This window comes from Clostridium algidicarnis (genome assembly GCF_000703125.1).
In the GTDB taxonomy this organism is placed as follows: Bacteria; Bacillota; Clostridia; order Clostridiales; family Clostridiaceae; genus Clostridium_L; species Clostridium_L algidicarnis.
The window spans coordinates 173,015-230,685 of record NZ_JNLN01000001.1 but is presented as its reverse complement, the minus strand read 5'-3'; the positions used below and the strand labels follow the sequence as shown (position 1 = coordinate 230,685).

Genomic DNA, 57,671 nt, shown 5'->3' with positions numbered 1-57,671 from the left:
AAAAATAGAAGAGCTTCAAAGCATCAAAAATATAAAGCAACATCTAGACCTTATAGCTGGACTTCCAGGAGAAGATTATGAGTCCTTTAAAAGATCATTTAATGATGTGTATTCTATAAAGCCAGAAGAGGTTCAACTAGGCTTTTTAAAGCTATTAAAAGGAGCACCCATGACACAGGAGGCAGACAAATGGGGAATGGTTTACTCGCCCTACCCTCCTTATGAGATATTAAAAACTGATAAGATAAGTTATGAAAAGATGACAGAGCTAAAGTCTTTAGAAGCTATGGTAGATAAATACTATAACTCTCAAAAGTTTGTAAATATAATTAAGTATTTTGAAAAAAGATTTGAGAACTCTTTTGAGTTTTTTAACACATTAGCCATGTTTTATAAAGAAAAAGGATATTTTAAAAGAAATTTATCTAGTGTAGAATATTATAAGGTGTTTATAGAATTTAATGAAGAGGTTGTAAAATGCAATTATGAGGATGAGCTTTTATTAAAAGAAATAGTTAAATTTGATTATATGAGATTTAATAAAAAGAAATGGTTACCTATGTTTTTAAATAGAAATATATCAAAAAAGGATGATAAAAAGTTAAAGGAGTATATAAAAACAAATTATAGTAGGGATAAAAATTATCATGGAGAAGCTTATGAAATTGATATAATTAAATATATAAGCTGTGGAAAATTCGACAAAAATAAAAGTTATTTACTTTATGATGAAGAAGATTGGCAATATATTAAAGATATTACAGAAGAGCTCAAAAATTATTAATATTTATTTGATAATATATATTATATATATCAAATAAACAAAATAATTTAAAGTTTTACAAAAAAATATTGTTTATAAAGTTGAAATATGCACAAAAGGTAGTATAATATTAAGTATATTGTAATTAATACTATATAAAGTATTAACTAATATAAATATAATAACTAAATATTCAATAAAAGGTGGTGAGACTTTGGCATTAGATGTACTTAAAGATATAAAAGAAGCTGAAGAAAAGGCTGAAAGCGAAGTAAAGGCTGCACAACTTCAAAGTAAAGAGATATTAAAAGATGCACAATTACAGGCACAGAAAATGCATGATGATATAGTAAACAAAGCAAAAGAAGAAGCTGAAAGTATTATGAATCATGCTATAAAAGAAGGTGAAGATGAGTCAGTACCCATCTTTAAGGCTGGAAAAGAGCAAAAAGGTGAAATATTAGATTCATCAAAAGAGGTATTAGATCATGCTGTAAAAATAGTTATTGAGAGGATAGTGAGTGTAAGTGGCAATAGTTAAAATGAATAAATTTACTCTGCTAGCCTTTGAATCACAAAAACAACAGCTTTTAGAAGAATTACAACGCTTTGAAGGAGTACAATTTATTAACCTCCAAGATCAAGAAACAGTAGATAAATATGAAGAACTAAAAGGGCTTAAGAAAGATGAACTTGGTGGAGATTTTAGTGAATATGAAAGTGCTCTTTTAAAGATAAAATTTTCTTTAGATTTTTTAAAGCCATATATGGAAAAAGAGTCAACCTTAAAATCATTTTTAAATGGAAAGAAGGCTCTAAACTATAAAGACCTAGAAGAAAAGATAAAGACAAACAATTGGCAAGAGGTCTACAAAAATCTAAAAGAAAAAGAAAAAAAGCTAAATGCTTTAGGTAATGAAAGAACAAAATTGGAGACTGAAATTAGTACTTTATCATTATGGCAAGAATTTGATGCTCCTTTTTCAGATTTAAAAAACTTAAAGTATGTGTCCCCATTTATAGGAACCTTTGCGACTCAGTATGAGGCAGACCTTATTAAGGAATTTAATGAAGTTTTGAAAAATGGCTACATAGAGATTGTTAATAAGGATGTACAAGATACTTATATGTATGCATTAGTTCCTAAAGAGGATGAGGATAAGGCTCGTGACATATTAAAAGAATATGGTTTTAATTCTTTTGCTTTAGTACATGATAGAACGCCTAAAATTCTTATAGAGGATTATAGGAAGAAAGTTGTTGAATTAAATAAAGAAGAAGAAAATATAAAATCAGAACTTAAAAAGCTGAATTATGATTTTGAGAATTTAGAAGAGGCTTATGATTATTATAATAACATAGCTTTAAGACTTAAAACTTCAGAAAACTTCCTTAGAACAGAGAATATAGTAACTATTTACGGTTGGAATACTGTGGAAACTAATGAGATTTTAAAAGATAGTATTTCAAAATCAATCGGAGAAGACTATTATCTTAATTTTAGTGAAGTTTTAAAAGAAGATATTGAAGATGTACCTATAAAGCTTAAAAATAATAAGTTCAGTGAATCTTTTGAAAGTATAGTAGAGATGTATAGCCTACCTTTGTATAGTGAGATAGATCCTACACCAATACTTTCAGTATTTTACTTCATATTCTTTGGAATGATGCTTTCAGATGGAGGATATGGATTAGTAATGGTAATAGCTGCACTGCTTGGAATGAAATTTTCTAAAGATAAAAATAAGCAGAAGACATTTAAGTTTTTCCTTTTTGCAGGTATATCAACTATTATGTGGGGAGCCGTTTATGGAGGGTGGTTTGGTGATTTATTTCCAGAATACTTTGGAATAAAGATACCATTCTTATTAGATCCACCAAATAGCATAATAGAAATCTTTGCTTTATCATTAGGTTTTGGTATTATCCACATATTTGTTGGACTTGGTATAAAAGCTTATATGCTAATAAAGGAACACAAGATAAAAGATGCAATTTATGATGTTTTAAGTTGGTATGTAACAATAATAGGTTCTATAATGATGATAGCTGGAAAAGGTGGATCCATTGGTAAATGGATGCTAATAGGAGGCTTAATCACTTTGTTTTTAACTCAAGGACGATCTGCTCCAACTCTTGGAGGTAAAATTGGAGGAGGAGTATATGGGGTTTATGGTATAACAGGTTATCTTGGAGATATAGTTTCATATTCACGTCTTCTTGCGTTAGGCCTTGCTACTGGATTTATAGCTAATGCATTAAATCTTATAGTAAGCTTATTCCCGAAACCTATTATATATGTATTAGCTCCAATACTTTTTGTTGCACTGCATTTATTTAATTTACTTATAAATGCATTAGGATCATATGTTCATGCAGCTAGATTACAATACCTTGAATTCTTTAATAAGTTCTATGAGGGTGGGGGTAAAAAATTTACTCCATATAAACTTTCAGAAGAATATATAAAAATCACAAAATAGATAGGGGAGGATTTTAACATGACATTCGTACAATTTTTAGTTGATAACAACGGAGGGCTAATATTAGCATTACTAGGAGCTGCTCTTGCTACAGGACTTGCAGGAATAGGTTCTGCAAAGGGAATAGGTATAGTAGGTGAGGCTGCAGCAGGTCTTATGACCGAAGAGCCAGATAAATTTGGTAAGACATTTATACTTGTTGCATTACCAGGTACACAAGGATTATATGGTTTTGTTATAGCATTATTACTATTCACAAAGATAGGTATATTTGGAGGAGAATCTCCATCATTAGATCTTGGTTTTAAATATTTAATGGCATCTCTACCAGTTGCACTTGCAGGATGGAAATCAGCTATTGCTCAAGGTAAAGTTGCTGCATCAGGAGTTCAGATATTAGCTAAAAGACCTAATGACGTAATGAAGGGTGTTATCTATGCTGTTATGGTTGAAACTTATGCAGTACTAGGTTTCGTTGCATCATTATTCATGGTCTTATTTGTAAAATAGTTTGGAGTGATAAGGTATGTCTAATATTAACAATCTAGTAAACAAGATATTAGATGAGGCTAATACGAAAAAAGACGAAATCCTTAAATTAGCTCAGAAGGAAAAAGAAGATATAATAAATGCAAAAGTCCAAGAAGCTAAAGCCACTGAAAAATCCATAGTCGAAAAGGCAAGATTAGAAAGTATTACAAGAAAAAGTAGAATAATTTCTAATGCTGAACTTCAAGTTAGAAATGAAAAGCTAGAAGCAAAGCAAACTATGATTTCAAAGGTTTTAGATGAGGCTTTAAAGCAATTAGGAGATATGGATTCCACACAATATATAAATTATATTAAGAATAAAATTGCATCTTTAGATATAAATGGTGATGAAAATCTTATAATTAATTCTAAAGATAAAGATTTATTTTCAAATGAAGTTATAGAAGGAATCAATAAATCATTAATGGCTAAGGGCAAAAAAGGTAATATAAAGATAATTTCTGAGCAAAAAGATTTCGAAGGTGGCTTCATTTTAGAGAAAAATGGTATAGAAATCAACAATACTTTTGAAGCATTAATAAGTTCTATGAAAGATGAATTAGAACATGAAATAGCAAAAGTGTTGTTTAACTAAGGAGGGTAATAAATGGATTCAATGCTTTTTACCCAGGTAATACCCAGACTTAGGGTTCTAGAAACAAAACTTTTAGATAAATCAAAAATTGATAGAATGATAGACTCAACTTCTAAAGAGGAAGCTTTAAAGGTCCTTCAAGAATCAGAGTATTCTACCCTAATGTCTAATATAAAAAGAGCTGAGGATTATGAAATTATATTAAGTGCTGAACTTAAAAGAGTTTATAAAATGCTATATGAAATGACACCAGTAAATAGTATTGTGGACATAATGAGCATAAGATACGATTATCATAATATTAAAGTTTTAATTAAAGGTAAAATATTAGAAAAAGATTTTTCTAATATGATTATACCTATAGGTACCGTAGATATTAATAAGCTTATATATGCATTAGATAATGAATATTATAGAGATTTAAATCCTATAATGAGAAAAGCAATAGAAGAGGCGTTAGAAGATTTTAATACTTCAAAAGATCCACAAAAGATAGATATTATTTTAGATAAATATTTATTCATTCATCAGCTTTCTTTAAATGAGCAAATAGATGATAAATTTCTAGATAGGTATTTAAGATACCTTATTGACTTAACTAACATAAAAACTCTTTTAAGGGTTAAAAAACAAGATAATACTAGAGATTTCTTAAATAGCTTAATTATACAAGGTGGATATGTTGATAGGGATAAATTGAATTCTTTATATAATGATTCTGTAGAAAATATTCCAGGAAAACTTGCGTTTACTGATTACTCAGAAATTTTAAAGTTTGGAATTGAAGATTATGTTAAGACAGGATCTATAAACTTATTTGAAAAATTAAGTGAAGATTTTATAATGAATTATATGAAGAAGGCTAAATATATAACTTTTGGGCTAGAACCTCTTATTGCATATATATATGCAAAGGAAAATGAAATTAAGCTTATTAGAATTATAATGGTTGGTAAATTAAATAACATCCAAAGTGAAGTTATTAGAGAAAGGCTGCGTGAAAATTATGTATAAGATAGGTGTTGTAGGAGACAAAGACTCCGTTTTAGCATTCAAATCTTTAGGCATAGAAGTTTTTCCAGTAGTAGAACCAGATGAAGCTAGGAAAACTATAGATAGACTTGCTAGAGATAATTACGCGGTTATTTTTGTTACTGAAGCAGTAGCTAAAGATGTAACTGAAACTATTGAAAGATATAACAAAGAAACATTGCCAGCCGTAATATTAATCCCAAATAATCAGGGAACATTAAATATAGGACTAAGTAAGATAAACGAAAATGTGGAAAAAGCAGTTGGTGTTAATATTTTATAGGAAGGTAGGTTGGTAACTTGAAAACCGGTAAGATTGTTAAAGTTTCAGGTCCTTTAGTAGTTGCTGAAGGATTAGAAGAAGCTAATATATATGACGTATGTAAAGTTGGGAAAAACCGCCTTATCGGTGAAATCATCGAGATGAGAGGCGATATGGCATCTATACAGGTTTATGAAGAAACCTCAGGAATAGGACCAGGAGACCCAGTTGAAACAACTGGAGAACCCTTAAGTGTAGAACTTGGACCTGGTTTAATAGAGTCTATGTTTGATGGTATTCAAAGACCTTTGAATGCATATCTTTTAGCTGCAAAAAGCAATTATTTAAAAAGAGGAATAGAAGTGCCTTCTTTAAATAGAGAGAAAAAGTGGGACTTTAAGCCTACAATAAAGGTTGGAGATAAGGTTATATCAGGTTCTACACTAGGTGTAGTTCAAGAGACACCTGTTATTGAACATAAGATTATGGTTCCTTATGGAATAAAGGGAGTAGTTAAAGAAATTAAACAAGGAGAACATACTATAGTAGAAACTATATGTGTTTTAGATACAGATAAAGGTGAAGTAGCTTTAACTATGATGCAAAAATGGCCTGTTAGACGTGGGAGACCTTATGAAAGAAAATTAAATCCAGTAGAACCTATGATTACAGGACAAAGAGTTATAGATACATTTTTCCCAGTAGCTAAAGGAGGAACAGCAGCAGTACCAGGACCTTTTGGTGCAGGGAAAACAGTTGTTCAACATCAGATAGCTAAATGGGGAGATACTGAAGTTGTTGTATATGTTGGATGTGGAGAACGTGGAAATGAGATGACAGACGTTTTAAATGAGTTCCCAGAACTTAAAGACCCTAAAACAGGTCAGTCATTAATGAAAAGAACTGTTCTAATAGCAAATACATCTAATATGCCAGTTGCTGCTAGAGAAGCTTCAATATACACTGGAATTACTATCTCAGAGTACTTTAGAGATATGGGATATTCAGTTGCTATAATGGCTGACTCTACATCCCGTTGGGCAGAAGCTCTAAGAGAAATGTCAGGAAGACTTGAAGAAATGCCTGGTGACGAAGGTTACCCTGCTTACTTAGGTTCAAGACTTGCTGAATTCTATGAAAGAGCTGGTAAGGTAGTATGCCTTGGTGGTGAGGGAGTAGAAGGAGCTGTTACAGCTATAGGAGCTATATCACCTCCAGGAGGAGACTTATCTGAGCCAGTAACACAGTCAACGCTTAGAATAGTTAAAGCCTTTTGGGGACTAGATGCACAACTTGCTTATAGAAGACATTTCCCATCTATTAACTGGATGGATTCCTATTCACTATATGAAGATAAAGTAGGAGAATGGATGGATAAAGAAGTTGCTTCAGACTGGGTAACTATAAGAACAGAGGCTATGGCTCTTCTTCAAGAAGAAGCTACTCTAGAAGAGATAGTTAGATTAGTTGGTATAGATGCTTTATCTGAAAGAGATAGATTGAAACTTGAAGTTTCAAAGTCTTTAAGAGAAGATTATTTACAACAAAATGCATTTAATGAAGTAGATACTTATTCATCATTAGCAAAACAATATAAGATGTTAAAGCTTGTATTACAATTTTATCATGAGGGTGAAAAAGCATTAGAAGCAGGTATTTATTTAAAAGAAATTCTAGATATAGAAGTAAGAGATAGAATAGCTAGAAGTAAGTATATACCTGAAGAGGATATAAGTAAGATAGATCAAATATCAAAGGATCTTTCAAGTGCTATTGACAACTTGATAAGCAAGGGAGGTGTGGTTAATGCTTAAAGAATATAGAACAGTCACCGAGGTTGTTGGACCTCTTATGGTAGTTGAAGGTGTTGAAGGAGTAAAGTTTGACGAGTTAGTTGAAATTGAAATGCACACTGGTGAAATAAGAAGAGGTAAAGTACTTGAAATCAATGGTAGTAAGGCTATGGTTCAGATATTTGAAGGATCTTCAGGTATAAATCCTAAGGGGACTAAAGCTAAGTTTTTAGGTAAACCCCTTGACCTTGGAGTTTCAGAAGATATGCTTGGAAGAGTCTTTGATGGTATGGGTAGACCAAAGGACAATGGACCTAAAATAATACCAGAAAAAAGACTAGATATAAATGGAGAACCTATAAATCCAGTAGCCAGAGATTTTCCTTCTGAATTTATTCAAACAGGAATATCTGCTATAGATGGACTTAATACACTTGTTAGAGGACAAAAGTTGCCAGTTTTCTCAGGATCAGGACTTCCACACTCACAGCTTGCTGCACAAATAGCAAGACAGGCAAAGGTTTTAGGATCTGAGTCTAAGTTTGCGGTAGTTTTTGCTGCTATAGGAATAACATTTGAAGAGGCTGAATTCTTTGTAGAAGACTTTACTAAAACAGGATCTATTGATAGATCCGTATTATTTATGAATCTTGCAAATGACCCAGCAATAGAAAGAATTGCAACTCCAAGAATGGCTCTTACTTGTGCTGAGTATTTGGCCTATGAAAAAGGAATGCACGTTCTTGTAATAATGACAGATATGACTAACTATGCTGAAGCTTTACGTGAAGTATCAGCAGCGAGAAAAGAAGTTCCAGGTAGAAGGGGATATCCAGGGTACCTCTACACAGACCTTGCTAACCTTTATGAAAGAGCAGGTAGGGTAAGAGGTGCAGAAGGATCTATAACTCAAATACCAATACTTACAATGCCAGAAGATGATAAAACGCATCCAATACCTGACCTTACAGGATATATAACTGAAGGCCAAATAATTCTTTCAAGAGAATTATATAAAAAAGGCATAACACCACCTATAGACGTTTTGCCATCTTTATCAAGACTTAAAGATAAAGGTATAGGTAAGGGGAAAACAAGAGAAGATCATGCAGATACAATGAATCAATTATTCTCAGCTTATGCTCAAGGTAAACAATCTAAAGAGCTAGCTGCGATCCTAGGAGAGTCTGCACTTTCGGATACAGATAAAAAGTATGCAAAATTTGCGGAAGCTTTTGAAAAAGAATATGTAGATCAAGGATTTACAACAAATAGGACTATAGAAGAAACCTTAGACCTTGGTTGGAAATTACTTAAAATACTTCCAAGAACGGAGCTTAAGAGAATAAGAGATGAATATCTTGAAAAATATCTGCCTTTAAGAAAGGAAGATTAATATGACAAGATTGAATGTTAACCCTACAAGAATGGAGCTTAGTAAGCTTAAAAAGAGACTAGTAACTGCAACTAGAGGACATAAGCTATTAAAAGACAAACAAGATGAGCTTATGAGACAGTTTATAAATTTAATAAGATATAATAATGAACTTAGAAAGTCTGTAGAAATAGAGCTTGAAGAAGCTTTAAAGAGTTTTGTTATGGCTAGAGGAGTTATGAGTTCTGAATTTTTAGAAGAAGCAATAGCCTATCCTAAAGAAAGTATAAGTCTAGAGGTAGGTAGTAAAAATATAATGAGTGTTAATGTTCCAGTAATGAATTTTATAAGGCAATTAAATGATGATGCTGGTAGTATATATCCTTATGGATTTGCTAATACTTCAGCAGAATTAGATGGAGCTATTGAAAAATTATATAAAGTTCTTCCAAGACTTTTAGAACTAGCTGAAGTAGAAAAATCTACTCAACTTATGGCAGATGAAATTGAAAAGACAAGAAGAAGAGTTAATGCTCTTGAATACATGACTATACCTCAATTGCAAGAAACAATTAAATATATTAGGATGAAGCTAGATGAAAATGAAAGAGGTGCTCTAACAAGACTTATGAAAGTTAAGAGCATGATAGAACAAAGAGGATAATACTTTTAATTTCAAATTAGTATCTTAATTAATTTAAATAGCCTAAAGCTACAGATTTAAAACATAAAATTAAAATAAGAGGTTAAGAAGCTTTATAATAAAGCTCTTCTTAACCTCTTATTTTATTATGCCATAATAGATTTAATAAGGTTCTTAAAAATTAGGTTGGCACTTTATACATAATTTCTATATTTATAAAGTTATTCCTTTTACCCCAAAGGTAGAACCTAAGAATGGAAATTTAGACTTTTCATAGATGGAAAGATTCGCTTCGTCTATAATAAGAGATTTGTGTATATAAACCTTTATTTGTTTATACTCATAGATTTTGTAATCACTTTCATTATCTAAAGTTTTTAAAATCTCAATCCAGAGATTTTTTACAGAACCACTTCAACCAACATTTGATGTTACTGCCTTTATAACGAAGAAACCATTTTTCTTTGTAGCTGCATTTAAAGCTTTATCATCGATTATCATATTAACACCTCCACATACTTATACCTGGTATAGGTATATTATAGCTGCTTTTTTAAGTTAAGTCAATATTAGTTAAAAAGAGTAACTTATTCACATAAAATTATGTTTACAATGATGTGAAAACGATATATACTAGTGTATATACACTAGTAATATTTAAGGGGGAAATACTTATGGATAATAAATTAGAGAAAATGGTGCTTACTTCGATATTTATAGCCTTTTCAATAATAATACCTATACAATTTGGATTTTTAAGAATTAATATACCACCATTTTCTGCAACTTTAGCTTCTCATGTACCTATGTTCTTTTCTATGCTGATATCACCAGCAAGTGCTATTGTGGTTGGGGTTGGATCAGCTGTAGGGTTTTTGTTAGCGGGGACACCTCTTCCAGTAGTTGCAAGAGCTAGTATGCATATTATTGTAGGCTTTTTAGGAGCCACAGCTATAAAAAGAGGTATATCATTTAAGAAGGTTGTAATTATTACATCACCAATACATGGTATCTTAGAAGCATTAGCAGTTATACCTTTTGTTGGGTTTAATGCCTTTTATATTTTGGTAGTGGTTATGATTGGAACCATGTTACACCATATAGCAGATGGAGCTATATCTTATGTATTACTAAAGAGTTTGTCAAGAGCCATGAAAAGAGATATGACAATGAGCATTTTAAAGCAATAACCAATGAATTTAATATTAATGTATGTTTAAAAAGCTTTTTTATTTTAAAATAAAAAAGCTTTTTTGTTATTCATATATATTTATAATTTTTAGAACTTAACATCAAGTAATTGTAATTTAAATAGCATAAAGATACTTTACAATTCAAGTATAATATCATCTAACCTTCTTAAAGGTATAGAAAAGGTATCTTTTGCCTTGGTAGAGTTTATGGCTGAAAAGCTTGGTCTTTTGGCAGTATTTACTAATAATTTTTCAGGCAACTTAAGTATATTTTTATCAAACCTTTTATTTTTTAATAGATGGGTTACTATATCATACTTTGAAGAATAATCTTCACTAGAAAGATTATATATACCATAATTATCTGTTTTAATAATTGTATTAATAAAATAGGATAAGTCCTTGATTGATGTTACATTAGTTTTTTCAAGGGAACAAAGTATAATAGGTGATGGATTATCTAACATCTTTAGTATAGAGCATTTGTTAGCGTCGATAACCCAGGAAGTTCTAATAATAAAAAAGTTATTTAAAAGAGTTCTTATTAAATTTTCACCCTCAAGTTTAGTTTTACCATAGATATTTATTGGATCACAAATATCAGTTTCAATGTAGGGTGAAGACTTATAATCTCCATAAACATAACTAGTAGATATATAAACTATAGGAATATTAAATTTATAACACATAGAAGCTATATTTAAAGTGCCTAAGGTGTTGGTTAAGTATGCTAAGGACTCATTTGATTCACAATAATCCACATCTGTTATAGCAGCTGTGTGAAGTATTATGTCAGGATCTATTTTGCATATAGTATCATAAATTTTAACTTTATCAGTTACATCAAAATCAGCTTTAGAAAAAGAATATACCTTATGTTCATTACTTAATGAAGTAGTTAAATAGCTACCTATATTTCCATTACCACCGGATATTAAAATTTTCAAATTATCACCTCATATATTTAATTTGTCCATAAAAATATTTAGTTTGAGTATTTAAAAAGAGTTTAATATATTAGTATATTTTACATCTTAGACTGTTATTTTTTTTAGTATGCATTATAATAATAAAAGAAGATTTTTTATACTCTTATTATTTATCAAGTGATTCTTAGACTCAGGTGGAGTTTGCTTATAAGGAATACATCTCTCCATCTGAGTCTTAGAAGAACTTATCCAGGGGTTTAGCAGCCGTCATCCCCCACCTTGAAGAGGAGGGGGGTGTTACGGATGGTAGCCATCGGATAAAAGCCATATTAAAGTATATGATAAGTTTATTGAAATTATTGATATATGATTTTAGAAAGTGATAAAACTTAGAAAAGAGGTGCAACCTTGGAAAAACAAGCGGAATTACAATTAGAAAGAAAAAAGCTAGATGATACTAAATCTTGGATAGAATATAAGATTGATTCTATTGAAAATGATAAAGATGGATTACAAAAGAAAATATCTGAATTAAAAAAGGCTTCTCATGGAAGTTATAGTGAAGAATTAGAAACAAATTTAAAGTTATATGACATTGTTTATAAAAGTTTAAGTAACTATAAAGAAGCTTATCCAGAACCATACTTTTCTAGGATAGATTTTAGAGAATACAGAAAAGAAAAGGAAAGTTATTATATAGGCAAGTTTGGGCTTGGAGACATAGAAAGTGGAGAGGAAGTAGTTATAGATTGGAGGGCTCCTATAGCTGATCTTTATTATAGTGGATCAGAAGGAGATTCTTATTATACAGCTCCGATTGGAGTTATAAATGGAGATTTATCCTTAAAGAGAAGATTTTTATATAACGAGGCTTATATAAAAGATATTTTTGATGAGGGGATAAATAATATAATAATAAGAAACCTAGAAGATGCTTCTTCTGAAAATGCTTTAGTAGATGAATTTTTAAGAATAAACTTGGAAAAGAGTACCGGAAATAAATTAAAAGATGTAGTAGCAACTATTCAAAAGGAACAAAATGCTATTATAAGAGCAGAAAAGAACTTCCCGATTATAGTGCAAGGATCAGCAGGTTCAGGTAAAACTACTGTAGCACTTCATAGACTTGCTTATCTTTTATATAGACATAAAAATAAAATAAGTGGAGAAGATATATTAGTATTAGCACCTAATAATTTATTTTTGGATTATATATCAGAACTTTTGCCCAGCCTTGGTGTAGATAAAGTAAAACAAAGCACATTTGAGCAGATATCTTTAAATATATTAGGTATTAAAAAAAAGGTAGTAACTAAGGATAAAAAGCTATCTTTAGTATTAGAATCAGATGTTGAAGATGTTAAGTATATAACTAACTCTAGTAGAGTAAAGGGAAGCATTGTTTTTAAAACTATATTAAATAGGTATATTCAATTATTAGAAAGAAAAGATGGAAACATTAAAGACATAAAGGTAGAAGATTATGTGTTGTTTGAAAGTAAAGAAATAAAAAGATTGTTTTTAAGGGATATGTCAAACCTTCCTATAAATAAAAGGAAAGAAGAAATAAAAAGGTATTTCACTTTAAAATTTAAAGAAAAGATAAATGATATTATGGGGAGAATAGACTTTTTTTATGATTATACAATTGCTAGGACAAAAAAGACTATGGAGGATGGAATAGAAAGAAGGAAACGAATCATTGAAATATATGATGAAAGAGACGAGAAAAAGAAAAATATTAAAAGACAGGCAAAAAAGTCTTTTGAATCCTATTTTATAAATTGGGGTAACCTAGACTCTCAAGGCCTTTATTATAATATGTTCGAAAATGAAGATATATTTTATGAAGCAACTGCAGATAAAATTCCAAAAGCTTTAGGAGAATATATGAAAAATGAAATATTAAAAAATAAAGAAGAAAATATCATAGATAGTGATGATTTAGCAGCCATGCTTTATATAAAGTTTAAAATAGAGGGCGTACCTGAAAAGTATAAATTTCAACATGTGGTTATAGATGAAGCACAAGATTACAGCTATTTTCAATTAGAAGCTCTTAAAAATATAGCAAAAGGTGAGTCTTTTACAATTGTTGGAGACCTTGGTCAAGGCATATATTATTATAAAGGAATCGACAGTTGGACTAGTGTCATAAAGGATGTATTTAATGGAAATTGTAGTTATATGCCCTTAAAACAAAGTTATAGATCAACAGTTGAAATTATTGAATTTGCAAATAAAGTATTAAAAAAACAAAAAAACAATTTAGATCCAGCAATACCTGTGCTTAGAAGAGGTAAGGAACCTAAAGTAATTAAATTTCAAAATAATAAAGATTTCGCAAATAAAATAGATCAAATTGTTAAAGAAGTTAAGGAGCTAGGAAAGTCTAGTATAGCTATAGTAGGTAGAAACTATAAAGAATGTAAAAAGATAAGTGATTATATGAAAAAATATAGTGAAAATTCCTGGGACTTAGTAAAAGATGGGGATACAAGCTTGAAGATTGAAAGTATAATAATACCTTCTTATATGACAAAAGGGCTGGAGTTTGATTGTACTGTAGTTTATAATTGTAATGAAGATAATTATACTAATGAGGAAATAGATAAAAGGCTGCTTTATGTGGTCCTAACAAGGGCTCTGCATTTAGAGTATATATTTTATAATGGAAAGGTCTCACCTCTTTTGGAGGCGCATGTTTTAGAATAATTAATCAAGTTATGAATTGAATTTAAAGTTCACGTTTATTATGTCAAAGGATTAATATAAAAATGTGAAAAATTTATTAATATAGTCATTAGTTATAAAATTATTAAATTAATAATTTCATAACTTTGTTGAATATATAATTTGTAATATGTTAATATATATTCATTGATTAATAAACTTCTTTATTCTATATTTGTTATTAGGATGAAGAACTTTATAAAATATAAGAAGGCTAAATTAAAATATAAGTTTGGTCTAGTTTATAGTCTTTAAGTTAGATGAAAATGAGGTGAAGATTTGGAAGAAAAAGAAATAATGTCATTTAAAGATGAAGAGGGCAATAAAGTTGATTTTGAAGCTATAGCAAGAATTTATCTAGATGAGAAGGAAAGCGAATATCTTATTTTATCAGAAGTAAATGGTAATGAGGATGATGCTTTTATATTTAGAGTAGATAGGTTTGAAGATAAAGAAGAATTAAACTTAGTAGAAGATAAAGATGAGTTTGAAGCAGTAAAAAAAGAATATAAAAAGTTGTTATATTAAAAATAAAGATTAAGGAGCATTATAATGAAAAAAGATGAAATAATTGATTTTTTACTAGAAAGAGAAATAAGTGAGGTAGAAGAAATACCTTACAAGAATGATATATTAGTTTTAAGAGCTTATTATGATTTTGATGAAGAAGAAGTGAAAGCAGCCAAAGCTTATGCTAATGATGAATGTAAATCTGAAGAAGAGGATAATGAGTGGTATGATGATTTCTTACTTCCTTATCTTAGCGATGTAGCTATAGATAATGTTGGAGATCTTGTAGAAGAGCTTATGGAAGAGTTTGAAGTAGAAGGCCAATATGTATCTTATGATATACCTAAGGAAAACTGTAAGTATAATGAATTCATATTAGCTGTATGTGCTAAAAATAAAGAGTTAGATATAGAAGATATTTTAAACGAATTGAACTTATAATAGGGTTTTCTAAAATGTATACACTTATTGAATGGCCACATTTTGTAATTGAATTTATAGGTAGAATAATCATAGTGTAAATGAGAAACTTGTATAAAGATAAATATTATAAAATATATATAATGAAATATAGTATTTCATTTATGACCTTTATGTTTATAATATATTATATAATTTATACAAGTTTTTTATATTTTAGTTGGGCACTTTTAAAATTAAATATTTAAAGGTGCTGTGAGGATTCAATCTAAATATTTATAATATTTAACAATAAGCTTGTCCAATGTCTCACTGCATTCAACTACACAACTGTCAGTAGGTTTTTTTGTAGATAGTAACTTATATAAATCATTTTTCAAAGATTCTATCTCATCTTCTAATATATCTTTTTCCATCCGCACGCCTCCAAAACTAGTATGCTACTTAGACTATTTTATCAGAATTTGAAAAATATAAAAGCAAAAGTTTTAGTCAAATTACTACATAATACTACAAATTTATACAAGACTTTGTATAAACATACCGTAAAATACAAAATACATACATTTTAAATGTTAAATAAAATTATAAATTCATTGATAATGTTAGAGAATATGGATTTGTGTTTGTAATTTTAGTTTAAATAATGTTTAATATAATGTATAGAAGTTATAAAGATATGGGGTTGCTTTGAGCTTATCTTTCATGTAAAACATATAAGAAAGGATGATATTATGAAAATTGAAGATGTTATCAATAGAATAAATATTTTATATAAAAAAAGTCAAGAGGAAGGCTTAACGGAAGAAGAAACCCTTGAACAAAAAGAGTTAAGGCAAAGATATATAGATAACGTTAAATCTAATTTTAGAGCTCAGTTAGAGACTATAGAAAAAAAATAAGGTTAAAATATATCAGCTATTTTTATTAAATTAAAGCTTAGGGGTGAAAAGATGACAGTTACAGTAGAAAAACTAATAAAAGATTTCAATTTAGAAGTTTTATCTGAAGGTAAAAAAGGAATAATGATAACTACCAGCGACTTTAATAGACCAGGATTACAACTTGCAGGATTCTACAATTATTTTTCTAAAGATAGAATTCAGATAATGGGTATGGCAGAATGGAGTTTTATAGATGACATGCAAGTAGAGCTTAGAAAAAAAAGACTTAAAAAGTATTTCACGTTTGAAACTCCTTGTCTAATACTAACAAGAGACTTAGACCCTCATAGCGAATTACTTGAAAATGCTATTAAGTGCAATAAGTGGGTTTTAAAAACTAGTATGATATCTACAAAATTTATAAGTAAACTTACCACATATCTTGATGATAAGCTAGCACCAGAAACCAGAGTACACGGTGTATTATTAGATATTTATGGCATAGGTATATTAATAACAGGAGAAAGTGGCATAGGTAAGAGTGAAACAGCCTTAGAACTTATAAAAAGAGGACATAGGTTGGTTGCAGATGATGCAGTAGATATAAAAGAGATTGATGGTATACTAAAGGGGAGGTCTCCTTATATAACCTTTGGTATGTTAGAAGTAAGAGGCATGGGAATTATAGACGTTCCAGCTTTATATGGACTTAGTTCAGTGTTAAATAATAAAACAATAAAATTTGTTATAAGTTTAGAACATTGGAAAGATGAAGATGTCTATGATAGACTTGGTATAGATAAAGAATATGTAGATATACTAAATGTGCCTGTAAGAAAAATAACAGTACCTATAAGGCCTGGAAGAAATATAGCTGTTATAGTGGAAGCTGCAGCTGCAAATTATAGATACAGCCATATGTCAAATGTGACTCCAGCAGAAATAATAGATCAAAGAATGGAGATGAATATAGATGAAGATGAATAATGATAAAAAAGATTTAAGAATTATATCTAAAAATAAAAGAAAAGAATTATGTGCATTAGATAGAAAGTATTACGATAGTTTAATATTAGAAAATGTTTTAAATGATCAAAAGTTTAAAGACAGTAACACTATTTTTATATATGTAAGTTATAAAGATGAAGTGGATACACATGAAATAATTAAAAATGCTCTTTTATTAAATAAAAAAGTATGTGTGCCAGTGATTATATCGAAAGAAGCTGGTATGGAGGCAGTATATATAAATTCTTTAAAGGACCTTGAGGCTAATTATATGGGAATACTAGAACCTAAATATAATAAAGATAATGTAGCTAAAGCAGAAGATATCGATGTCGTATTTGTTCCTGGACTAGCATTTGATACAAAGGGTGGACGACTTGGCTATGGAGGAGGATTTTACGATAAATTTTTAAGAGATTTAAAAAAACAAGCTGTAAAAATCGCACTAGCTTATAAAAATCAGATAGTAGATTATGTTCCTATGGAGCCATTAGATGTAAAAATTGATTATATAATAAGCAATGAAAAATAAAAGTAAATTACAGGTTTGTATTTAACTTAGAATTCATGTAAAATGTAATTATTGCTAAAATTCTTGCTAAAATTTTATAAAATGAATGGGGGATAAACTTATGTCAACTAATAATGAACAAAAAAATGTATTGACTAAAACTTACGATTCTGCTTGGGATAAGTATTCAAAACAGGACCTAGAAAAGGTATTTGCTTTAAGTGATAGGTATAAAGAATTTATATCTAAATGTAAGACAGAACGTGAATGTGTTACAGAGTTTATAAAGCTTGCTGAGGCAAAGGGTTACATGGACATAGAAAAGGTTATTTCAGAAGGTAAAACATTAAAACCAGGAGATAAAGTATACGCAAACAATAAGGGTAAAAACTTAGCTATGTTCTTAATAGGTGAGGAAAAGATGGAAAAAGGTCTTAGTATATTAGGAGCACATATAGATTCTCCAAGACTTGATTTAAAGCAAAATCCATTATATGAAGATACAGACCTTGCTCTTATGGAAACTCACTATTATGGCGGAGTTAAGAAATATCAATGGGTTACTATTCCTTTAAGTGTACATGGAGTTATGGTTAAAAAAGATGGAACTACTGTTGAAATAGTAATAGGTGAAGATGATAACGATCCAGTTATAGGAATTTCAGATCTTTTAATTCATCTATCAGCAGATCAAATGGATAAAAAATTAGGGAAAGCTATCGAAGGTGAAGACCTTAATATATTAGTTGGAAGTATGCCACTAGAAGATAAAGATTCAAAAGAAAGAGTTAAGAATAATATATTAAAATTATTAAATGAGAAGTATGGCATCATAGAAGAAGACTTTGTGTCAGCAGAACTTGAAGTAGTTCCAGCTGGTAGAGCAAGAGATTATGGATTTGATAGAAGTATGGTTATGGGCTATGGTCATGATGATAGAGTATGCGCATACACTTCTTTCGAAGCAATGATAGGAATGGAAAAATCAAAGAAAACTTATGTAACTTTATTAGTAGATAAAGAAGAAGTAGGTAGCATAGGTGCTACAGGTATGCAATCAAGATTCTTTGAAAATGTAGTAGCAGAAATTATGGATAGAACTTCTGATTACAGTGAGTTAAAACTTAGAAGATGTCTTTCAAATTCAAAGATGTTATCTTCAGATGTTAGCGCTGCGTATGATCCTAACTATCCATCTGTTATGGAAAAGAGGAATTCAGCATACTTTGGAAAAGGATTAGTATTTAACAAATACACTGGATCTAGAGGAAAAGGCGGATGTAATGATGCTAATGCTGAATACATTGGAGAACTTAGAACAATAATGGATAAACATAATGTAACATGGCAAACAGCTGAGCTTGGAAAAGTAGACCAAGGAGGCGGAGGAACTATTGCATACATCCTTGCTGAGTATGGCATGGAAGTAATAGACTCCGGTGTAGCACTTCATAATATGCATGCTCCATGGGAAGTAGCTAGTAAGGCAGATATATATGAAGCAATGAGAGGGTACTGTGCATTTTTATTAGAAGCATAAGTCTTTAGAAAATAAAAAAGAGCAAGAATCTTAACTTAAGATTCTTGCTCTTTTAATGTTATACATTATATTAAAATATTTAACTTTATAATATATAGTAATAGAAAAGTAAGACTAAATGTTAAATTGTAGAATTACCTTAAATAAAAATATTTATAAAGTCTTCTAGTTCCTTTAATGTACTATCAATAGAGCCTATATATCCATGTTTAACATCACTTTCTATTCCATGAAAGTCTGATCCACAACTTATAAGCTTATTATTTTTTAGAGCTATATTTATATACTTTTCTTGTTCTTTCACAGAGTTTAGATAATATATAGCCTCTAGTCCATGAAAATTGAATTTTATTATATCCTCTACAGGGGTCTTTTTAATTAGTTTTGGATGGGCTAAGATTACTATTGCGTTTAAATCTCTTAGTATGGTTATACCTTCATTAAGAGAAATATTTTTATTTTGCACGTAAGCAACACTATTCTTACTTATAATATTCTCAAAGATGTATTGAAAGGTATATGGGTATCCCTTATCAATTATAGCCCTTGCTATATGGGGCCTTGCAACTACTCCTTTAGCACGTTTTCTCACATCTTCGTAATCCAATTTAATATTAAAAAACTCATCTAAATTAGAAATCATTTTTTTTGCCCTACGTATTCTATAATCTTGTATTTCCGATAAAAAGTTTTGAAAGTTTGGATTCTTATAGGAATCATCAGTAAAGTATCCAAGTATATGAATGCTTTCATCATTATGTATGGTAGAAAGCTCTATGCCAGGGATAACTTTAATACCCAATCTTTCACCTGTTAAAATGCCTTCACAAAGGGAAGACGTTGTATCATGATCTGTTATAGCCATCAAGCTTAAAGCTTGTGATTTTGCTAACTTAACTAATTCTTTAGGGCTAAGTCTTCCATCAGAAGCATTGGTGTGTAAATGAAAATCTGCATGTATATCCATAGTCTCACTCCTTCTTTTATTAAGTATATATAAAATACATAAACTACTCAAACATTAAAGTAAAAGTTTAATAGTTTATTTTAACCTTAAAAGAAAGAGTTATGATATAAGATATATTATATAATGTTGAAAATAAGTATATGTTTTATAAAGGCTTATCTATCTTATATTTGCAAAAGCTATATAAATTATAGGCTACAGGAATATTTTTCATGGATATGAAGTCCATTTGTTTATTGCCATCCCATGGATAAATGGAAATAAAATCAGCATCATAAATATTTATTACATATTTCATAGAATTAATGGTTATAAATATCTTATAACTAGGAGATTTATCAATACCATAAGGCTCATCTATGAAGTCATTGGTATTAAGTGAAGAAAAAAAGTTTGTTAATACCTCCATGTCCTCTTTATTAAGTGAAGATTCTTTATGAAGATTAGTTTCATATAAGGTAGACGAAAATTCTTTATATTCATTTAAGCTATTAAATAAATTTTCTGTATAAAAGTGGTTACTAGGTTTAGGACTAATGGGTAAATTAGTATCAGAGAAAGTGCAACTAACAAGAAGCACTGAACTTATTATTATCGATATTATTATATAGGGTAATTTCAAGGAAATTCACCTCACAATCATTTCAAAATAAAAATATGAATAAATATATATTAATATTACTTTTAAACAAAAAAAATAAAAATAAATTATAAGTATAAAGGTTTATATATGAAAGTGTTAATAAAAGTTAGAAATCCTTAACAGAATATTAATACTCTTTTACCATAAAATATGATATATTTATATTGTAGAAATATAATAATAAATCAATAACCTAACCCCTTATTTATATAACCCTTTTAATTTAAAGATATTGGTATCCCCCACCAATATCTTTTTTTGTCTTTTTATAAAAAGGATACTAAAAATAGTAATCATAAAAGATACTGATTCATATTATATAGTAATGGAGGTATTTAATATGATTAACTTTCAAGATATAGGACTAATGTCAGCTGTAGTTATGGGCTTATCCCAGGTAGCTAAAGAGCTTGGAGTAAAAGTTAAGTTAATACCATTACTGAATTTAATACTAGGAATTATGGCAGGGATTTTGTATGTATCACCAGGAAACTTTAAATTTGGCATACTTTCAGGTATTACCATTGGCCTTTCAGCTTCAGGATTCTACTCTGGGGTTAAAAATGTTAGGCAAGCGTTTCGGGGATAAAAACAAAGATAGTTATTATTTTAGCCTACTATGTTTTCAGGTTTTATCCATGAGTTAAATTTATTATAACTCATGGATTTTTTATTAAAATGATTTAGCAAAATAGAGGTAAAATCCTAGACTGTGAATATAATTATACTAACATTTAGTATTTTAGTTCTTTAATATAGTTCATTATTTTAGGCGTCCAATCATCAAAAAGAGTAGGATCCTCTTTCTTTAGAACTTCTAAAAATGAATCTAGTATTTTAAGTTTATACATACCTTTTGATAGATGTCTTGGAAAATTTCTATCCTTAGTATAAAACTTTTTAGGATCAATAACTTTTAAATCTCCGTTTGGTTGAACAAAGATATCTTTACATCTTAAATCTATTTTTGTAAATTTTAATATTTTAAATTCCTTTAATAATTCAATAATCTTTTTACCTAGCTCATCATTGAAACCATGTTTTCTTATGTATTTTGGTAACACATCGCCTTCTACATATTCTCTTATCATGTAGTTTTCTCCTATCTCATATATCCTAGGGAAATATTTATTACCATTTACCCTTTGTAAGATAAGGTATTCTCCAATAAAACTTTTAATATTAAAACAAATTTTTATAACATTTCCATCTGGAAGTAGATATACTATGCCATTATGGCCTTTACCTAGAAATTTGCAATCTAAAAGATTAATATTAAAATCATAGTAAGGATTTACAATTGACTCTTTGTTTTTATGCATATGAAACCTTCTATATATTACTTATCCATTATATTTATGATGGTAGTTATAGGAATATAACATATTACTTTAATATTCAAAGCTGTATTTAATAAAATAAAGAATATTTTAAAATAAGAAATGAATAGAATATATATAGGATGAATATAAGGTAGGTACTTGATTTTTAAAATTAACTAGAAAGTATAAGGGTAAGTGATATAATAGTATATAAAGTATTTCAAAATAGGAGTATTTCTTATTTATTTACATTAATTGCATGGAAAAGGAGATAATAAAAAATGTACTATGGGGAAAAGGTTTGTTTAAGAGCATATAAAGAAGAAGATATTGAAAAAGTAACGTCATTTGTTAATGATAAGGAGCTTAAAAAGTTTTATGATACAGATGTCTCATTTCCAATTACCCTTTGGGAAGAGGAAAAGTGGGTAAAATCGCAAAAAGCAGATAAAAGTGGGGAGTATAACTTTGCAATAGAGGATATAAAAACAAAGATGTATATTGGTGGTTGCAATATACAAAATGTTAATTGGCTGACACGTGTAGCCTTAGTTGGAATTATGATTGGAGATAAAGATTACTTAGGAAAAGGCTATGGAACTGATGCTATGAAAGTTTTAATGAATTTTATCTTTAAGGATATGAATATCCATAAGATAAGACTTAGTACTTTTTCCTTTAATGTGAGAGCTCAAAAAAGTTATGAAAAATGTGGATTCAAAGTAGAAGGAATTCTAAAAGATGAGGTATTTAAAGATGGAAAGTACTATGATGAAATAGTAATGTCAGCTTTTAATCCTATGGAATAATAAAATATATTTATTGTGAGAATGGAGGATTTCCAATGAATAGTTATATTTGCCATCAATGTAAGGTTGTAAAGGTCTTTAATAACAATGTATTATTAGTAAATGAAAATGATATTGAAAAGATTCTATTTAGAAAAGGCATAGGTTTTGGAAAGAAGACTGGCGATATAATAAATTCAGGTGAAAAGGTAGAAAAGATTTTTACTATAGAAGATAAAACTAATTATGATAACTTTAAACAATTAATAAATTATGCAGATAAAGAAATAATTGCGTTAAGTGAAGAGGTAATAGTCATGATATCTAATGAACTTTCAGAAGAATTAGATGAAAAGATACACATATCACTAACGGATCACATATTATTCGCTCTTAAGAGGTTAGAAGGCAATGAAGAAATAGAAAACCCTTTTCTTTCAGAAACAGAAATACTTTATAAAACAGAATTTGATATTGCAAAAAAGGCAACTATTATTATTGAAAAAGCAACAAAAATAAAAATACCTGATGGAGAGGTAGGATTTATAGCATTACACATACATTCCGCAAGAAATAATGGCAAATTATCTAACACCATAAAATATAATTTTGTATGCAATAGTGTTGTAGAGTTTTTGGAAGAAGAAATGGACATAAAAATAGATAAAAGATCTTTAGATTATGCAAGATTTGTAACTCATATAAGGTTTGCAATAGAACGGTTTTTAAATAATAAGCCTATTAAAAACGAGCTTATTTCAGCTATTAAAAAACAATACAAATCTTCTTATAAAATCGCAAGAAAATCTGCTAAAATAATTGAAGAGCAACTTTATATAGATATAACAGAGGATGAGATAGCTTATCTAGCAATGCACATTGAAAGGTTAAAGCAGTCAAGTTGCAACGGTTGTAATTAGACTTATAGGATATATTAGAGGTAGAGTCATATATTGACAAAGCTATATTTATATTATATAATTATATTAATAATTAAATATACTTATGTGAAATCGTTTATTAGCGTGTAACCTATTAATAATAGGGCAAAAGCTGAAAAGGAATTAGAATTCTAATCCTTTTCGGCTTTTTTTATTTAATTTTAAGGTTAAATGTCACTACCATGTTAAAAAAAAGGAGGTGGAGAAAAGATACGTTAAATATCAAGAATATTTCGAATATCATTGCACATTTAAGTTAATGATTATGATTTTCACAAATGGTGTATTAATTTATAAAAATAAAATGGAGGGGTAAAGATGGAAAATAGTAAAAATAATTTGCAAGAGTTATTTACTAGTGTGATGAAAGTTTTAATTGCACCAATTATAGTATTACCAGTAGCTGCAATATTATTTAAGATTGGTGATGCAAGTGTATTAAATATTCCTTGGATTAAAGAGATAGGTGTCGCAATATTAAAAAACCTAGGAATTATATTTGCTGCAAGTATTGCTGTAGGTATTGCTGAAGGTAATAACGGGGTTGCAGCTATATCCGCTGTTGTTGGTTATTTTGTATTAACTAGTGTTGCTAAAACTATAAATATAGATATTAATGCATCTATGCAAGTATTTGCATGTATAGCATCAGGATTAGCAGCTGGTCTTTTATATAATAAATATAAAGATATTAAACTACCACAAATCTTGGGGTTCTTTGGAGGAAAGAGATTTGTGCCAATAGTTACATCTTTTGTAGGATTAGTTTTAGGACTTATAACAGGATTTATCTGGCCTTAATTTTTAAGAGGATTTATTAAGTCTATTTACAAATAAAATGGAGGGATAAAAGATGGCAAAAAGTAAAGATAAAGTTTTAGGCTTTTTACAAAAACTAGGTAAGTCATTAATGATACCAATAGCAGTATTACCAGCAGCAGCATTATTACTTAGATTTGGTGATGCTGACTTATTAAATATACCTTGGATTATGAAGGCTGGAGCAGCGGTATTTGATAATCTACCTATTATTTTCGCATTAGGAATAGCAACAGGGTTTGCCAAGGAGAATAATGGAATTGCTGCTATTTCAGCACTTATTGGATATTTTGTTATAAATGGAGTAGCTCTTAGTTTTAATAAAACTATTAACATGGGCGTTTTTGGAGGTATTATTGCAGGTATAACAGCAGGATTATGTTATAACAAGTTTAAGGATATAAAACTTTCTAATAAGTTAAAACTTATTAACGGAAATAGGCTCATACCACTTATTAGCTTGTTTGTATTTATAATTATTGGAATTGTACTAGGGTTTATATGGCCTCCTATTCAAAAAGGATTAGATAGCTTTGCTAACTTTATGGCTCAAACAGGGCCTGCTGGTGCATTCGGATTTGGATTCTTTAATAGGTTGTTAATTCCTTTTGGATTGCATCATATAGTAAATACTGTCTTTTGGCAGCAACTAGGATCCTTTACAACTGAAGCTGGTAAGGTAGTCATGGGAGATTATAATAGATTTTTAGCAGGAGATCCAACAGCTGGTGCATATTTAACAGGATTTTTCCCTATCATGATGTTTGGACTTCCAGCTGCTTGTTTAGCTATGATTACCACAGCTAAAAAGGAAAAGAAAAAGGTAGTTGCAGGTATGTTAATAAGTCTTGCAATAACATCTTTTTTAACTGGCATTACAGAACCAATAGAATTTGCATTTATGTTTTTATCACCAATGTTATATGGAGTACATGCACTATTAACAGGGGCTGCTTTAGCAATTACTAATGCTTTTGGAATGCGTAATGGATTCGCTTTTTCAGCAGGTGCTACTGACTTTTTCATAAACTGGGGTAAAGCAACAAAACCATTAAGCATTTTATTTGTAGGGCTTATATTTGCAGTTATATATTACTTCGTATTTGTATTCTTTATTAAGAAGTTTGACCTTAAAACTCCGGGTAGAGAAGATGATATAGAAGAAGATGCACCTTTAAATAATTTAAGCTTAGAGGAAAAGGCTTTAAATATATTGGCATCGATAGGAGGTAAGGAGAATATTGATTCTTTGGATGCTTGCATAACAAGGATAAGAGTAACTCTAAAAGATACTTCAAAATTAGATGAAATAAAATTAAAGAAGATGGGTATAAGCGGTATTATGAAAATAGGTACAAATAATGTACAAATAGTTGTTGGAACAATGGCAGATCCAATAGTAACTAGGATGAAAAAGTTATAGTATAAAAATAAATAAAACTGAACTTTTTTGGGTTGGGTTATGGTTGTGTTATAAAAGGGATAAAATAAAAACCCTTAACCTTGAAACCTAGTAGTTTCAACGGGTTAAGGGTTTTATTTGCTGATTTGGTGCCGGAGGCGGGAATCGAACCCGCATGGTATCACTACCGACGGATTTTGAGTCCGTTGCGTCTGCCAGTTTCACCACTTCGGCATATCTAACAGAGTTTATCATAGCATATTTTTTTTTAGAATGCAACTGTTTTTGCTTAAGTATTGTAATGAGAAAATATGAATAAGGATAATAAACAATTATAATAAAGTTATTAAGAAATAAAATTACATAGAAAATAAATTACTCTTAACATAAAAGTTTATAAAGTTTTGAATAAGAATACTAAATATCTATTGTAATAAACCTTAAAAGAATATATATTAAGATTGTATGTGAAATATTATTTTAAATATAGAGAGATCTGAAAAAATAGAGGCGAAATATATTAAAATATAAACTAAAGTTTTTGCAGATTATAAGGGGACAAGATATGCAAAATTTATTAAGGGGTATAATAGAAAGTAATAAGATTTATACAAAAGAAGGAACTGTTGCTTCGTACATACCAGAACTTGGTAAAGCTAATAAAGAAGATTTAGGTGTGTGCGTAGTTAGATTAGATGGTAAGGAGTTTATGGCAGGAGATGCTGAAAAGAATTTTACTATGCAAAGTATGTCTAAGGTAATAGCTCTAATTTTGGCTATATTAGATAATGGAAAAAAGTCAGTATTTTCTAAAGTTGGAATGGAACCTACAGGAGATAGTTTTAATTCTATAACAAGTCTTGAGGTTAAACACCCAGAAAGACCCTTCAATCCTATGATAAATGCTGGTGCTATTGCAACCACAGCCTTAATATCGGGTGATACAGATGAAGAAAAGATAGAAAACATATTATCATTCACAAGAAAAATCACAGGAAATAAATTTATTTCCATAAATGAAGAGGTTTACAGATCTGAAAAGGCTACAGGTAATAGAAATAGAGCTTTAGCTTATTTTATGAAAAGTAATGGATTATTAGATGGCGATGTAGAGTCTATTTTAGATGTTTACTTTAAACAATGTTCTATAGAATGCAATTGTAGGGATATTGCAAGAATAGGGTCAATGTTAGCAAATGATGGTGTCTTACCCTGGAGTGGAGAGAAGGTAATATCAAGAGAGGTAAGCCGTATAGTTAAAACTATAATGGTTACCTGTGGTATGTATGATGCTTCAGGTGAATTTGCAGTAGGTATAGGTATACCAGCAAAAAGTGGTGTTGGTGGAGGCATATTAGCATCAGTGCCAAGAAGAATGGGCATTGGAGTATATGGACCATCCTTAGATGAAAAAGGAAATAGCGTAGGAGGTATTAAAATATTAAAGGAGTTATCTGATGAATTAGATTTAAGTATATTTTAAAAGACATTAAAGAGTTTTAAACCAAGGGTTTAGAACTCTTTAATATTTGTTGAATAATTGGTTAATACTAGAGGAACTTGTTTATTAAATGTAAATTTAAGGCCAATTTTAATACAGTTTAAATTAAATATGATATAATTAAATCAGTTTATTCTTATAAGGTAGAGCGTAGAATAATAAAGATATTTTAAAATATATTAGATAGACTAAATGGGAGTGATTAATATGCCCCTTAGATTTTTGGATGGTGGGGAATCTCATGGAAAGGCATTGATTGCAGTTTTAGAAGGTATTCCATCTAATTATGAAGTAGATATAGATTATATAGACAATGAGTTAAAAAGAAGACAACAAGGGTACGGAAGAGGAAAGCGAATGAAGATAGAAAGAGATAAGGTTGATGTTTGGTCGGGACTTAGAGGAAATAAGACCACAGGTAACCCTATAACTTTTATAATTAAGAATAAAGACTATGAAAATTGGAGAGAATACTTTGAAAATGATGTAAAACCTGAAGAAAGAATAGGAGTTGCTAGACCGGGACATGGTGATTTAGTAGGATTTCATAAGTATAAAACCGGTGATATGAGAGATAGCATTGAGAGAACCTCTGCAAGAGAGACAGCTATAAGGTGCGCTGTAGGTGCTCTATGTAAACAAATGCTATTAGATATAGGTATCGATATTAGAAGTAAGGTTTATAGTCTAGGAGAATTTTATGACCAGAATATAGATCTTTTTAATGATGAAAATTATAGCATTATAGAGGAGAGCTCAATGCGATGCTATAATAAGCATATTGAGGATGGCATGAAGTCAACTATAGATATGTGCAAAGAAGAGGGAGATACTATTGGAGGCAGGGTTTATATAGGGATAAAGGGCGTTCCAATTGGGATTGGAAGCTATTCTAATTGGGATAGGAAATTAGATGGCATATTATCCATGGCAATTATGTCTGTTCAAGCAGTAAAAGCTGTGTCTTTTGGAAAAACTTTAGACCTACCTTTAATAGGAAGTATATATAATGATGAAGCATATTTTGAAGAGGGAACTTTAAAAAGAGCAAGCAACAATTGTGGAGGTATAGAAGCGGGAATTTCTAATGGAGAAAACATAGAAATGTATGCTGTAATAAAGCCTATACCATCTGTAAAAAAGGGACTGAATTCTGTAGATGTAATAAAGAAAGAAAATGTAACTAGTCGTTATGAAAGGTCGGATATATCCGCTGTAGTTCCAGCTTGCATAGTACTTGAAAATGTATGTGCATTTCATATATTAGATGAAATTTTAAAAAAGTTTCCTAGTGATGATTTTAATGAGCTAAAGGAAAACATTGAAAGATATAGAAGTGAACTACTTAAGTATTAAAACAAATTAATTATTATTTAATATTTATAAAGTACGCTTAATTTAAATGTTATCATGAAAAATTTTATTATGAAGATGGAGGATGAACATGGAAAAATTATTAATACTAGATTCGAATAGCCTTATGAATAGAGCCTTTTATGCATTACCTCCACTTACTAACAGTGAAGGAATTCATACTAATGCAGTATTTGGGTTTACTTCAATGCTATTTAAAATTCAAGAAGAAATAAAGGCAGATTACGTGGTAGCTACCTTTGATAGGAAGGCTCCTACATTTAGACATAAAGAATATAAAGAGTATAAGGCTGGAAGAAAAAGTATGCCACCAGAACTTTTTGAGCAGTTTCCTTTGATAAAAGAGTTACTTTCTCTTATGGCTATAGATATTATGGAAATAGATGGCTTTGAGGCAGATGATCTTATAGGAACTCTTGCTGTTTATGCTGAAAGTAAAGGCATTGAAGTTTACATAGTTACAGGAGATAGAGATGCTCTTCAACTAGCCACAGATAATGTAAAAGTTATAATAACTAAAAAAGGTATAACAGAGAAAGAAATATACGATAAAGATAGAATGATAGAAGATTTTGGGGTAACTCCTACAGAATTTATAGATGTAAAGGGACTTATGGGAGATAAATCTGACAATATACCAGGGGTTCCTGGCATAGGAGAAAAAACAGCCTACAAGCTTATACAAACTTATGGTAGTGTAGAATCAGTACTTCAAAATATAGAAGAAATAAAAGGTAAGAAAATCAAAGAAAACTTATATGAATACAGTGAGCAAGCATTATTTAGTAAAAAACTTGCTACAATAAAAACAGATGTACCAATAGAAATGGATCTAGATTCCATAAGGTCTAAAGAAGAATATGATATTTTAGGATTAAAGAAACTATTTTTTAAGCTTCAATTTAAAACATTAATAGATAGACTTCCTAAAAATGAAGAAGATAAAGATGAAACTCCTTTTGATGAATATGATGTAATTGAGGAGATAGAGGCTCTTAAAGCTTTAAAAAATAATATAAAAGGTTCAAAGGAAAATAAGGCTTTATATATGAGCTTTGATATAATAGGCCAAGAATTATATTCAAATATAGCTATAGAAAGTATATATATAGATTTTGAAGATAAAGATTTTGTTATAAAGCTTAGTAATCTTTTAGAAAAGGATAGAGAAAACACAATTTTAATTCTAAAAGAATTTATGGAAGATAATAATATAAAAAAGATTTGTTATGATGCTAAGAATGCATACACTTCCTTTAGAAAAATAGGTATAACACTCGAAGGTATAATCTTTGATGTTAAAATAGCAAATTATATTATAGATTCATCAAAAGGGCAACAAAGTCTACAAGAACTTATAAATGAATATCTAGGTAGAGAAGTAAAGGGTGAAGGCGAAGCGTTAAAGGCTCATGAAAATAGACTTATGGTAGAACTTTATGAGGTGCTTAAAGCAAAGATAGAAGAATTTAATATGGAAAGCCTTTTATATGAGATGGAACTTCCTTTAACTAAGGTTTTATCTCATATGGAAGAAGAAGGCTTTAGAATAAATAGAGATATGTTAGATAAGCTAGGTGAAAAATTCAAATTAGAATTAGATAAGGTTCAAAAGGAGATATATGAGTTTTCAGAGGAAGAGTTTAATATAAATTCACCAAAACAGCTAGGAAAGATACTTTTTGAGAAGTTAGATTTACCTGTTATAAAAAGGACAAAAACTGGGTATTCAACTAACGCTGAGGTCTTAGAAGCTTTATCAGAAAAACATCCTATTATTAATAAAATAACTTACCATAGGCAATTAGCAAAAATATATTCAACCTATGTAGAAGGATTAAAATCAGTAATTGACAGTGATGACAAAATACATTCAAGTTTCAATCAAACAGTTACTACAACAGGTAGACTATCTAGTACAGAACCTAATCTTCAAAATATACCTATAAAGTATGAGATGGGTAGAGAAATACGGAAGGTATTTGTATCCGAGAGTGAAGATTCTGTTATATTATCCGCAGACTATTCACAAATAGAACTTAGAGTGCTTGCCCATATTTCTGGAGATGAAAATTTAATTTCCGCTTTTAATGAGCATAGTGATATACATACAAAGACAGCATCAGAAGTATTTAATACTCCTATGGAAGAGGTAACACCACTTTTAAGAGGTAGAGCTAAAGCAGTAAACTTTGGTATAGTATATGGAATAAGTGACTTTAGCCTAGCAAAGGATTTAAAGATTTCAAGAAAAGAAGCAAAGCAGTATATGGATGCTTATTTTGAAAGATATCCTAAGGTTAAAAATTACATGGAAGATATAGTTGTTACGGCTAAAAAGCATGGATATGTAACGACTCTTTTAAATAGAAGAAGGTATATACCAGAGGCAAATGCATCTAACATGATAGTTAGAGCATCAGGAGAAAGACTTGCTATGAATGCACCTATACAGGGTACAGCTGCAGATATAATAAAACTTGCCATGGTAAATGTACAAAAAGAATTATATAAAAGAGATATGAAAAGCACACTAATACTTCAAGTTCATGATGAACTTATTTTAAATGTTTATAATGACGAATTAGAAGAGGTTAAAGATCTAGTTAAAAGAGAAATGGAAGAAGTATTAGACCTTTCCGTAAAATTAGAAGTAGATATAAATATAGGTGAAACATGGTATGAAGCAAAATAAATAATATATAATTTAAAAGTAACTGGTGATTTAGGTAATAAATAATATTAAAGGAGGCACCATCATGCTGAAGATTGGACTTACAGGAGGCATAGCAACGGGCAAAAGTACTGTATCATCTATGCTTAAAGAGGAAGGATTTGCTTTTATTGATGCAGATATTGTATCAATAGAAGTATTTACACTATATCCTTCACTTACGGATGAGTTAAAGCGAACCTTTAGTGAAACATTTTTTTATGAAGATGGTGCCTTAAAACGAAGAGAGTTTGGAAATTATATATTTAAATATAGTAAAGAAAGAGTAAAATACGAGAATATTATAATACCTTTAATAAAAGATAGAATTAAAGAACTTTTCGATGAATATGAAAAAAAAGGTGAAAAAGTAGTAATTTTAGATGCACCAACACTTATAGAAAATAATATGCAAGATTATGTGGATTATATAATCTTGGTGTGGACAAATAGCCAGGAACAAATAAAAAGATTAATAAATAGAAATAACTTTACAAGGGAAGAAGCTATGGATAGAATAAATTCTCAAATGAACTTAGAAAAGAAAAAGAAATATGTAGATTTTATTATTGATAATAGTGATAGCATAGAATCTACAAAAGAAGAGGTCCATGAATTAATAAGTTTAATTAAAATGCTAAATAATTAATATACCAGGGGGCGAGTATGAAAAATAAGGGTTTTAAAATTGCATACACTATAAGTATAATTTTTGTAGTTTTAGTTAGCTTTTTTTATACAATAAAAGGTTTTATTTACCCATATAAATATAGAAATTTTATAGAACATTATAGTGAGGAATATAGCTTAGATCCTCTTATGGTTGCTGCAATTATAAAGACAGAAAGTGGTTTTAGAAAAGAAGTAAGATCTAATAAAGATGCAGTAGGACTTATGCAGATAACGGAAGATACTTCAAAGTGGGCAGCTGAAAAGATGGATATAAAAGATTTTAATGTAGAAAGCTTAAAAGATCCTGAATTTAATATAAAAATGGGATGTTGGTATTTAGATAATTTAAAAGAAGAATTTAATGGAGATATAGATTTGGTTTTAGCTTCTTACAATGGTGGTAGAGGTCATGTGCAAAAGTGGCTCAAAGATGAAAGATACTCTAAAGATGGTGAAAATTTAAGTTATATACCATTTAAAGAGACCGATAAATATATAAAAAAGGTTAAAGTAAATTATAATATATATAAATTTATATATAAGTAATATACATAAAAGATATTAGGAGGAAACTCATGAGAGAATATAGTAGTCTTGATATAGCAAAGGCTTCAGTAAAAATGGCCATATCCTCAAGAAGTGAAGAGGAAGGTCTTATAAAAGACTTTAATAAAGAAGAAATATTAGCAGTAGCAGTAGATATTGGAGGTAATATAACCTCATCTATACCTAAAATAATTGAAAGAGCTTTAGTGGCATCTAAGAGAACAGGTATAATAAAGGATTGTCATGTACATGAGGGTGCAGTTGCAGGAGCTACAAGAGAGGCCATAATTCAAATATCATCAAAGGCAAATGGACTTAATGTAGGAGGTAAAATAGGTATCGCAAGATCTGGTGAACATTTAAGTGTATGCATATTTTTAAGTATAGGTTTGTTACATCTAAATGAAGTGGTTATAGGACTTGGTCATAGATCCATTCCTATTTTATAACATAAAGCTGTAAGTAAGATTTGACATAAAAAATAAATCTTTATATAATAAAGGTGATTAAGTAGTATAGTAGGAAACAACGAAGAAGAAGAAGAAATATTAAATTAAGTAGTATAGAAATAATTGGAAATAAATTAATATAGTGAAAATAAAAGCAATGTAGAATGGTAGAATAGTAGGAGAAAACTTTTATCTTAATAAAGTAAGGTATTTTTTGTGTTAAAATATTTTTGGTTTATTAAGCCTCTCCTTTTTGGAGAGGCTTTTTTTAATATAAGATAATATATAAAAAGGAGAATGGTAGTATGGTAGTAAAAAAGGTAAATGTATTTTTAATTTTAATTATTTCAATGTTATTAGTATTTATGTGGGGCTTAATAAAACCTGTAAAATCAGAGACTAGTACAATAAAATATAAGATAGGTATATCACAAATAGCAGAGCATCCTGCATTGGACCTTTCAAGGGAAGGTTTTATTGAAGGATTGAATTCTAAAGGTCTTGTGAGTGGAGAAAATGTAGATATAGAAATACAAAATTCACAAGGGGATATTGCTACATCACAAATGATAGCTCAAAGATTTGGAGCTTTAAAAAAAGATCTTATATTTGCAATAGGTACACCTTCGGCGCAAACAGCCTATAATAACACAAAAACTACACCTATTATAGTTACAGCCATAACCGATATAGTTTCTTCTGGGATAGTGAAATCAAAAGAAGATATGAATAATAATGTAGCAGGAACATCGGACATGGTTCCTATTTCAAAGCAACTTGAACTTTTGAAAACTTTAATTCCAAAGGCTAAAAAGGTGGGAGTTATATATAATACAAGTGAACTTAATTCAGAGGTTCAAATAAGTAATATGAAGGATATAGCACCAAAATATGATTTAGAAATAGTTCAAGTTGGAATAAATAATACAAATGAGTTATCACAGGCATTAGATTCTATAGTAAACACTGTAGATGCTTTGTATATACCAACAGACAACCTTGTAGCATCTTCTATGCCACTTATCTATTCAAAATTTTCTAGTAAGAATAAGCCTATATTTGGAGCAGAAGAAGCTCATGTTAAGTCTGGAGCTTTAGCTACGGATGGCATAAGCTACTATAATCTAGGATTCCAATCTGGAGTTATGGCAGCAGAGGTTTTAGAAGGAAAAGATATAAAGACTATGAAGGTAGAGGAACTTAAAGATACTCAAATAGTTATAAATGAACAAGTATGTAGGAAGCTTAATATAGATATACCAAAAGATATATTAGATAAAGCAGTTATAGTAGAGGAGGTACAATAATATGGAGTTTTTAATTAGTATTTTAGAACAAGGATTTATATTTGGTATTGCAGCATTAGGAGTTTATATAACTTATACTATATTAGACTTTCCAGATCTTTCGGTAGATGGTACCTTCACACTAGGAGCTTCAGTATCAACTATTATGATATTTAAAGGTATAAATCCGTTTATAACACTTCTAGCTTCAATAATAGCGGGAGCTTTAGCAGGACTTATTACAGGAGTACTTCATGAAAGACTAAAAATAACTAATCTTTTATCAGGAATACTTGTAATGATAGGATTATATTCAATAAATTTAAGAATAATGGGAAAGGCAAACGTAGCTATATTTAATAATAAAAATATATTTTTAGATAAAAGTCCTTTAATAATAATTACTATGTTTGTAGTTATTACAAAAGTTATGTTAGATTTATTTTTTAAAACTCATATAGGATATGCAATAAAAGGTGCTGGAGACAATGAAACTTTAATAACTTCCCTTGGAATAAACAGTTCTAAAGTAAGGATATTAGCTCTTATGATATCTAATGGCATAGTTGCTTTTTCAGGAGCTATAATGGCACAATATCAAAGATTTTCAGATATTTCTATGGGAAATGGAACTGTAGTTATGGCTTTAGCCTCTATAATAATGGGACAATCATTTATTAAAAAAGAAAGTAAGATAACAGCTACAACTAAGGTAATAGTTGGATCAATAATGTATAAATTAAGTATTGGATTAGTACTTAAAATGGGACTACCACCAACAGATTTAAAGCTTATAACAGCATTTATAGTAGTAATGGCAATAAGTTTAAATAATAAGAGCATCTTTAAAAATATTAAAGGACTTGTAATGGTAGGAGGAGAAAAAAATGCTTAGTTTAAAGTCTATAAGTAAAAGTTTTAATAAAGGAAGCATAAATGAAATCAGTATATTTGAAGATTTTAATCTGGATATAAAAAAGGGAGATTTTGTATCAGTAGTTGGAAGTAATGGGGCAGGTAAATCTACCTTATTGAATTTGATTTCAGGAAATATAATAGCAGATGAAGGTACAATAAAGTTAAATAAAGAAAATATAACTAATTATGAGGATTATAAAAGATCTAAATTTATAGGAAGAGTATACCAAAACCCAGCGAAGGGTACATCACCTTCTATGAGTATAATGGAGAATTTATCTATATGTAATAATAAAGGAAAGAGGTTTGGCCTTAAATTTTGCATAAAAAAAGATACAGAAAAATACTTTAAAGATGAACTTTCTATATTAAATATGGGCCTTGAAAACAAACTACATACAAAGGTTGGAAGCCTTTCAGGGGGGCAAAGGCAAGCCTTGTCACTACTAATGGCAACTATGGTGAGCCCTGATGTACTGTTATTAGATGAACATACAGCAGCGTTAGATCCTAATACTTCAGAAAATATAATAAATATTACTGAAAATATAGTTAAAGATAAAGGTATTACAACTATTATGGTAACCCATAATTTAAGTCATGCAATAACCTTTGGAAATAGACTAATATTAATGCATAAGGGAGCTATAGTAAAAGACTTAGAAGAAGATTTTAAATTAAAACTTCAGGTAAGTGATCTTATAGAAGAATTTAAAAATGTGGCCTCTAGTAATGATTTAAGTGATACCATGCTTTTATCTTAAAAGGTAGATAAGCTATATAGTGAATTTATAAATATACTTAATTATAATAGGGTAAAAGGTTTTTGGAATTAAAAGTAGACTAAAACTGAATTTAAATTTAATATAATCAATAATGTTTAAAAAACATTATTGATTATATTAATTAATGCTGATATAATATGATAAGTAAATGAATGCGCGAGAGTGGCGGAATGGCAGACGCGCACGCTTGAGGTGCGTGTGGGAAACTGTACGGGTTCAAGTCCCGTCTTTCGCACCAAAATAAACCGTAAGTATTATCAATATTTTGATAATACTTACGGTTTTAAATTTATTATAAATATCAATACGTTAACTTGGAATGATATCTAATTGATGTATTGAGATTTTTAAGTTCCAATAATACGATAATCAAGTTACATTATATAATTATATACTAATATAAAGTGACTAAAGCTTCCTAGTAAAACAAATATATGAAATAGTTCATGAAACCCGAACTTTTTAGATATATTAGGTGCTTTTAGGGCATAGATAATGCCGCCTATAGTATAAAACACTCCACCTACAAATAGCCATACAAACGCTGCTATAGGAAGTACCTTAGATAAAGGTCTAAGTGCTGCGACTAAGATCCAACCCATAAATATATAAAAGGCTGTAGAAAGCATTCTTGGGCTATTAAACCAAAATATTTTTAATAAAACTCCAAGTATAGCTAAAGACCAAATTGATATAAAAACTCCCCATCTCCAGTACCCTTGAAGAGCTATTAAACATATAGGTGTGTAAGTCCCAGCTATTAAAACAAATATCATAGAATGATCAAGTTTTCTCAAAACTTTTGTAACTCCATCTGAAGCTATTACGAGATGGTATACTGAGCTTGCAGTATATAGAAAAATAAGACTTAATCCAAATATTATAGAAGAAACTAGCACGAGGTTGCTTGAATATCCAACCCTTGCATACTTAATAATCATTGCAATTAATCCCACCAAAGAGACTATTGCTCCAAATAAGTGACTAAAACCACTTATTGGATCTCTAAATTTTTTATCCATTCACACCACTCCTTAGAATCAATACTAGTATACTTAGTTATGAAAACTATGTAATGCTATATGAGCATTATACAACTGATTATATACAAATGTAAAGTGAAATAATGTATTTAAAAATAAAAATATTAAAATTATATATGACTTGCATTTTATAGAAAATACTAATAACATATAAAATATAAAACATGAATATGAATTCAAATAGTTTTAATTTTTAAACTATGTAGTTTTCATAGATTGGAGTAGAATTGTGGATAAAGAGAGTTTAGATAAACTACTTAATAGTATGAACTTTGAAGAAGAGGTTAAATTTCAAGATATACCATCAATAGATCTTTATATGGATCAAGTTATTAGTATATTTGAAAACAGTCTCAAAGGATATAAAAGAAACGAAAAAGATAAGATTTTAACTAAAACCATGATAAATAATTACGTTAAAGATAAGCTTTTAATGGGGGTTAAGAACAAAAAATATAGTAGAGAACATATAATTTTACTAATATTAATATATAATTTAAAACAAAGTTTAGCAATAGGAGATATTAAAAAGACGCTGACTCCACTAATTGAAAAATTAGAAGACAAAAAAGAAAGTATACCTATTAAAGATTTTTATGATATATTTTTAAATATAAAAAAGGAAGAAACACTTTTAGTAAATGAAGATTTATATAAAAAGTTAGAAATAATAAGTTCTAACATAGTAAAAAGTAATTTTGAGGAAAAGGATAGAGATTATCTTACATCTTTATTCATGATAATTTCGCTAATAAACACCTCAAATATGTATAAAAAATTAGCGGAAAAGTTTATAGATGATAATATTAAGGGAATGGAAGAAAAATAAAGCAAAGGTAAATCTAAAAAAAGATATTGACTGAAATGTTCATAAGTGATATATTTAAACCAAGATCAATCTGAGGTATTTGTGAAGCTCTTATTTTGAACCTACATCATTAAAATGGGAGTTTAAAATATAATTGTGAATTTGACTTATAAGTCCTAATGTATGACATTCACCTAGGCAAGGTTTTTGAAACAATATTGAGGACACCCACCTATCGGATAGATAGGTGTCAAAATTAGGGCAACGGTATTTCGGATTATAAATACAAATGAAATTATAAGTAAAAAGAGGTTTTTAAACCTCTTTTTTTTTAATTTATATTCAACAAATCAGAATATTCAAAAATGGATATAAAAAAGGAGAATGATTTATGACAAATAAGTTTTTAAAAGATGATAAAGATAAAATATTAAAGGAATTATCCTCTACAGAATATAAAGTAACGCAAGAAAACGGAACAGAGCCAGCATTTAGGAATAAATTTTTTAATCATGAAGAGGAAGGCATATATGTGGATATAGTTTCTGGAGAGCCCATTTTTACTTCTTTTGATAAATTTAAGTCTAGTTGTGGTTGGCCTAGCTTTTCAAAACCATTAGAAGAAGGGTATGTGAAGGAAGAGAAAGATTTAAGCCACGGTATGAATAGAATTGAAGTAAGAAGTAAAGAGGCAGATTCGCATTTAGGTCACGTGTTTACAGATGGACCCATAGAAAAGGGTGGACTTAGATATTGTATAAACAGTGCAGCTTTAAGATTCATTCCTAAAGAGGATCTTGAAAGTGAAGGTTATGGGGAATATTTAAAATTATTTAAAGATTAATTAATAAAGCTAAATTTCAAAAAAACATATTTGAAATTTAGCTTTATATATTTTTAAGAAATTTTAATTAATTACATAAAAATGTGGACAAAAAAGATAAACAAATATTATAAATTTATAGTTTGAAGCTTGACAAAATAATGTGGATGGACTATTATAAATACATACCAAACAATAATAACTATTAGTTAGTAGTTATTACAACGATAAAAGTAAAGTGGTGTTGCGGATGAATAAAGAAGAAAAATATATAGACTTAGTAATAATAGGATCAGGACCAGCAGGACTTACAGCTGCAATATATGCGGCTAGAATGAAACTAAACTTTATAGTCCTTGAAGATGAACTTATAGGAGGCCAAATAAGATCTACATATTCTGTTGAGAACTATCCTGGCTTTAAAATTATAAGTGGTCAAGAACTTGTAGATAAGTTTTATGAACAGGCATTAAATGCAGGTGCTACTATAGATGAATTTGATAATATAGTAAAGGTGAGTCTTAAAGATAATGAAAAGATTATAGAAACTGACAGTTTTATTTATAAAGCTGAAACAGTAATAATTTCTACAGGATCTCAGTATAGACCACTACCTATACCAGAAGAAGCAACCTACCATGGAAATGGAATTCACCACTGTGAGCTATGTGATGGAGAAATGTATGAAGATAAGGATATCATTGTTGTGGGTGGAGGAAATTCAGCCATAGAAGGTGCACTATTTTTATCTAGATATGCTAAAACTATAACTATAGTTCATCAATTTGATAATCTTCAAGCAGAAAAAAACTTACAATACGAAGTATTAAACCATCCAAAGGTAACTATGGTTTGGGATTCTGAAATAAGACATGCATATGGTGAGGACAAACTAGAAGAGGTATTAGTAGAAAATTTAAAAACTAAAAAGACAAGTAAAATTAAAACTGATGGCATTTTTGTTTATATTGGAATGATACCAAAAACAAAGATGTTTGAAAACCAAGTTGATATAGACAAGTGGGGCTATATAAAAGCAGGAGAAACTACAGAAACAAATGTAGAAGGAGTTTTTGTTGCAGGAGATGTAAGAGAAAAGCTATTTAGGCAACTTACAACAGCTAATGCAGACGGTACAGTTGCAGCTCTTATGGCTGAAAGATATATAGTAAATAAAAGGAGGAAAAGTAATGGTTAAAATATACACTACTCCAAATTGTCCTTATTGTAAAAAGGCAAAAAGCTACTTTGATATGAAAAATATTGAGTATGAAGATATCAATGTAGGAGAAGATAAAGAAAAAAGACAAGAAATGATAGAAAAGTCAGGTCAACAATCGGTACCTGTACTTGATATAAATGGAGAAATAATACTAGGATTTAATAAATATGCAGTAGATGCTGCTTTAAATAATAATTAATAGACCTAAAATTTAATTGGAAACTTAAATATAATAAAAATATTAAAAACAAACAAAAATATTAAAATAAACATATTAGAGGAGGATTTTATAATGGAAAGATTAGTAGGTAAACCAGCACCTTGTTTTAAAATGAATGCAGTAAAGGGTGACGGAAGCGACTTTTTAGAAATCAAATCAGAGGATTACAAAGGTAAATGGTTAGTTATGTTCTTCTATCCACTAGATTTCACTTTTGTGTGTCCAACAGAAATAACTGCTTTTAGTGATAGGGCTGAAGATTTTAAGAAGCTTGGAGCAGAACTTTTAACTGTAAGTTGTGATAGTGAATATTCTCATCAAGCTTGGATAAAACAAGATAAAGCTAATGGAGGACTTGGACAAATTAACTTCCCAATGGCTTCTGATAAAAAATATGGAGTAGCTAAAGATTATGGAGTATTTGTAGAAGAAGAAGCTATTTCATTAAGAGGATTATTTATAATAGATCCAGATGGAGAAGTAAAATATCAAGTAGTTCATGACCTTAATGTAGGTAGAAACGTAGATGAGACAATTAGAGTATTAAAAGCACTTCAAACTGGTGGAATGTGTCCAGCTAACTGGGAAGAGGGAGAATCTTTACTTTAAGACTTCTAAAAAATTTAATGAATAAATATATTGAAAGCCTTCAAATTAACATATTTGAAGGCTTTTTAGGTAATAATATATTAATGATTATAATTACTATAAAAAAGTAGAAATGTGTAAAAGTAAGCATTTTTATATCTCTTTTTTATATATTATGGTTATGATATAATATGATAAAGTATTTTAATAAAAAGAGGGAGGCGCACTATGAAAAATTTAATGAAACTCGAGGACTTCTTAAACATAAAGGATGATAAAGAATTTGTGCTTTTAGATTGTAGATTTAATTTAAGTGATAAAGAATATGGTAAAAAGGCATTTAATGAAGGACACATAAAGGGAGCTATATATGTAGATTTAGAAACTGAATTAACAGGGGAAGTCAAAGAGCATGGAGGAAGACACCCTCTTCCAAATTTAAAAAACTTCACAGAAGATATGAATAAAAAGTTTGTAGATGATGATATAGATGTTATTATATATGATGATGGAGATTTAGCTGCAGCATCAAGACTTTGGTGGATATTTAAGTATATTGGGAAAGAAAATGTATATATATTAGAAGAAGGCATAAAGGCATGGAAAGATAGAAATCTTCCTTTAGAACAAAAACAAACTATTAATAGTGATAGAACTGTAGGAAATTTATCCTTAAATATAAAAGATGATATGTATTGTGATATGCAATATGTAAAAGATAATCTAGATACTGTTTTTATAATGGATGTTAGAGAAGAAAAAAGGTATTTAGGCGATGTTGAACCAGTGGATAAAAAAGCAGGGCATATCCCAGGGGCTAAAAACTATTTTTGGAAAGATAATTTTAATGATTTTAAGGTTAAGCCAAAAGAGGAATTAAAGGAATTATTAAAGGGCTTAAAGGAAAAGGAAACTATAATAGTACACTGTGGATCTGGGATTACAGGTTCTGTAAGTGTAATGATTTTAGATGAACTAGGTATTAAAGCTAAACTTTATGGAGGTAGTTGGAGTGATTGGATAAGCTACGATGAGAACCCTATTGTAGTAGGAGAAGAAAGATAATAAAAATTAATGGCGGTGGTAATCTATGAAAATAGGCATGAGAACTATAAAAACTGCCTTATCAGTTTCTATATGCATTCTTATTTCTAGAATATTCCCAATAAACAATGCACTTTATGCTTGTATTGCGGCTATTATAACTATGGGTAGCACTGTATCTAATTCATATAAATCAGGATTAAATAGAATAAAAGGAACTATTGTAGGAGCTTTGGTAGGGCTTGTAATGTCCCTCATAGCTCCAGGCAATATATTGCTTGTAGGTATTGGAATAGTTATAATAATAACTATATGTAACTATTTTAAATGGGACAAATCCATCGCAACATCTTGTACTGTATTTTGTGTTATATTTATAAGCCTAAATGGAAGAAGTCCTTTGGAATATAGTATATATAGAACCTTGGATACCATAATAGGTATAGTTGTATCTTTAGTAGTTAATTATACTATTGCACCTCCTAAGATACATGAAAATGTAGTTATATCTTATAAAAGTTTAAAAGATGAACTGTTTAATTTATGTAAAAGTGCAATATTAAATCCTATAGAGTTTAATTTAAATGAGTTTAAACATTATATAGATGCTTTAGAAAACAGCATAAAAATGCACGATGAAGAGGTTTCTTCTATAACTGAAGGATTAGAGCTAATAGATGATTATAAGGAATTTATGAAAGAAACTAAGAAATTATATATTTATTTTGAAATGATGAGTACTATGCAAGAAGATTTATTAATATTAAATAGCGATAATAGAAAAAGCTATGAAGAAATTTTTAATTCTACATATGAGATAGAATTAAAGGATATTAAGCTTTTAAAAAAGTCATTTATTATAGAAGAAGAAAATATAGTATACAATTATAATGTTAATAAAATATGCAATATATTAAGGAATATACAAAATAATCCTATAAGAGCGTAGAAGTATAATGGTAGATTCCATACATCGTTAAAGTAAATACTTTAAATATGATAATATAATATTAAAAAAATTGCTTAGTATTTAAAATGGACAAACATCTACTTAAATACTAAGTTTTAATTTGCAACAAATATATATTTATTTTTTTAATATATTTGTATTTTTTTTATGTTAATGTGATAAGATAATAAAGAAGTTTAAAAATGAAGAGGTAGAATTGATATGAATAAAAAAAATAGAGAACGGTTATTGATAGGATTGTTCATAGTAGCTTTTTTAATTTTTGTGTTTATTAATAGAAATAGACTAAGACAATTTATTTGCCTCGGAAACTTTATTAATTATGTTAGAGGTTATGGGAAATATGCATTTGTTTGTTTTATATTAATATTTGCTCTAAAGCCATTAGTTTTAGTATTACCGTCAGCCATGTTTTCTATCGCAGCTGGAATAGTATTTGGTCCAGTTAAAGGCTTTATGGTAAATATGATTGGGTTTTTCTTATCAGGTACACTAGCTTTTTATCTTTCAAGATTTTTAGGAAAAGATTTTGTGGACAAGATATTAAAAGGGCGAGCATTAAATTTTAATAACAATATGGAGAAAGACGGGTTTAAGATATTATTTTTGTTAAGACTTCCACCTGTACTACCATATGATCCATTAAGCTATACCAGTGGACTTACAAAAATAAAATATAAATCTTTTATACTAGCATCCGTATTAGGTGTTATACCAGAGACTGTGTGTTATTCATATATGGGAGAAAACATATTAAACCCACTCTCAGCTAAGTTTATAGTGCCTTCTTTAATAGTTTTATCAGCCACATTGTTATCTACCTTGGCTTTTAATAAAAGTAAAGATATAAATAAGCTATCTGAAAAGAAATAGAACTTCATGATATTTTATTTAGATATAGTTATTATAAATAAAAAGTACTGTCTTCAAAAATGAAAGACAGTACTTTTTTTATAGAGATAATTGTTTCCGATTGTTAAAAAATGATCTGTAGGACATAAAACAAGCTAAAAATGCAGAAATTGAAGTTGTTGCAAGTAACATGAATGTAACCATTATTTGAAATTTTATAGATTCAATTGGAGGAGTCCCGGCTAGTATAAGACCAGTCATCATACCCGGAAGAGAAACTATCCCAAGAGTTTTTGTAGAATCTATAGTGGGTATCATACCTGTTTTCATAGCATCCCTTATAATATGCATAGAGGATGGTAATATTTCTGCACCTAATGATAGTTTGGTTTCAATTTCATCTCTATAATTTTTAAAGTTAATATTTAATTGTTTGTAACAAAGACTAATAGCTACCATGGCATTACCGATAACCATTCCTGATACAGGGATTACAGAGTAAGGCTCATACTTTATAGATTTAGATAATACTAAAACACCTAAGGTTATAATAGTACCAGCTCCTATGGAAACAAAAGAGATAAGCAAGACATTATGGATGTTACTTCCTCTTTTTCTGGCATTCATGGAGGCATTAAATATCATAAATAACATTAATAAAGTTGTAAAAGCATAACTTTTAAGACCAAACACATAGTTTAAAACATAACCTACTAATGTTAACTGAATCACAGCTCTAATAACACCTATTATAATCTCTTTTTCTAATTTGAGTTTTTGTGAATATGATATAAATATAGATACAATTACTAAAGAAGAAGCTATTAAAAGCGAATAAATATTTAACGCGTTTTCCGCATTCATTTTATCACCTCTAAATTTTTTAATTTACCACCTTCTACGGAAAGAAGTTTATTAGCATATTTTTTACTTTGTTCTATATTGTGTGTTACCCAAAGTATAGTCATACCTTCTGAGTTTAATTTATTTACAACAGATTCAACTATTTTTGTATTCTTTTCATCTAAGGCAGAGGTTACCTCATCTAAAAGTAAAACTTCTGGTTTAAACAAGATGCCTCTAATAAGTGCTATTCTTTGTTTTTCTCCACCGGAAAGTTTATGAATATCCTTGTCTAATATTGAATCTGGAAGATCAAATATTTTGAGAAGGTATTTGATTCTATCTTTGTCTAGGGTTTTCTTCCTTGTAATGTAAGGAAATTTTAAATTATCCATTACTGTATCACCAAAAAGTATAGGGTTTTGGAAACAATAAGTTATCTGTCGTCTTAATTCATAAGGGGAATAGTCTAGGTAATCTTTACCTTTAAATTCAATAGTACCTGAAGTTTGAGATATAAGATGACTAAATAATTTTAAAATAGTGCTCTTTCCACTACCTGAAGGTCCAACTATTGATATATAATCCTTTTCATTTACATTCAGACTAAAATTATCTATTATTATATTATTTTTATCCTTATCTTTATAAGTTACATTTTTCATAGTAAGCAAATTAATCAACCCCTATTATTCTTTAGTCAAAAAGTTTAACAAAGTTCTAAAAGGAATACAAGTAGCGCCTTTATCATAGGCACCTGTAGTTTTGGTATTATACATAAAGCCAGCTATATCTAAGTGGGCAAAGGATACATCTTCAGCAAAGTACTCTAAAAACTTACTAGCTACAATAGCACCGCAATTTGTTCCACTATTTTTTATATCAGCATTAGCTGTTTTTAATTGATCTAAGTATTCTTCATTACTTGGGAATCTCCATAGATATTCATCTACTTCTCTTCCAGACTTTGTAAGCGTAAAGGCGAGTTCGTTAGAATTTGTAAAAAGGCCTAAATTTGTGTCACCTAAAAAATTAGCACAAGAACCTGTAAGCGTTGCAATATCAATTATAAAATTCGCGCCTAATTCTTTAGCATAAGTTATAGCATCACAAAGCACCATTCTTCCTTCGGCGTCCGTAGATATTATTTCTACAGTTTTACCGCTGTAAGTTGTTATAACATCACCAGGTTTAAAGGCTTTACTAGAAGGCATATTTTCAACAACAGGTATTAAAGCCATAATATTTTTCTTAGGCTTAATCTTTCCTATGGCATCCATAAGCCCAATAGCTATAGAGCCCCCTACCATATCATAAATCATTTTCTCCATGCCCTTACCAGGTTTTAAAGTTATACCACCAGCATCGAAGGTAACACCTTTACCGACGATAGCAAATATATCTTTACTATCTTTGTCACCTAAATATTGCATAACTATAAGACTTGGGTCATTTGTACTTCCTTTAGCTACTGAAAGTATGCCACCCATGCCCATTTGTTCTAATTTAAACTTATCTATTATTTCTATATCAAGGTTGTGTTTTTTTGCTATGCTTTGAGAAGTTGTCACCAAATATTTAGGGGTAACAATATTAGAAGGCATATTAGAAAGATTTCTTGAAAGATTAATTGAAGTACCAACTTCATAACCCTTAATTATGGAAGACTCAAAATCTGAAATTAAATTAATATTAGATAATTTAATAGTGTCGCTTTTGGATTTTATACCTTCATATTTATAAAGAGATAATGCAATGGATTCCCCTAAGGTGTATCCTACATCTTCAGTGAAATTATCTAATATATCTATATTTTCAAGTTTGTTTTTAAAATTTAAAATAAAGTTACCTAGACCATGGAAAAGTTTTGAATTATTATATTCCTCAGTAAGTCCAAGACCTACTATATAAATATTGTCATAACTACTTTTTCCAAGTGTATTTATACATTCAATTTCTTTATAATTACCAGTATTTTTTGAAAAGCTTAATATTTCTTTTATATTTTCAGGATAATCTAGATTGTAGTTTTGAAATTTAAATATTAAAATATTTGAATATTTTTTACTGTTACTAATTTCAATCATAGTCTCACACCCCTTATTAATATTACCTACTATAATAACATATTAAATTTATAAATAAAATGTTGTACTATACTATATTAAATAAAAGTAAATATATAAGTAAGGAATGTTAAGATTAAGTACTTAAAACTACCTTTATATAAAAGTTATATAAAGGTAAATCTATATTTTTGTAGAATTAATATTATTATAGGTATTTTAAGGAGGTGAATGGTTGCATAATATTTAGCGAAATATACATTGAAAGATGTATATTCTTTTGTATAAATGTTATCAGCGAAATGTATGTTTAATTTTAAAACGGCTATAGATGATGTTGTTATAAGCGATATTAATAAAGAAGATCTGATAGATGTTAGACAATGGCTAAATTCTCAAAAGGATATGGATAAGGATTTTGAGAATAAAGGAATAACTTTTGAAGAAATGTTAGAAAGATTTTTAGAATATTATATAAGTGAAAATGAAATTTTCTTAAAAATAACTAAAGATAAAAAGATAATAGGTATCTTTAAAGGAAGATTTGAATTTAAAGATATAAATCAATTTATAATATGGTATTTTTTAATAGATAAAAAGCATAGAAATAAAGGTATTGGAACTAAAATAATTACTAAATTAATAGAATACAGTAAAGAAAAAATGAATATAGATGAGATTTGCTCAGTTACAATAAAAGATAATTATGATGGAATAAGGTTTTGGAAGAACCTAGGCTTTAAAGAAATGAGAATAGTTAAAGATTTTTTTGATAGGGGTAATAAAACAAAAGATATGATTATTTTAAAAAAGAACTAAAGAAAATTAAAAAGTTTAAAGAAAGTATTATATAAATTATATTTTCATGATTTCTAGAATAAATATACTCTTTTATAAATAGTATTTATTATAGTAGCATTATTATAAAGGAGGAAAATATGAAATACACAAGATATAATTATAAAAAGAAAAAACCTTTAAATTATTTTATATTGTTTTTTATTTGTGGAGTGTTTTTATTATCACTAGCTTTCGGAAGTGTAATATCAAAGCTATTAATAAAAGATAAATCAAGCTTGAAAAAGGATCCTAATGAAGTAAATATAATAAATGAAAATAAAAAGGCGGAAAATAGTAAATTAAGCTTTTATTTAGTTCAAACCGGAGTCTTTAGTAAAGTAGAAAATGCTACAGAAAACAAAAAGAAGCTATCAGAACTTGGATATGAATCTTTTATAATAGAGGATGAGGGCAAGAAAAGAGTGATAATAGGTATATTTGAAGAAGAGGAAGCTACAAATATTGTAAAGGATATAAAAGAGAAGGGAATTGATATAGCAAGAATACTTTTGGATATAGATAAAAGTAATAATGAAAGCAATGAAATAGCTGAAATAATCAGTGCTAATATCAAAGTGTTTTCTAAATTAAGGGAAAAAGAAGTAATGTCTATTAAGACAGAGGAAATAAAGAAATGGACAACTGAATTAGAACCTATTAAAACAAAAGGAAGTCAAAATGAGCTTTTAGAAGAAATAAAAAACTTTACTTTGGAATTGCCAGAAGAAATAAAAAAAGAGGACTTAAATAAATATTATGAATATATATATATATTTTATAAAAAACTTATACAAAATAAGTAAGTATATGTTTTAAAACACCAATAAAGTAGCTTTTAGAGTATAAAGCTACTTTATTTAGTTGTTTTTAAATTAAAAGTATAAAAAATATATTAATTTTTTCTAAAATAATATAAAGCTACTTGTTTAAGAATTTTATAAATGATAAACTATATAGTATGTATAAATGGGTGGTGAATAATGGTGAAAAGTGTAAAGAAAAGTAGGGGACTATTTATACTTGTCATATTTATTGGAGGGATTTTAGGAAACTTTCTAGGAGACTTTATTGGAAATAATTTAAAGTCACTTGATGTTTTTAAAATCGTATATAATATTGGATTGACAAACCCGATACATTTAAACTTGAAAATTGTGGAGATTACTTTTGGTATGAATTTTAATTTCAATATTATGTCTATAGTTGGTGTAATATTGGCTATAATACTATATAGAAGGTACTAAACTGACAGGAAGTGTTTATTTGAATATAATTTTAGCATCTGCTTCAGAAAGACGGCATGAACTTTTAAAGAGAATTACAAAAGATTTCAAAATCATAGTTAGTGATTTTGATGAGAGTAGTATAGAATTTGAAGGAAACTTTGAAGAATACGTAAAATCTTTATCTAAAGGAAAGGCCACATCTGTAGCAAACAATTGTATAGATGATGCTATAATAATAGGATGTGATACTATTGTAGCTTTTAATGGTGAAGTTTTAGGAAAACCTAAGGATGAAAATGAAGCTTTTAATATGTTAGAAAAATTAAGTGGAGGTATCCATAAGGTGTATTCTGGCATAACACTTATACGGAAATGCGATAACAAGATTTTCGAAGAAAGTGTGTGTACTGAGGTGAAATTTTCAAATATTACAAAAGATGACATAAGAGCATACATAAAAACAGGTGAGCCTTTTGATAAAGCAGGTGCTTATGGAATACAAGGTTATGGTGGTTTATTTGTTGAGGAAATAAAGGGCTGCTATTATAATATAGTAGGACTGCCTATAAACAAATTAAATTATATGTTAAAGCAGGCCATGATCTAAAAAGTTAGCTCTTATAATTTGTATATTTTATTCAGGGGATGGGGTAAATCTAATTTAAGGAGAATCTTTATGAAAGATAGTCTAAAAATCATGGATTTACCAAAGAATGAAAGACCTCAAGAAAGACTTTTAAGATATGGGGCTATTAGTCTTTCAAACTCAGAGCTTTTAGCTATAATATTAAGAACAGGAACATCTAAAGAAAATGTGCTTCAACTCTCAAGTAGAGTAATTAAAGAATGTGATGGTGTTCAAGGAATATTAAATAGCTCATCAGAAGACTTAATGGGTATAAGTGGAATAAAAGAAGCAAAGGCATCACAAATTTTAGCCTTAGTTGAATTATCTAAAAGATTTCACAGTTACAGTTCTGGCACTGAATATAAGATAAAGACGCCAAAGGATGTAGCAGACTTATTAATGAGAGATATGGGAAGTTTAAATAAAGAAGTTTTAAAGGTAATATATCTTAACACTAAAAATATAGTAATAGGTGTAGATACAGTATCTATAGGTAGTTTAAATTCTTCCATAGTTCATCCAAGAGAGGTATTCTCTTATGCCATTAAAAAAAGTAGTGCTGCTATTATTGTGTGTCATAATCATCCTTCAGGAGATGTTACTCCTAGTATAGAAGACATTAATATAACCAAAAGATTAAAAGAATGCGGGAAAATATTAGGTATTGATTTGTTAGATCATATAATAATCGGTAAAGAAAATTATCTTAGTTTAAAAGAAAAGGGAATAATATAGATTTGAAGGGAGAACAACAATGGGATTATTTGGGAGCAGCAAGGACATGGGAATAGACTTAGGCACAGCTAATACCTTAGTATACGTAAAAGGGAAGGGGATATTACTTAGAGAACCTTCTGTAGTAGCTATAAACACTACTAGTAAAAAGACTTTAGCTGTAGGCGCAGAGGCAAAACAAATGATAGGTAGAACACCAGGAAATATAACTGCTATAAGACCTATGAAAGATGGGGTTATTGCAGATTTTGATATAACCCAAACAATGCTAAAGACCTTTATAGAAAAGGTAACATCAAAATCATCTTTTACTAGCCCAAGAATAATAGTGTGCTTTCCATCAGGGGTTACAGAAGTTGAAAGAAGAGCTATTGAAGAAGCTACAAAGCAAGCGGGAGCAAGAGAAGTGCTACTTATGGAAGAACCGATGGCAGCTGCTATAGGAGCTGGACTTCCAGTTGATGAACCAACAGGAAGTATGATAGTAGACATTGGAGGCGGTACCACAGAGATTGCTATAATATCATTAGGTGGTATTGTAACAAGCAAGTCATTAAGAGTTGCTGGAGATGAATTAGACCATGCCATTGTTAGTTACATAAAGAAGGGCCATAACCTTACTATAGGTGAGAGAACTTCTGAAAACATTAAAATGGAACTTGGTTCAGCATTTAAAAGTGAAGAAGAAGAAGAAAGAAAGATGGAGATTAAAGGAAGAGATATAATGACAGGACTTCCAAAGACCATAGAAATATCAGAAGAACAAATAAGAGATGCATTAAGAGAGCCTATTGCCTTAATAATAGAGTCCATTAAAACTACATTAGAAAAAACACCACCAGAACTTGCAGCAGATATAATGGATAAAGGTATAATGCTTACAGGCGGAGGTGCTTTACTTAGAGGCATAGACGAACTTATAAGCAAAGAAACACATATCCCTGTTCACATATCTGAATCACCACTAGATTGTGTGGCCTTAGGAGCAGGAAAAGCTTTAGATAATTTTGATAAAATAAGTAAAAGGTGATAATGAATGAAGCTTTTTAAAAACAAACTGGCAGTAACTGTAATAGTGCTGTCAGTTACATTTTTAGTTATAATAGGCTACACATCAAAAAAACAGGGAAAAGATAAAGTGAGTAATGCTGTAGGAGTTACTTTAAATCCAGTTCAAAAGGTATTTTATGGTATAAATGACAACGTTAAAGGATTTTTGAACTTTGTTTTTAATTTTTCAGATGTTAAAAATGAGAATACAGAGTTAAAGAAGAAAAACAGTGAACTTTCATCTAAGTCCATTGAATATGACTCTTTAAAAAATGAAAATCAAAGATTAAGAGAAATGTTAGACTTTAAAAGCCAAAGAGAAGAGTACAACTATATTGGCGCTAATATAATAAACAAAGCCGGAGGAAGTATACTTGAGAGCTTTACTATTGATAAAGGCTTAAAAAATGGAGTTAAGGTGGGTATGGTTGCTATAGATCCAAAAGGACTTGTAGGCCAAGTTACTGACGTTACTAATAGTTGGTCTACAATACAACCAATTACAAGTGAAAATGTTGCAGTAGGGGCGTTAGTTGAGAGCACTAGAGAGACTACAGGTGTGGTTAAAGGTTATAGAGATAACAACAAAGTAGTAGCAAGGCTAGAATATATTGATGCAAACTCTGAAATAAAAGAAGGGGATGTTATACTTACATCAGCATCTGGAGATAGTTACCCAAAGGAAATAAAAATAGGTGTAGTACTTTCAATTAAAGAGGATAAGGCTAAAATGGGTAAGACTGCTATTATTGAGCCTTATGTAGATTTTAACAAGTTGGAAGAATTATACTTAGTGGTACCAGCTAACAGTGAAAACAACAATATAAAATATTAAGGGTGATTATATGAAAAGAGTTATATTAATACTTATAAGTTTACTTCTTTTTATTATAGATAATACTTTTATGCCTTTTTTAGCTATTAAGGGAGTATATCCAAGTTTACTTATAATTTTTGCATTAAGTTATTCTATAATAAATGGATATTATGAGGCTATTTTAATTGGGGTTTTTGCTGGACTATTGCAAGATATATATTTTTTCAATGGTTTTGGAATAAATGCTCTTTCTAATATGTGTATATGCTTAATAGCGGCTAAAATTGGTGAAAATATATTTAAAGAGAAGTCATTTGCACCCGTTATATCTATTTTTATATTATCCATATTAAAAGGGATTATTATGTTTGTAATTTTATTTACCTTAAATATAAGGATAAATTATTTTAACATACCTTTTGTAGCCTTATATAACATGATTATTACTATATTTTTTTATAAGAGGATATATAACTTTAGCGTAAAGCCCTACATGAAAAACTCTAGGAATTTTTGAAAAAGTTGGGTGATTATATGAAAAATAAAAAACAAATTAATAGATACACATCCTTAACGCTTGTAATGGTAATTATATTTTCAGGTCTTTTATCGAGACTTGCTTATTTGCAGATTATAAAATATGAGGATAATAAAGAACAAGCTAACAATCAATCTGTTAGGCTATTGTCTGAATCTGCACCGAGAGGACAGATCCTTTCAAATGATGGTACAAAACTTGCAACTAGTGTTCAAAGTTATGTATTAACTTTTATTGAGACCGAAGAAAGCAAAAAAGATTTCTTCAAAACTATGTCTAATGTATTTACAATGTTAGATGAAAATGAAGAAGAACTTCAAGATACATTTGCTTTAAAGGTAGAACCTTTTAGACTTGAATTTAATACTAGTGATGAAGAAACAATAAAGGCACTAGAAATGCGATTCAAAAAGGATAGAGGTTTTGACTTTAATGTACAAAATAAGTTATATCCAAATCAAAAAAGTGAACTTACAATAGAACAGACTAAAGAAATAGACAATGAACTTTTAAATGTTAGCCCAGAAGAAATGTTCTATGATTTAGTAAAGGATAAAGATTACGAGATATATAAGCTTTTAGGATATACTAAAGAAGAAGAAAAAGTTTTATTAAAAGAAAAGTCTAGTAAAGAGATAACAGATTTACTTATAGAAAGATATCCTATTGAAATAATAAGAAAATATATTGTAGTAAAAGATGCTATTAAGATGCAAAAGTTTTCAGGTTTTAAGCCTATAACTTTAGCTACAAATATAAAGAAAGATTCCTCCTTTGTATTTTTACAAAAACTAAGTCAATTACCAGGGGTTGATGTTGGAGTTGAGCCTATACGATTTTATCCTTATGGAGAGTTTGCATCTTCTGTAATAGGATACGTTGGGTCTATAGAAGGAGGACAAAAGGACAAATATGAGGAAAGAGGATATGATGTATCCTCTGATTTAATAGGGAAAGCTGGTATAGAATCAGCATTTGAAGATAGACTTAAAGGTTCTAAAGGTGGAAATACGGTTAAAGTTAATAATTATGGTAGAAAAACAGATGAATTATTTAAACTAGAATCTGTTCCAGGACAAAATATTCAACTAAGTTTAGATAAAAACCTTCAAAATGTTGCAGAACAAGCATTAGAAGATAAAATGAAATTTTTGAGAGCTAATATGCATCGTGAATATGGTCTTAATACGGCAAATGCTACAAGGGCAGCAGTTATAGTTCAAGATGTTAATAATGGCAAAGTTTTAGCTATGGTAAGTAATCCAGGATTTAATCCTAACGATATGGCTCTACCAGGAAGAATAAGTTCTGAAATAGTTAAAAAGTATTTTGCTCCTGATTTAGAGGAATTTGGTAATCAATATATTAAAGATCGAGGTCTTAGTATGACACTAGATGAATTATTTCCACTAGTGGATAAAAAGAATCCTAAAGATAAAAGACGTAATGATCCTTATGATATATATCCTAAGGCTACATACAACTATGCTACTATGGGTGCTGTGCCACCGGGATCTACATATAAACCTTTTACAGCAGCTGCAGGACTCGAGTCTGGAGTAATAGATGTTGATACAAAAATACTAGACCAAGGGATATTTAATAAACATGAAGACCTTAAAAATTATACTGGAGCTTGTGAGATATATTCTGAAAGAGGAGGATCTCATGGAAATATAGACCTACAAGAAGCTTTGGCTGTATCTTGTAACTATTATTTTTATGAAATTGGATATAGATTATACAAAGAGTTTGGATTAGATGGTCTTGCAGAATATTCTTGGAAGTTTGGACTTGGAAAAGATCCTAAAAGCAAAACAAAATCTACCACAGGCATAGAGATAGCAGAAGACACTAGAGGTCAGGTTTATAACTATGAATCCTTTAAAAACTTAGTAGCCTCACTTTCAGCAGAGCCTTTAGTTGAAATACTAGAAAGTGGAAGGTCTTCAAGAGGAAATGTGTTTAAACCACTTCCTATAAGAAAAAATGATGAAGATACAAAAGATGTAGCAGAATCAAAGGAAGTTATAAAAAAATTAGTTAAAGATGAACTTCTTAAAGATTATAAACTATCAGAAGTTTCTTTGCTTATGTCAAAGTTTAAACCAGAAATGACAAAAGCTATAAATGATTATATTTCAAAACTTCCAGAAGAAGAAAAAAGTCAATATAAAGATACAGATATAGAAGCTATGGTTGTATCTATAACATCTTTTATATATTATGATAAAAGAGGAGAGCTTACAACAGGAGCAGAAGTAATTAATGCATCTATAGGTCAAGGAATGAGTTCTTTTACACCTCTTCAACTTAATAATGCCATTGCAACATTAGTAAACGGAGGAACTAGGTACAAGACAACCCTTATAGATAAAATTACTGATAGTGACGGAAAGGTATTAGAAGAGACTAAGCCACAAATAGCTGAAGAGTTAAATCTTAAAGAAAGTACAGTTACTACAATAAAAGAAGGTATGAGAAAAGTTGATGAAACTGGAACAGCTACATCTGTATTTAGAGATTTCCCAATAGTTACTGGAGGTAAAACCGGTACTGCAACTTATAGAGCTAATGGAGAACAAGAAAAGGTAGGTCGTTCAGCTTATGGAGTTTATGTAGGTTTTGCTCCATTTGATAAACCAGAAATAGCCGTAACCGTAATTGTATATGATGGAGGACATGGATATTATGGAGCAGATGTAGTAAAAGCTGTTTATGAAGAATACTTTAGAGATAGAATATTAGCAGAAAGACCAAACTATACATTTATGTACGATTACACATTAAAAGAATCAAAGTCCTTATTAGAATTAGATAAAGAAAAATAAACTTTTTCTTGTTTTAAAATTTAATATTTTATATTTATGATTGTAGTTGAGGATAAGGTCTTATAAAATTAAAAATAGAAGGCTATTTATCCTCTTTTTTTAAATATATTAATTATGATGGTAAGTTCTAGTTTTATAAAACTTTTTATTATAAATGAGAAGGATTTTAGTTAACTTATGTGGAAATAGTACATATTAATGTTATGAGGTCTATTGGAGGGCTTATATGAACAGAGATAATATAGTGATAAAAGGAAATAAGGAAGGCTTGAATGCTATAATAAATATGGATAACTTTAAAGATTTTGATGATATGTTGGAGTCTTTAATAGAAAAGTTATCTAAAGGTAAAAAGTTTTATAAAGGATGCACACTTAAGATTACAACGGATATAAGACTTATAAATGAAAATCAAGCTAAAAAGCTAAAAGAAATCCTTTTTGAAGAGGTACTTATAAAAGATTGTATTTTTGAAGATAAAGAAGAAAAAACCAGCAAGGTATTTTCAGGTATTTATGAAGGAAGAACTAAATTTATTAGAAAAACTGTAAGAAGTGGCCAAATAATTAGATATTCAGGGAATATAGTCATAATAGGAGACGTGAATCCTGGGTCTGAAATTCATGCAGAGGGAAATGTTATAGTAATGGGTAATTTAAGGGGACAAGTAAGAGCTGGTATAACTGGAAATGAAAGAGCAATAATAGTTGCCTTTAATCTTCAACCGGAAATACTTCAAATAGCAAGTATAATTACAAGAGCCCCTGAAGATTCACTTAAGCCTGAGTATCCGGAAGTTGCTAAAATAAAAGAAGGATCAATAATAGTAGAACCTTACGTAGTAAATAAATACATATAATTACTGACTTTTATAAGATTAGCATTAAACTAGTATTAAAATATTTATTTAAAAATTTGAGATACATATATTTGGAGGTTTTGGAATATGGGAGAAGCTATAGTAATAACTTCAGGAAAAGGTGGAGTGGGAAAAACCACTACCACAGCAAACATAGGAACAGCATTAGCATCTATGGGTAAGAGAGTAGTAGTAATTGATGGAGACACTGGACTTAGGAATCTAGATGTTCTTATGGGATTAGAAAATAGAATTGTCTTTACAATACTAGATATTTTAGAAGATAGATGTAGACTAAAACAAGCTCTTATAAAAGATAAAAGATTCCCTAATTTGTTTTTACTTCCTACAGCACAAACGCGAGATAAGGGAGATATTAAGCCAGAACAAATGCTAAACCTTGTAAATGAATTAAAAGAAGAATTTGATTATGTAATAATAGATAGTCCAGCAGGAATAGAGCAAGGCTTTGAAAATTCAGTTGTAGGAGCAGATAGGGCTATAGTAATAGTTAATCCTGAAATAACTTCAGTAAGAGATGCAGATAGAGTTATTGGTAAGCTTGATTCTAAGGGATTAGAAAATCACGAGGTAATAGTAAATAGATTAAACTATGAGATGACGAAAAATGGTAATATGCTTGATATTGATGATATTGTAGATACGTTGTCTATAAGATTACTCGGGGTAGTGCCTGATGATAGAAGTATAACTATATCTACAAACAAGGGTGAACCCATAGTTCTTGATGAAAAAGCTATTGCAGGTAAGGCTTTTATAAATATAGCAAAAAGAATAATAGGGGAAGAAGTTCCACTATTAAATTTAGATGTAGAGCAATCAGGGCTTTTAAGTGCACTAAAGAATCTTTTTAAAAAGAGGTAGGGGGGTTATAAGATGGAGTTTTTTTCAAAGTTATTTTCAAGTAAGCCTTCTTCAAAAGAAGTAGCAAAGGATAGGTTAAAGCTTATACTTATTCATGATAGAGGGGATCTTTCACCACAACTTTTAGATATGATAAAAAGTGAAATATTAGAAGTTATAACTAAATATGTAGAGATAGATTCATCAGATGTGGAAATAGCTCTTACAAGGACATCAGAATCTGAAGGTAACTCTCCGGCGCTAATTGCCAATATACCAATCAAAAAATTAAAGCAAAGGTAAATTTACTAAAAACTTTTAAGGGTTCTGCAATTAAATATGAAATTATGTTATACTAAAACATAATTCATTATTGTGGAGGTACATTATGCTAAAAAAATTAAAATTAGATTATAAATATATAAAGGAATTAGATTTTGGAATTTTAATAGGATCTATCATAGTATTATTAT

General features: G+C 29.3%; 62 protein-coding genes, 2 tRNA genes and 1 other RNA gene (2 of these 65 running past the window's edge). 55 read left to right on the top strand and 10 right to left on the bottom strand.

The window, feature by feature from the left end; all coding sequences use genetic code 11:
- From BV55_RS0101135 to BV55_RS0101080, 11 genes are all read left to right on the top strand, one after another.
- Positions 1-784, top strand: the 3' portion of a protein-coding gene (locus BV55_RS0101135) for a B12-binding domain-containing radical SAM protein (protein WP_029450874.1). 911 nt of this gene lie to the left of the window's left edge; the window shows 784 of its 1,695 coding nt (coding positions 912-1,695); the start codon falls outside the window, past its left edge; its stop codon occupies positions 782-784.
- A gap of 193 nt (positions 785-977) precedes the next feature.
- Positions 978-1,304: an ATP synthase subunit B family protein gene (locus tag BV55_RS0101130; protein ID WP_029450872.1), complete on the top strand. Its 327-nt coding sequence runs from the start codon at positions 978-980 to the stop codon at positions 1,302-1,304.
- 1 nt (position 1,305) lies between these two features.
- Positions 1,306-3,246 carry a V-type ATP synthase subunit I gene (locus BV55_RS0101125; protein ID WP_242850833.1) on the top strand — a complete coding sequence of 647 codons (1,941 nt, stop codon included), beginning with the start codon at positions 1,306-1,308 and terminating at the stop codon, positions 3,244-3,246.
- 18 nt (positions 3,247-3,264) lie between these two features.
- The gene (locus BV55_RS0101120; protein ID WP_029450869.1) at positions 3,265-3,756 is read left to right on the top strand and encodes a V-type ATP synthase subunit K; all 492 of its coding nucleotides are present in this window, start codon (positions 3,265-3,267) and stop codon (positions 3,754-3,756) included.
- A gap of 16 nt (positions 3,757-3,772) precedes the next feature.
- The gene (locus tag BV55_RS0101115) at positions 3,773-4,372 is read left to right on the top strand and encodes a V-type ATP synthase subunit E (protein ID WP_029450867.1); all 600 of its coding nucleotides are present in this window, start codon (positions 3,773-3,775) and stop codon (positions 4,370-4,372) included.
- A gap of 12 nt (positions 4,373-4,384) precedes the next feature.
- Positions 4,385-5,386, top strand: a complete 1,002-nt coding sequence (locus BV55_RS0101110) for a V-type ATP synthase subunit C (protein WP_029450866.1) — start codon at positions 4,385-4,387, stop codon at positions 5,384-5,386.
- Entirely contained in the window at positions 5,376-5,687 is a 312-nt protein-coding gene (locus tag BV55_RS0101105) for a V-type ATP synthase subunit F (RefSeq protein ID WP_185159047.1), read from the top strand. Before BV55_RS0101110 ends, BV55_RS0101105 begins: the two co-directional genes overlap by 11 nt.
- Positions 5,688-5,704: 17 nt before the next feature.
- Positions 5,705-7,480, top strand: coding sequence for a V-type ATP synthase subunit A (locus tag BV55_RS0101100; protein WP_029450863.1), 1,776 nt, complete (start codon positions 5,705-5,707; stop codon positions 7,478-7,480).
- Positions 7,473-8,855: a V-type ATP synthase subunit B gene (locus BV55_RS0101095; RefSeq protein ID WP_029450862.1), complete on the top strand. Its 1,383-nt coding sequence runs from the start codon at positions 7,473-7,475 to the stop codon at positions 8,853-8,855. The genes BV55_RS0101100 and BV55_RS0101095 overlap by 8 nt, the downstream gene beginning before the upstream one ends.
- Position 8,856: 1 nt before the next feature.
- Positions 8,857-9,498, top strand: coding sequence for a V-type ATP synthase subunit D (locus tag BV55_RS0101090; protein WP_029450861.1), 642 nt, complete (start codon positions 8,857-8,859; stop codon positions 9,496-9,498).
- Positions 9,499-10,151: 653 nt separating this feature from the next.
- The gene (locus tag BV55_RS0101080; RefSeq protein WP_029450860.1) at positions 10,152-10,667 is read left to right on the top strand and encodes a hypothetical protein; all 516 of its coding nucleotides are present in this window, start codon (positions 10,152-10,154) and stop codon (positions 10,665-10,667) included.
- Between the two features lie 137 nt (positions 10,668-10,804).
- Here the strand turns inward: BV55_RS0101080 and BV55_RS0101075 are convergent, their stop codons facing one another.
- Positions 10,805-11,617 (bottom strand): SDR family oxidoreductase, encoded by an 813-nt coding sequence (locus BV55_RS0101075; protein WP_029450859.1) that lies wholly within the window; start codon positions 11,615-11,617, stop codon positions 10,805-10,807.
- Between the two features lie 390 nt (positions 11,618-12,007).
- Here BV55_RS0101075 and helD point away from each other — a divergent pair, with 390 nt between their 5' ends.
- The 3 genes from helD to BV55_RS0101060 all read left to right on the top strand — a co-directional run bounded on the left by helD (position 12,008) and on the right by BV55_RS0101060 (position 15,283).
- Positions 12,008-14,314, top strand: a complete 2,307-nt coding sequence (gene helD, locus BV55_RS0101070) for an RNA polymerase recycling motor HelD (protein ID WP_029450857.1) — start codon at positions 12,008-12,010, stop codon at positions 14,312-14,314.
- A gap of 297 nt (positions 14,315-14,611) precedes the next feature.
- Positions 14,612-14,860, top strand: a complete 249-nt coding sequence (locus BV55_RS0101065; protein WP_029450855.1) for a DUF1292 domain-containing protein — start codon at positions 14,612-14,614, stop codon at positions 14,858-14,860.
- Between the two features lie 24 nt (positions 14,861-14,884).
- Positions 14,885-15,283 carry a hypothetical protein gene (locus BV55_RS0101060; protein ID WP_029450854.1) on the top strand — a complete coding sequence of 133 codons (399 nt, stop codon included), beginning with the start codon at positions 14,885-14,887 and terminating at the stop codon, positions 15,281-15,283.
- Between the two features lie 242 nt (positions 15,284-15,525).
- On the opposite strand, the gene BV55_RS15220 is transcribed toward BV55_RS0101060, so the two are convergent.
- Complete coding sequence (locus BV55_RS15220; protein ID WP_084170462.1) at positions 15,526-15,678, bottom strand: aspartyl-phosphate phosphatase Spo0E family protein; 153 nt, start codon at positions 15,676-15,678, stop codon at positions 15,526-15,528.
- Positions 15,679-15,996: 318 nt separating this feature from the next.
- On the opposite strand from BV55_RS15220, the gene BV55_RS15215 reads away from it, so the two are divergent.
- The 4 genes from BV55_RS15215 (at position 15,997) to BV55_RS0101035 (ending at position 19,205) form a co-directional block, all read left to right on the top strand.
- Positions 15,997-16,164 (top strand): DUF896 domain-containing protein, encoded by a 168-nt coding sequence (locus BV55_RS15215; RefSeq protein ID WP_084170461.1) that lies wholly within the window; start codon positions 15,997-15,999, stop codon positions 16,162-16,164.
- A gap of 51 nt (positions 16,165-16,215) precedes the next feature.
- Positions 16,216-17,133: an HPr(Ser) kinase/phosphatase gene (hprK, locus tag BV55_RS0101045; RefSeq protein WP_029450853.1), complete on the top strand. Its 918-nt coding sequence runs from the start codon at positions 16,216-16,218 to the stop codon at positions 17,131-17,133.
- Positions 17,120-17,686 (top strand): 5-formyltetrahydrofolate cyclo-ligase, encoded by a 567-nt coding sequence (locus tag BV55_RS0101040; protein ID WP_242850832.1) that lies wholly within the window; start codon positions 17,120-17,122, stop codon positions 17,684-17,686. The genes hprK and BV55_RS0101040 overlap by 14 nt, the downstream gene beginning before the upstream one ends.
- A gap of 100 nt (positions 17,687-17,786) precedes the next feature.
- Complete coding sequence (locus tag BV55_RS0101035) at positions 17,787-19,205, top strand: aminopeptidase (protein WP_029450850.1); 1,419 nt, start codon at positions 17,787-17,789, stop codon at positions 19,203-19,205.
- Positions 19,206-19,344: 139 nt separating this feature from the next.
- Here BV55_RS0101035 and BV55_RS0101030 read toward each other — a convergent pair whose 3' ends face one another.
- A complete protein-coding gene (locus tag BV55_RS0101030) occupies positions 19,345-20,172 on the bottom strand; it encodes a PHP domain-containing protein (RefSeq protein WP_029450849.1) in 828 nt (275 codons plus the stop codon).
- 145 nt (positions 20,173-20,317) lie between these two features.
- Complete coding sequence (locus tag BV55_RS0101025) at positions 20,318-20,794, bottom strand: DUF4883 family protein (protein ID WP_051652355.1); 477 nt, start codon at positions 20,792-20,794, stop codon at positions 20,318-20,320.
- Between the two features lie 361 nt (positions 20,795-21,155).
- On the opposite strand from BV55_RS0101025, the gene BV55_RS0101020 reads away from it, so the two are divergent.
- A complete protein-coding gene (locus tag BV55_RS0101020; RefSeq protein WP_051652354.1) occupies positions 21,156-21,404 on the top strand; it encodes a hypothetical protein in 249 nt (82 codons plus the stop codon).
- 145 nt (positions 21,405-21,549) lie between these two features.
- Here BV55_RS0101020 and BV55_RS0101015 read toward each other — a convergent pair whose 3' ends face one another.
- The gene (locus BV55_RS0101015) at positions 21,550-22,137 is read right to left on the bottom strand and encodes a protein kinase (protein ID WP_051652353.1); all 588 of its coding nucleotides are present in this window, start codon (positions 22,135-22,137) and stop codon (positions 21,550-21,552) included.
- Positions 22,138-22,418: 281 nt separating this feature from the next.
- Here BV55_RS0101015 and BV55_RS0101010 point away from each other — a divergent pair, with 281 nt between their 5' ends.
- The 4 genes from BV55_RS0101010 to BV55_RS0100995 all read left to right on the top strand — a co-directional run bounded on the left by BV55_RS0101010 (position 22,419) and on the right by BV55_RS0100995 (position 26,108).
- Positions 22,419-22,946: a GNAT family N-acetyltransferase gene (locus BV55_RS0101010; RefSeq protein ID WP_029450845.1), complete on the top strand. Its 528-nt coding sequence runs from the start codon at positions 22,419-22,421 to the stop codon at positions 22,944-22,946.
- Between the two features lie 35 nt (positions 22,947-22,981).
- Positions 22,982-23,845, top strand: a complete 864-nt coding sequence (glcT, locus tag BV55_RS0101005) for a glucose PTS transporter transcription antiterminator GlcT (RefSeq protein WP_029450844.1) — start codon at positions 22,982-22,984, stop codon at positions 23,843-23,845.
- 339 nt (positions 23,846-24,184) lie between these two features.
- Positions 24,185-24,667 (top strand): PTS transporter subunit EIIC, encoded by a 483-nt coding sequence (locus BV55_RS0101000; protein WP_051652352.1) that lies wholly within the window; start codon positions 24,185-24,187, stop codon positions 24,665-24,667.
- A gap of 52 nt (positions 24,668-24,719) precedes the next feature.
- Positions 24,720-26,108 carry a PTS transporter subunit EIIC gene (locus tag BV55_RS0100995; protein ID WP_029450840.1) on the top strand — a complete coding sequence of 463 codons (1,389 nt, stop codon included), beginning with the start codon at positions 24,720-24,722 and terminating at the stop codon, positions 26,106-26,108.
- Positions 26,109-26,234: 126 nt separating this feature from the next.
- On the opposite strand, the gene BV55_RS0100990 is transcribed toward BV55_RS0100995, so the two are convergent.
- Positions 26,235-26,321 (bottom strand) — tRNA-Leu (locus BV55_RS0100990).
- A gap of 331 nt (positions 26,322-26,652) precedes the next feature.
- On the opposite strand from BV55_RS0100990, the gene glsA reads away from it, so the two are divergent.
- The 10 genes from glsA to BV55_RS0100940 all read left to right on the top strand — a co-directional run bounded on the left by glsA (position 26,653) and on the right by BV55_RS0100940 (position 36,569).
- Entirely contained in the window at positions 26,653-27,570 is a 918-nt protein-coding gene (gene glsA / locus BV55_RS0100985; protein WP_029450838.1) for a glutaminase A, read from the top strand.
- Positions 27,571-27,795: 225 nt separating this feature from the next.
- Entirely contained in the window at positions 27,796-28,944 is a 1,149-nt protein-coding gene (gene aroC / locus BV55_RS0100980) for a chorismate synthase (RefSeq protein WP_035794200.1), read from the top strand.
- Between the two features lie 82 nt (positions 28,945-29,026).
- Positions 29,027-31,657, top strand: a complete 2,631-nt coding sequence (gene polA, locus BV55_RS0100975; protein ID WP_029450834.1) for a DNA polymerase I — start codon at positions 29,027-29,029, stop codon at positions 31,655-31,657.
- Positions 31,658-31,721: 64 nt separating this feature from the next.
- On the top strand, positions 31,722-32,324 hold the full coding sequence (gene coaE, locus BV55_RS0100970) for a dephospho-CoA kinase (RefSeq protein WP_029450833.1): 603 nt from the start codon (positions 31,722-31,724) through the stop codon (positions 32,322-32,324).
- A gap of 17 nt (positions 32,325-32,341) precedes the next feature.
- Positions 32,342-32,893, top strand: coding sequence for a lytic transglycosylase domain-containing protein (locus BV55_RS0100965; RefSeq protein WP_029450832.1), 552 nt, complete (start codon positions 32,342-32,344; stop codon positions 32,891-32,893).
- Between the two features lie 29 nt (positions 32,894-32,922).
- Positions 32,923-33,342, top strand: a complete 420-nt coding sequence (locus tag BV55_RS0100960; protein WP_029450831.1) for a HutP family protein — start codon at positions 32,923-32,925, stop codon at positions 33,340-33,342.
- Positions 33,343-33,647: 305 nt separating this feature from the next.
- Entirely contained in the window at positions 33,648-34,649 is a 1,002-nt protein-coding gene (locus BV55_RS0100955; RefSeq protein WP_029450830.1) for an ABC transporter substrate-binding protein, read from the top strand.
- A gap of 1 nt (position 34,650) precedes the next feature.
- The gene (locus tag BV55_RS0100950) at positions 34,651-35,523 is read left to right on the top strand and encodes an ABC transporter permease (protein ID WP_029450829.1); all 873 of its coding nucleotides are present in this window, start codon (positions 34,651-34,653) and stop codon (positions 35,521-35,523) included.
- A complete protein-coding gene (locus BV55_RS0100945; RefSeq protein ID WP_029450828.1) occupies positions 35,516-36,310 on the top strand; it encodes an ABC transporter ATP-binding protein in 795 nt (264 codons plus the stop codon). Before BV55_RS0100950 ends, BV55_RS0100945 begins: the two co-directional genes overlap by 8 nt.
- A 177-nt stretch (positions 36,311-36,487) precedes the next feature.
- Positions 36,488-36,569 (top strand) — tRNA-Leu (locus tag BV55_RS0100940).
- A 136-nt stretch (positions 36,570-36,705) separates the two neighbouring features.
- Here BV55_RS0100940 and trhA read toward each other — a convergent pair.
- On the bottom strand, positions 36,706-37,353 hold the full coding sequence (gene trhA, locus BV55_RS0100935; RefSeq protein WP_029450827.1) for a PAQR family membrane homeostasis protein TrhA: 648 nt from the start codon (positions 37,351-37,353) through the stop codon (positions 36,706-36,708).
- 250 nt (positions 37,354-37,603) lie between these two features.
- Here trhA and BV55_RS0100930 point away from each other — a divergent pair, with 250 nt between their 5' ends.
- The 9 genes from BV55_RS0100930 (at position 37,604) to BV55_RS0100890 (ending at position 43,922) form a co-directional block, all read left to right on the top strand.
- Positions 37,604-38,203, top strand: a complete 600-nt coding sequence (locus tag BV55_RS0100930) for a DUF1836 domain-containing protein (protein ID WP_029450826.1) — start codon at positions 37,604-37,606, stop codon at positions 38,201-38,203.
- 64 nt (positions 38,204-38,267) lie between these two features.
- A non-coding RNA gene (gene ssrS / locus BV55_RS15210) (6S RNA) lies at positions 38,268-38,465 on the top strand.
- 108 nt (positions 38,466-38,573) lie between these two features.
- Positions 38,574-39,026, top strand: a complete 453-nt coding sequence (gene msrB / locus BV55_RS0100925) for a peptide-methionine (R)-S-oxide reductase MsrB (protein ID WP_029450825.1) — start codon at positions 38,574-38,576, stop codon at positions 39,024-39,026.
- 229 nt (positions 39,027-39,255) lie between these two features.
- Positions 39,256-40,203 (top strand): NAD(P)/FAD-dependent oxidoreductase, encoded by a 948-nt coding sequence (locus tag BV55_RS0100920; protein WP_029450824.1) that lies wholly within the window; start codon positions 39,256-39,258, stop codon positions 40,201-40,203.
- Entirely contained in the window at positions 40,196-40,426 is a 231-nt protein-coding gene (locus BV55_RS0100915) for a glutaredoxin family protein (protein ID WP_029450823.1), read from the top strand. Before BV55_RS0100920 ends, BV55_RS0100915 begins: the two co-directional genes overlap by 8 nt.
- 93 nt (positions 40,427-40,519) lie before the next feature.
- Entirely contained in the window at positions 40,520-41,056 is a 537-nt protein-coding gene (locus BV55_RS0100910) for a peroxiredoxin (protein ID WP_029450822.1), read from the top strand.
- Between the two features lie 207 nt (positions 41,057-41,263).
- On the top strand, positions 41,264-42,100 hold the full coding sequence (locus BV55_RS0100900; protein ID WP_029450821.1) for a sulfurtransferase: 837 nt from the start codon (positions 41,264-41,266) through the stop codon (positions 42,098-42,100).
- A gap of 25 nt (positions 42,101-42,125) precedes the next feature.
- On the top strand, positions 42,126-43,028 hold the full coding sequence (locus BV55_RS0100895) for an FUSC family protein (RefSeq protein ID WP_051652351.1): 903 nt from the start codon (positions 42,126-42,128) through the stop codon (positions 43,026-43,028).
- Between the two features lie 222 nt (positions 43,029-43,250).
- Positions 43,251-43,922, top strand: coding sequence for a TVP38/TMEM64 family protein (locus BV55_RS0100890; RefSeq protein ID WP_029450819.1), 672 nt, complete (start codon positions 43,251-43,253; stop codon positions 43,920-43,922).
- A gap of 78 nt (positions 43,923-44,000) precedes the next feature.
- Here BV55_RS0100890 and BV55_RS0100885 read toward each other — a convergent pair whose 3' ends face one another.
- From BV55_RS0100885 to BV55_RS0100875, 3 genes are read right to left on the bottom strand one after another with little or no spacing between them, the layout of a single operon-like run.
- A complete protein-coding gene (locus BV55_RS0100885; protein WP_029450818.1) occupies positions 44,001-44,765 on the bottom strand; it encodes an ABC transporter permease in 765 nt (254 codons plus the stop codon).
- Positions 44,762-45,409 carry an ABC transporter ATP-binding protein gene (locus BV55_RS0100880; protein WP_084170583.1) on the bottom strand — a complete coding sequence of 216 codons (648 nt, stop codon included), beginning with the start codon at positions 45,407-45,409 and terminating at the stop codon, positions 44,762-44,764. Before BV55_RS0100880 ends, BV55_RS0100885 begins: the two co-directional genes overlap by 4 nt.
- 24 nt (positions 45,410-45,433) lie before the next feature.
- Positions 45,434-46,831, bottom strand: a complete 1,398-nt coding sequence (locus BV55_RS0100875) for a leucyl aminopeptidase family protein (protein ID WP_051652350.1) — start codon at positions 46,829-46,831, stop codon at positions 45,434-45,436.
- A gap of 285 nt (positions 46,832-47,116) precedes the next feature.
- Between BV55_RS0100875 and BV55_RS15000 the strand changes: the two genes are divergently transcribed.
- The 13 genes from BV55_RS15000 to rodA all read left to right on the top strand — a co-directional run.
- Positions 47,117-47,629, top strand: a complete 513-nt coding sequence (locus BV55_RS15000) for a GNAT family N-acetyltransferase (RefSeq protein ID WP_185162290.1) — start codon at positions 47,117-47,119, stop codon at positions 47,627-47,629.
- Positions 47,630-47,748: 119 nt separating this feature from the next.
- Positions 47,749-48,453, top strand: a complete 705-nt coding sequence (locus BV55_RS0100865; RefSeq protein ID WP_029450813.1) for an SPOR domain-containing protein — start codon at positions 47,749-47,751, stop codon at positions 48,451-48,453.
- Between the two features lie 177 nt (positions 48,454-48,630).
- A complete protein-coding gene (locus BV55_RS0100860; RefSeq protein WP_051652348.1) occupies positions 48,631-48,894 on the top strand; it encodes a DUF4321 domain-containing protein in 264 nt (87 codons plus the stop codon).
- Positions 48,895-48,913: 19 nt separating this feature from the next.
- Positions 48,914-49,483: a Maf-like protein gene (locus BV55_RS0100855; RefSeq protein WP_029450811.1), complete on the top strand. Its 570-nt coding sequence runs from the start codon at positions 48,914-48,916 to the stop codon at positions 49,481-49,483.
- 69 nt (positions 49,484-49,552) lie between these two features.
- The gene (gene radC / locus BV55_RS0100850) at positions 49,553-50,239 is read left to right on the top strand and encodes a RadC family protein (RefSeq protein ID WP_029450810.1); all 687 of its coding nucleotides are present in this window, start codon (positions 49,553-49,555) and stop codon (positions 50,237-50,239) included.
- Between the two features lie 19 nt (positions 50,240-50,258).
- Positions 50,259-51,269, top strand: a complete 1,011-nt coding sequence (locus BV55_RS0100845) for a rod shape-determining protein (protein ID WP_029450809.1) — start codon at positions 50,259-50,261, stop codon at positions 51,267-51,269.
- Between the two features lie 6 nt (positions 51,270-51,275).
- Positions 51,276-52,124: a rod shape-determining protein MreC gene (gene mreC / locus BV55_RS0100840; RefSeq protein ID WP_029450807.1), complete on the top strand. Its 849-nt coding sequence runs from the start codon at positions 51,276-51,278 to the stop codon at positions 52,122-52,124.
- Positions 52,125-52,134: 10 nt separating this feature from the next.
- Positions 52,135-52,623 carry a rod shape-determining protein MreD gene (mreD, locus tag BV55_RS0100835; protein WP_029450806.1) on the top strand — a complete coding sequence of 163 codons (489 nt, stop codon included), beginning with the start codon at positions 52,135-52,137 and terminating at the stop codon, positions 52,621-52,623.
- Between the two features lie 17 nt (positions 52,624-52,640).
- Positions 52,641-55,475 carry a penicillin-binding transpeptidase domain-containing protein gene (locus BV55_RS0100830; protein WP_051652347.1) on the top strand — a complete coding sequence of 945 codons (2,835 nt, stop codon included), beginning with the start codon at positions 52,641-52,643 and terminating at the stop codon, positions 55,473-55,475.
- A gap of 226 nt (positions 55,476-55,701) precedes the next feature.
- Entirely contained in the window at positions 55,702-56,334 is a 633-nt protein-coding gene (gene minC / locus BV55_RS0100825) for a septum site-determining protein MinC (protein ID WP_029450803.1), read from the top strand.
- A gap of 87 nt (positions 56,335-56,421) precedes the next feature.
- The gene (gene minD / locus BV55_RS0100820; protein ID WP_029450801.1) at positions 56,422-57,219 is read left to right on the top strand and encodes a septum site-determining protein MinD; all 798 of its coding nucleotides are present in this window, start codon (positions 56,422-56,424) and stop codon (positions 57,217-57,219) included.
- A 12-nt stretch (positions 57,220-57,231) separates the two neighbouring features.
- Positions 57,232-57,501 carry a cell division topological specificity factor MinE gene (gene minE, locus BV55_RS0100815; protein ID WP_029450799.1) on the top strand — a complete coding sequence of 90 codons (270 nt, stop codon included), beginning with the start codon at positions 57,232-57,234 and terminating at the stop codon, positions 57,499-57,501.
- Positions 57,502-57,586: 85 nt separating this feature from the next.
- Positions 57,587-57,671, top strand: partial view of a rod shape-determining protein RodA gene (gene rodA / locus BV55_RS0100810; protein ID WP_029450797.1) — the beginning only. The gene runs 1,040 nt beyond the window's last position; the window shows 85 of its 1,125 coding nt (coding positions 1-85); the start codon lies at positions 57,587-57,589; its stop codon lies beyond the right edge, outside the window.

Bases quoted from the DNA above. Each gene is read 5' to 3' on its own strand.
- BV55_RS0101125 (WP_242850833.1), top strand. From the start codon at position 1,306: ATGAATAAATTTACTCTGCTAGCCTTTGAATCACAAAAACAACAGCTT.
- BV55_RS0101120 (WP_029450869.1), top strand. From the start codon at position 3,265: ATGACATTCGTACAATTTTTAGTTGATAACAACGGAGGGCTAATATTA.
- BV55_RS0101115 (WP_029450867.1), top strand. From the start codon at position 3,773: ATGTCTAATATTAACAATCTAGTAAACAAGATATTAGATGAGGCTAAT.
- BV55_RS0101110 (WP_029450866.1), top strand. From the start codon at position 4,385: ATGGATTCAATGCTTTTTACCCAGGTAATACCCAGACTTAGGGTTCTA.
- BV55_RS0101095 (WP_029450862.1), top strand. From the start codon at position 7,473: ATGCTTAAAGAATATAGAACAGTCACCGAGGTTGTTGGACCTCTTATG.
- BV55_RS0101090 (WP_029450861.1), top strand. From the start codon at position 8,857: ATGACAAGATTGAATGTTAACCCTACAAGAATGGAGCTTAGTAAGCTT.
- BV55_RS0101080 (WP_029450860.1), top strand. From the start codon at position 10,152: ATGGATAATAAATTAGAGAAAATGGTGCTTACTTCGATATTTATAGCC.
- BV55_RS0101060 (WP_029450854.1), top strand. From the start codon at position 14,885: ATGAAAAAAGATGAAATAATTGATTTTTTACTAGAAAGAGAAATAAGT.
- BV55_RS15220 (WP_084170462.1), bottom strand. From the start codon at position 15,678: ATGGAAAAAGATATATTAGAAGATGAGATAGAATCTTTGAAAAATGAT.
- BV55_RS15215 (WP_084170461.1), top strand. From the start codon at position 15,997: ATGAAAATTGAAGATGTTATCAATAGAATAAATATTTTATATAAAAAA.
- hprK (WP_029450853.1), top strand. From the start codon at position 16,216: ATGACAGTTACAGTAGAAAAACTAATAAAAGATTTCAATTTAGAAGTT.
- BV55_RS0101040 (WP_242850832.1), top strand. From the start codon at position 17,120: ATGAAGATGAATAATGATAAAAAAGATTTAAGAATTATATCTAAAAAT.
- BV55_RS0101035 (WP_029450850.1), top strand. From the start codon at position 17,787: ATGTCAACTAATAATGAACAAAAAAATGTATTGACTAAAACTTACGAT.
- BV55_RS0101030 (WP_029450849.1), bottom strand. From the start codon at position 20,172: ATGGATATACATGCAGATTTTCATTTACACACCAATGCTTCTGATGGA.
- BV55_RS0101020 (WP_051652354.1), top strand. From the start codon at position 21,156: ATGATTAACTTTCAAGATATAGGACTAATGTCAGCTGTAGTTATGGGC.
- BV55_RS0101015 (WP_051652353.1), bottom strand. From the start codon at position 22,137: ATGCATAAAAACAAAGAGTCAATTGTAAATCCTTACTATGATTTTAAT.
- BV55_RS0101010 (WP_029450845.1), top strand. From the start codon at position 22,419: ATGTACTATGGGGAAAAGGTTTGTTTAAGAGCATATAAAGAAGAAGAT.
- glcT (WP_029450844.1), top strand. From the start codon at position 22,982: ATGAATAGTTATATTTGCCATCAATGTAAGGTTGTAAAGGTCTTTAAT.
- BV55_RS0101000 (WP_051652352.1), top strand. From the start codon at position 24,185: ATGGAAAATAGTAAAAATAATTTGCAAGAGTTATTTACTAGTGTGATG.
- BV55_RS0100995 (WP_029450840.1), top strand. From the start codon at position 24,720: ATGGCAAAAAGTAAAGATAAAGTTTTAGGCTTTTTACAAAAACTAGGT.
- glsA (WP_029450838.1), top strand. From the start codon at position 26,653: ATGCAAAATTTATTAAGGGGTATAATAGAAAGTAATAAGATTTATACA.
- aroC (WP_035794200.1), top strand. From the start codon at position 27,796: ATGCCCCTTAGATTTTTGGATGGTGGGGAATCTCATGGAAAGGCATTG.
- polA (WP_029450834.1), top strand. From the start codon at position 29,027: ATGAACATGGAAAAATTATTAATACTAGATTCGAATAGCCTTATGAAT.
- coaE (WP_029450833.1), top strand. From the start codon at position 31,722: ATGCTGAAGATTGGACTTACAGGAGGCATAGCAACGGGCAAAAGTACT.
- BV55_RS0100965 (WP_029450832.1), top strand. From the start codon at position 32,342: ATGAAAAATAAGGGTTTTAAAATTGCATACACTATAAGTATAATTTTT.
- BV55_RS0100960 (WP_029450831.1), top strand. From the start codon at position 32,923: ATGAGAGAATATAGTAGTCTTGATATAGCAAAGGCTTCAGTAAAAATG.
- BV55_RS0100955 (WP_029450830.1), top strand. From the start codon at position 33,648: ATGGTAGTAAAAAAGGTAAATGTATTTTTAATTTTAATTATTTCAATG.
- BV55_RS0100950 (WP_029450829.1), top strand. From the start codon at position 34,651: ATGGAGTTTTTAATTAGTATTTTAGAACAAGGATTTATATTTGGTATT.
- BV55_RS0100945 (WP_029450828.1), top strand. From the start codon at position 35,516: ATGCTTAGTTTAAAGTCTATAAGTAAAAGTTTTAATAAAGGAAGCATA.
- trhA (WP_029450827.1), bottom strand. From the start codon at position 37,353: ATGGATAAAAAATTTAGAGATCCAATAAGTGGTTTTAGTCACTTATTT.
- msrB (WP_029450825.1), top strand. From the start codon at position 38,574: ATGACAAATAAGTTTTTAAAAGATGATAAAGATAAAATATTAAAGGAA.
- BV55_RS0100920 (WP_029450824.1), top strand. From the start codon at position 39,256: ATGAATAAAGAAGAAAAATATATAGACTTAGTAATAATAGGATCAGGA.
- BV55_RS0100915 (WP_029450823.1), top strand. From the start codon at position 40,196: ATGGTTAAAATATACACTACTCCAAATTGTCCTTATTGTAAAAAGGCA.
- BV55_RS0100910 (WP_029450822.1), top strand. From the start codon at position 40,520: ATGGAAAGATTAGTAGGTAAACCAGCACCTTGTTTTAAAATGAATGCA.
- BV55_RS0100900 (WP_029450821.1), top strand. From the start codon at position 41,264: ATGAAAAATTTAATGAAACTCGAGGACTTCTTAAACATAAAGGATGAT.
- BV55_RS0100895 (WP_051652351.1), top strand. From the start codon at position 42,126: ATGAAAATAGGCATGAGAACTATAAAAACTGCCTTATCAGTTTCTATA.
- BV55_RS0100890 (WP_029450819.1), top strand. From the start codon at position 43,251: ATGAATAAAAAAAATAGAGAACGGTTATTGATAGGATTGTTCATAGTA.
- BV55_RS0100885 (WP_029450818.1), bottom strand. From the start codon at position 44,765: ATGAATGCGGAAAACGCGTTAAATATTTATTCGCTTTTAATAGCTTCT.
- BV55_RS0100880 (WP_084170583.1), bottom strand. From the start codon at position 45,409: ATGAAAAATGTAACTTATAAAGATAAGGATAAAAATAATATAATAATA.
- BV55_RS0100875 (WP_051652350.1), bottom strand. From the start codon at position 46,831: ATGATTGAAATTAGTAACAGTAAAAAATATTCAAATATTTTAATATTT.
- BV55_RS15000 (WP_185162290.1), top strand. From the start codon at position 47,117: ATGTTTAATTTTAAAACGGCTATAGATGATGTTGTTATAAGCGATATT.
- BV55_RS0100865 (WP_029450813.1), top strand. From the start codon at position 47,749: ATGAAATACACAAGATATAATTATAAAAAGAAAAAACCTTTAAATTAT.
- BV55_RS0100860 (WP_051652348.1), top strand. From the start codon at position 48,631: ATGGTGAAAAGTGTAAAGAAAAGTAGGGGACTATTTATACTTGTCATA.
- radC (WP_029450810.1), top strand. From the start codon at position 49,553: ATGAAAGATAGTCTAAAAATCATGGATTTACCAAAGAATGAAAGACCT.
- BV55_RS0100845 (WP_029450809.1), top strand. From the start codon at position 50,259: ATGGGATTATTTGGGAGCAGCAAGGACATGGGAATAGACTTAGGCACA.
- mreC (WP_029450807.1), top strand. From the start codon at position 51,276: ATGAAGCTTTTTAAAAACAAACTGGCAGTAACTGTAATAGTGCTGTCA.
- mreD (WP_029450806.1), top strand. From the start codon at position 52,135: ATGAAAAGAGTTATATTAATACTTATAAGTTTACTTCTTTTTATTATA.
- BV55_RS0100830 (WP_051652347.1), top strand. From the start codon at position 52,641: ATGAAAAATAAAAAACAAATTAATAGATACACATCCTTAACGCTTGTA.
- minC (WP_029450803.1), top strand. From the start codon at position 55,702: ATGAACAGAGATAATATAGTGATAAAAGGAAATAAGGAAGGCTTGAAT.
- minD (WP_029450801.1), top strand. From the start codon at position 56,422: ATGGGAGAAGCTATAGTAATAACTTCAGGAAAAGGTGGAGTGGGAAAA.
- minE (WP_029450799.1), top strand. From the start codon at position 57,232: ATGGAGTTTTTTTCAAAGTTATTTTCAAGTAAGCCTTCTTCAAAAGAA.